The organism is Microbacterium sp. KHB019, from assembly GCF_037285405.1.
GTDB lineage: Bacteria > Actinomycetota > Actinomycetes > Actinomycetales > Microbacteriaceae > Microbacterium.
The window spans coordinates 331,884-376,962 of sequence record NZ_JBBDHF010000003.1; the positions used below are offsets into that span (position 1 = coordinate 331,884).

The following is a 45,079-nucleotide window of genomic DNA, read 5'->3' on the forward strand; positions in this document are numbered from 1 at the left end:
ACACCTTCGATGTCGCGGAGACCTTCGCCGACGAGGGTGAGGCAGAGGGCAAGGGCGGCGAGGTCATCGACCTCATGGAGGCGCTCAAGGCGAGCGTCGAGCGGTCGCGGGCGAAGAAGAAGGACGCCGGCTGAGGCCCAGTGCGTGCCGTCTCCGTCTAGTGCTTGCCGTCTCCGTCTACGTCGGGCGCACGGTCGAAGACCTCAGCGTCGAGCGTGAGAGCAGCGGCCTCGTCGGCATCCGTGTCAGGATCGCCGCCGGCGGCGAGAGCCTTGCGCACTTTGTGGCGCTCTGAGAAGTAGTGCCAGAGCGTCACGAGGGCCGTGCCGCCGACGGCGGCGAGCAGGATGATGTCGATGTACTCGGTCACCAGATGCGCCACCCACGGGATGTACGCGATCAGGTAGCCGAGCATCGTCAGCCCGAAACCCCAGATGAGCGCGCCGATGAGGTTGTACAGGCTGTATTTCTTCCACGGCATGTGCCCTACGCCGGCAGCGACCGGGGCGAAGGTGCGCACGATGGGGACGAAGCGGGCGAGGATCACGGTCAGACCCCCGTACCGCTCGAAGAACGAGTTGGTGCGCTCGACGTTCTTCCTGCTGAACAGGCCGGATTCCTTGCGTTCGAACACGGCGGGGCCGCCCTTGTGCCCGATCAGGTAGCCGACCTCACCACCGATGAAGGCCGCGAGTGCGATCAGCAGGGAGACGATCCAGATGTTCACACCGAACACGTCGTTCGTGTGCGTCAGCAGGCCGGAGATGACGAGCAGGGTGTCGCCGGGGAGGAGGAAGCCCACCAGCAGACCAGTCTCCGCGAAGACGATGAAGCAGACGACCAGCAGCGCCCACGGGCCGGCAGCCCCGATGATCAACTCGGGGTCGAGCCAGGGGATGAGTGCGATGTGATGCATGGGTTCCCGTCGAGCAGGTTCGTGCTGCGGTCAGTTGCTACTGCCAGTGCGGAAGGTGGGACTTGAACCCACACGCCGTGAGGCACAGGAACCTAAATCCTGCGTGTCTGCCAATTCCACCACTCCCGCGCGGTCCCTTCATTCTAGATGTGCGGCCGGACACCGGTCAGCAGGGATTTCCGTCCGCGCCGCTACGGGAAACCCGAACGGGGCTGTGGATAACTTCCGAGGCCGATGCTGGATTCTTGCGAGGATGCCGGGGTGAGCCAGCAGTCCCTCATCGTCGCGGAGCGTGTGCGCCGCCGGCTGCGCGCCGAGCGCACTGATCCGTCGTCAGCTCCGGACGAGGCGCGCCGCATCGCGCAGGCCGAGGTCCGCCGCCACAACGACCTCGCTCTGTCGCGCGGTGACGCGATGATCGACGACGAGTCGGCACTGGTACGCGATGTCCTGGCCTCGGTGAGCGGGTTCGGCGCTCTGCAGCCGCTGCTCGATGACCCCAGCATCGAAGAGATCTGGCTGAACGGCGCCGACCGTGTGTTCGTAGCCAGGGAAGGCGTTTCGGAGAGGATCGAACTCGGACTCACCGACGCGATGCTGCGCGACCTCGTCGAAAGGATGCTGCAGTCCACTGGTCGCCGCGTCGACATCAGCCAGCCGTTCGTCGACGCCTCGTTGCCCGACGGATCGCGGCTGCACGTCGCGATCGCTGATGTCGTCCGCGGCTCCTGGGCGGTCAACATCCGGAAGTTCTTGCCCGGCTACCGCACGCTCGACGCGCTCGTCGCTCTCGGATCGATGCCCGCCGAGGTGGCCGAGCTCCTGCATCGGGCCATGCGCGACGGGGCGAGCGTGATCGTTTCCGGCGCGACGCACGCGGGCAAGACCACGCTGCTCGGCGCCCTGCTGGCTTCGTGCGCTGACACGCAGCGCATCGTCACGGTCGAGGAGACCTTCGAACTCGCCGTCGACGGGCCGGACCTCGTCGCGCTCCAGGGAAGGCAGGCGAGTCTGGAGGGCACGGGCGAGATCACTCTGCGGCGCCTCGTGAAGGAAGCGCTGCGCATGCGGCCCGATCGGCTCGTGGTCGGCGAGGTCAGAGACGCCGAGGCGCTCGACCTGGTGCTCGCGCTGAACACCGGAGTGCCCGGCGCGGGGACGGTGCACGCGAACTCCGCCGTGGAGGCGTTGGAGAAGCTGACCCTGCTTCCACTGCTGGCCGGCCGCAACATCGATCGTTCGTTCATCGCGCCGGCGCTCGCCGCATCCGTCTCGCTGGTCGTCCACTGCGCCAGAGATGCGGCCGGCGGTCGCTGCGTGCAGGAGGTAATCGCGCCCACGGGTGAGCTCGTTGAGGGGCGGATCATCACCCGATCCGTGTACCGAGCGGAGCCGCGCACATGACCTTGCTCGTCGGGGCGCTGCTGGCTGCCGGGCTCCTCCTGTGCGCATCGCCGTGGCTGTGGCCTCGCCGTGAGCGCGTCGAGCGGGAGGGACGTCGCGATGACTGGCTCACCCGGCTCACGGATGAGGCGGGTCTGGCAGCGGTCGAGCGCCACAAGGTGGTCGCGGTGATCGTGACGCTGGCGCTGGCGGCTGCGGCCGCGGCGTGGCTGGTGACGGGCATCCCGGTGCTCGCTCTGCTGGCGGCCATCGCCGCCGGCGCTGCGCCGATCGCCTTCCTTCGCGCGCGTCGCCTGCGATTGCTGAAAGCGCGCAGGCAGATGTGGCCGGATGTGTGCGATCTGCTCGTCGCCGCGATCAGAGTCGGATTGTCGCTGCCGGATGCTGTGGCGAGTCTCGCCGAGTCGGCGCCTACAGCCGTCCGACCGGCGTTCGTCGTCTTCGCGCGCGATCTTAGGGCGACCGGGCGATTCGAGAGCAGCATCGATCGGTTGAAGACCACGCTCGCCGATCCGATCGCCGATCGCATCATCGAAGCGCTGAAGATGGCACGGCAGGTCGGCGGTACCGAGCTCACCGGCGTTCTGCGTGCGTTGTCCTCGTCCGTACGGGCTGACGCAGCCCTACGCGGCGAGGTGGAGGCCAAGCAGTCGTGGATCAGAGGGGCCGCGGTGCTCGGAGTCGTCGCGCCATGGGTGATCCTGCTGCTGCTGGCGCTTCGGCCAGAGGGGGCTCAGGCGTACGCGAGCGCGGAGGGAGTCACGGTGATCGTCGCCGGGGCGGTCGTCTCCGTCGTCGCGTTCCGCATCATGATCCGGATCGGTCGTCTGCCTGAGCCGCGGCGGTGGTTCGCGTGAGCATCGTGACGGATGCCGCGACCGCGATCCTGCTGGGCGGGCTGCTCGGTGCCGGCCTCCTGTGCCTCCTGGCGGCAGCGCCGCGCTGGCGGGCCGCGTCGCTGACCAACCGGATCGCGCCGTACGTTCGGGATGCCGTCGACGATGCGGCTCTTCCGTCCGGCGTTCTCCCGATCGCCGGCATCCTGCCGGTGGGTGGCACCGAGTCGATCTGGCACCGGATCCGCACCCGGTTGCTCCGAGGAGGCGGCGACGGCGACGCCCTCGCGCTGCGGCTTGCGCAGGCCGGCTCCGACGACGACCCTGCGGCCTTCCGCGGACGTCAGCTCGCCTGGGCCATCGGCGGGTTCGCGATCGGCAGCGTGCTCGTCATCGTTCTCGCCGTCACAGGTCGCATGACGCCACCGGCCGCCGTGCTGCCCGTGATCCTCGCGGTCGGTGCCGTGATCGCCGTCGACATGCTGCTGACCGCGCGGGTGAAGGCGCGTCTCGCGCGACTCAGCGACGAGCTCCCCACGACCCTGGAGTTCCTCGCGCTGTGCCTGTCGGCGGGGGAAGGCTTCCTCGACGCGCTGAGGCGCGTTGCGACGATCGGCTCGGGCGAGCTCACCCAGGAACTGCGGCAGGTCGTACTCGCCGTCGGCACCGGGTCGCCGCTCGCCGATGCTCTGGGAGAGATGGCCTCTCGACTCCGACTGCCCGGGTTGTCGCGTGCCGTGGATCAGGTGATCGCCGCACTCGAGCACGGTGCGCCGCTCGCTGCCGTGCTGCACGCGCAGGCGGCGGATGCTCGCGAGGACGCCAAGCGCACGCTGATCGAGCAGGCGGGGCGTCGGGAGATCTTGATGATGCTGCCGCTCGTGTTCTTGATCCTTCCGCTTTCCGTGCTCTTCGCCGTGTTTCCTGGCATGTTCATCCTGCAGCTCGGGCTCGGATGACGACGCCGCAGACCAACCTCTACGAAAGGACCGCATGATGAATCGATTGCGAAGCTGGTGGGGCGAGTTCACGCTGGACGCGCGTGAACTCGCCGATGACGAACGCGGCGACGTACCGGGCTGGGTGCTGGTGACACTGATGACCGCCGGCTTGGTCGTTCTGATCTGGGCCGTGGCCGGGCCCGCCCTGACCGGACTGTTCGAGCAGGCGATCTCACGGGTGTCCGGGCTGTGAGATGAGTCGGTGGTCGGCGGCGGGGGATGACCGCGGGTCCGGACCCGTGGACTTCGTGCTCGTCGGCGCTCTCCTGACGACGCTCACACTCGCTGTCCTCCAGCTCGGCTTCGCCGTCTACGTCAGGAACGTGGTGCACGATGCGGCGGTGGAGGGCGCGCACTACGCCGCGCTCGCCGACACCACGCTTGACGACGGCGCTGAGCGCACTAGAGCGTCCATCGTCCGAGCGGTCGGAGACGGGTTCGCCGGAGACATCGCCGTCTCGCAGAGCGACAGGCTCGGCTACCCGACCGCTGTCGTCACCGTCCGCACCACCCTGCCGGTCATCGGCCTGCTCGGCGTCCCATACGGGCTGGAGGTGGATGCGCATGCGCCGATGGAATCACTGGGCGAGGAATGACGAGGGCTCGGCGGCGCTCGAATTCATCACGATCGGCGTGATCCTCCTCGTCCCGCTCGCGTATCTCGTCCTCGCACTCGGCGCAGTCCAGGAGACGCTGCTCGGAGCCGAGGCGGCAGCCCGCCACACGGCGCGGGTGATCGGCCAGGCGGAGCGCGCAGCCGACGCGGCGGACCGCGGCGATGCGGTGCTCGCGAGCGTCATCGACGAATACGGCATGGATGCCGAGAACGTCGCGGTCTCGGTGACCTGCATCCCCGCCGGTGCGGAGTGTCCGACACCGGGCGCCACGGTGATCGTCACCGTCAGCACGCACGTGTCATTGCCGTTCGTGCCGAGCATCTTCGGACTCGATCGTGCAACGCAGATCCCGCTGGAGGCGGCCGCAGCGCAGAAGGTGTCCCGCCTGTGGGGTGAGGAATGATGCCCCGGGAACGCTGTGACGATGAGGGAAGCATCCTCCCTCTGCTGCTCGGCTACGTCGTTCTCGCGCTCACCGTGGTCTTCGTGTGCACGTGCGCAACAGATCTGTACATCGCGCAGAAGCGTCTTGATTCGCTGGCGGATGCCGCCGCGCTCGCCGGAGCGGACGGTTTCACACTCGTGGTCGAGGGGGAGGGCGTGCGTGCCGAGCTCACCGACGACGGTGTGCGGGAGCAGGCCGCCGCTGTGGTGGATGCGATCGCTTCCGGTGCGCACCTGGTGTCGGCCTCAGCGCCGGACGGCGTCTCCGCCCGGGTCACCGTGGCGATCGACTGGCATCCGCCGCTCGTCTCCGCCTTCGTCCCCGCAGGCGTCGGCCTCGAGGCGACAGCCACGAGTCGCACGGCGCTTCGCTAGCGGCGTCAACCCTCGAACGGAGGCCGCAGCGCCACGACGGCACCGACGTCGAGGTTCAGGCCGGTCTTGTTGTACGCGGCCAGTTCGTCCGCGTCGAAGCAGAAGCGGTCAGCGACAGCGGGGAGGTTGTCCCCGGCGGCGGCGGTGTAGTTCTCGATCTCACCGTCAGCGTCGCGGTTGACGGTGCCGTTCGCGCCAGCGGTCGCGCCGAAGTCGGCGATCAGGCCCTTGACGCGGGCGGCGCCGTTGCTCATGTCGATTCCGTTCTTGTATCCGGCGGCGCAGGAGACAGCGACCATCTCCTCGTCCGTCTGGGGCGCCCAGGGAACGGTTGGGTCGGGCCTGAGCACCAGGACGTCGCCCGGCTGCATCGCCCAGTAGGTCACCTTGTTGTACGTGCCGAAGGAGGAGGAGTCGATGCAGAAGCGGGTGGCGATGGCCTCGACCGCGTCTCCGGGCTGGACGGTGTAGGAGACGATCTGCCCCTCGGCGTTCAGCGTCGGCTCCCCGACGGCGTATTCGCGGATGCCGGTGTCGGTCAGTTCACCTGCCAGCTCAGGCCCGTCGCTGAAGAGCTTGATGCGGGCCGTGGGGCAGCCCCTCGCGGTCGGCGCCGGTTCGCCTTCGACGGCAGCCGCCGCAGGGGAGGCTTTGGGAGTCTGTTCGGTGTTCGTGGGCGCAGCGGTGGCGGTGCAGCCGGCCAGCGCGGTCACAACCAACGCGAGCGCGGCCAGCGCCGTCGCGAGCTTGGTTGTGCTGGTCATGGCGCCCATACTGACAGACCGACGCCGGAACGCAGCGCTGGATCGCAGTTAGGCGGGTGGTTCTCGCCGTGGGCTGAACCGCGGAATCCAGCGGATGAACCCGAGCGCGCCGAGCAGCCCCACGGCGCCCATCAGCCCGGCGGCCGCAGACAACGAGGAGACCGCGGTCACCGCGGAGACGATCAGCGGCGCAGCCGCGCCACCGGCATCGGTCAAGGTCCGCCACGAACCGAGGAAGGGAGCCGGGTCGTGCTTCGGCGCGACATCGGCACCGAGGGTGAGCAGGATGCCGCTGGAGAGCCCGTTGCCGACGCCGAGCACGGCCGCCAGCATCCCGAACCAGAGCACGGCCGCGTCGCCGTCGTGCGTGAAGGCCAGCGCGAGGAAGCCGGCACCCATCAGCACCATCGCCGGCATCGCGGCCCACAGCCTGCCGAAGCGGTCCATCACCTGGCCGCTGGCGTAGAACAGGGCGAAGTCGATCGCACCGGAGACTCCGACGACCAGCGCGATCGTCTGCGCATCGAGGCCGAGTGACACGCCCCACAGCGGCAGGACGACCTGGCGCGCCGATCGGACCGCCGACAGGCATGCCGCGGCGAGCCCCAGTCGCCCCAGAACGCCGCGGAAGCGCCACATCGTGCGGAAGATGCCGACTCGCTCCAAGGTCGGGATCGAGCCGCTCACCGCCTCGCCGGAGTCCTCCGCGAGCGGTGACGAACTCGACAGCGGCGCGATCGTCTTCTCCGGATCCGGCCCGAACAGCACGAGCACCACCATGACGACCAGGCAGACGAGGAAGAACCAGATCGCGGCGTGCTCGTCGCCGAACACCTGCAGCAGAAGGGCAGTGACGAACGGGCCGACGAAGACGCCGAGGCGGAAGCTGCCTCCGAGCAGCGACAGCGCGCGGGCGCGGAACTCCAATGGCACGCGCGTCGTCATGAACGCGTGCCGGGCGAGGCCGAAGGCGGCGGCGCAGAACCCGAGCAGGAAGACTGATGCCGCGAATACGGCGATCACCGGAGCCAGTACCATCCCGATCACAGCGGCCATGGAGATGACGCCGGCGATGACCATCGTGAAGCGCTCGCCGATGCGGGCCACCGCCCAGCCGGCGGGCAGGTTGCCGCACAGCTGGCCGACGACGAGCGCCGAGGCGACGAGTGCCGCGGCCGCGACATCAGCGCCCATGTTCGCCGCGATCACGGGGATCAGAGGGATGACCGCGCCCTCGCCCATCGAGAAGAGGACAGTGGGCAGGTACACCATCGGCCCGAACTGCCTGAGGACCGTGGATGCACTGCTCACCCCGCCACGCTACTCCGCTCCGCGGTCAGCACGATTCGTACACGTGGCCGCTCTCGTCTGGACGGGCGAGGTCCCGATCGCGGAGAATCGCCGTCGGCGGAGTGTCCTGTTGGGCGCAGAGCTCGGCGAACGGCTTCGGCAGCTGATCGGTGTACTCGATATCGAGTACGGACTCGTACACGTCGGTGTAGGCGGCGCATTCGTCGTATGCGGCGCACTCCTCTGCGACAGCGAAGTCGAAGCCGGCCTCGTCGTGGAGCACGGTGGTGTGCTCCGCCGCGTTCTTCTGGCCGGCGGCGAGACCTGCGTCATGCGCGATGGCGACGAGGTCTCGAGCGACCGCGACGGCGTCGTCGAGTGTGATCGCACCGCCCGAGCGGGTGAACGAGTCGAGGTTGTCGAACTCCACCGCGTCGAAGCCGTCCGTCCCGCAGCCGCGGATCCAGTTGCCCACCCGGTCGATGACCAGATCGGCCGCAGCGTCGTCGCTGATGTCGAGCAGCGCCTCGTCCGGCCAGTCGGGGTCGATGACGACGTCTCCCGCCTCATCGGTGAGCAGGGCCTCGCTCGGCCAGTCGTCCTGTTCGCCCGGCTGCGTCTGAAACGCGTTCACGTAGCAGATGGAGTAGCGATCAGGATCCGGGGCGTCGGTGCGATCTCGGACGACGACGGCGATCGCGGCATCCGGCTCGTAGCCGCCTCCGAGCTGGTAGTCGAAGGCAGCGTCCGGGGGAGGCGCGGCCGGTGCGTCCGTGGCCGCCGCGCAACCGCTCAGCAGGAGGACGATGGCCGCGAGCACGGCTCCGATCGGTCGGCGCACACTTCAGGCTATCCGTCCGGCGTGGGCACGGTAGGCTGAAGCGTCATGCTCGAACTCGATCTCTCCGCCGATATTCAGGCGCTCAGGCACACATACGGCGACATCAGCGAGGTCGTCGATGTCAACCGACTCCAGGCCGATATCGCACGGCTCAGCGAAGAGGCGGGCGCGCCCGATCTCTGGGATGACCCGGACAAGGCGCAGAAGGTCACCAGCGCGCTCAGTCACAAGCAGGCCGAGCTCAAGCGGGTCAACGAGATCGGGCAGAGGCTCGATGACCTGGAGGTACTCGTCGACCTCGCCAACGAGATGGAGGACGAGGACTCCGCCGCCGAGGCGCGTGCCGAGCTCGCCGCTCTCACCGACGTCATGAATCAGCTCGAGGTGCAGACGCTCCTCGACGGCGAGTACGACGACCGCAGCGCGATCGTCACGATCCGCTCCGGTGCCGGCGGCGACGACGCCACGGACTTCGCCGAGATGCTCATGCGCATGTACCTGCGGTGGGCCGAGCAGCACAAGTACCCGGTCAAGGTGATGGACACGTCCTACGCCGAGGGCGCAGGCATCAAGTCCGCGACCTTCGAGATCGAGGCGCCGTACGCGTTCGGCACGCTGTCCGTAGAAGCCGGGACGCACCGTCTTGCTCGCATCAGCCCGTTCGGTTCTGCCGACAAGCGCCAGACCAGCTTCGCGGCGGTCGAGGTCATCCCGCTGATGGAAGAAGCCACCGAGGTAGACATCCCCGAGAACGACATCCGCGTCGATGTCTTCCGCTCCTCCGGCCCTGGTGGTCAGTCCGTCAACACCACCGACTCCGCCGTGCGCCTCACGCACCTTCCGACCGGCATCGTCGTCTCGATGCAGAACGAGAAGTCGCAGATCCAGAACCGCGCTGCTGCGATGCGCGTGCTCCAGACCCGCCTCCTGCTGCTGCAGAAGGAAGAAGAGGCTGCGAAGAAGAAGGAGCTCGCCGGCAACATCACCGCGAGCTGGGGCGATCAGATGCGCTCCTACTTCCTCTACGGCCAGCAGCTCGTCAAGGACCTGCGCACCGGCCAGGAGTCCGGCAACCCCGCCGCAGTGTTCGACGGCGACCTCGACGACTTCATCTCGGCGGGCATCCGCTGGCGCAAGCGCAAAGACGACGACGACTGATCTCACGGCCGCTCCAGACAGGGTGTCGCTCGCGGTCAGGCGCGAACCCGCGCTTAGGCTCGTAAGGCCATGATTCGGTTCGAGAACGTCACCAAGCGCTACCGCGGTACGAAGAGACCGGCCCTCGCCGGGGTCGACTTCGAAGTCGAGCGGGGCGAGTTCGTCTTCCTCGTCGGAGCATCCGGATCGGGAAAGTCGTCCTGTCTCCGGCTGATCCTCCGCGAGGATGTCCCCACCACCGGTCGCGTCGCCGTCCTCGGCCGCGACCTCAGGACACTCGCCAACCGGAAGGTCCCGTACTTCCGTCGGCACATCGGGTCGGTCTTCCAGGACTTCCGCCTGCTGTCGACCAAGACCGTGTTCCAGAACGTCGCCTTCACCCTGCAGGTCACCGGCTCCTCGCGCGGTTTCGTGCAGCAGGCGGTTCCAGAGGCTCTCGCCCTGGTCGGCCTGGAGGGCAAGGAGAAGCGGATGCCGCACGAGCTGTCCGGTGGCGAGCAGCAGCGCGTCGCGATCGCGCGCGCTCTCGTCAACCGACCCCAGGTGCTGCTCGCCGACGAGCCGACCGGAAACCTCGACCCAGCCACCTCGGTCGACATCATGCAGCTGCTCGCGCGCATCAACGCCGGCGGCACGACGGTGCTGATGGCCACGCACGAGGCTGCCTTCGTCGACCAGATGCGGCGCCGGGTCATCGAGCTGCGCGACGGCGAGATGGTGCGCGACGAGACGCACGGCGGCTACGGCGACCGCTCGATGATCCCTCAACTCGTCCCGGAGGAGGAACGCGGCGCCGCCGCGACCGCCGCGCTCACCGCCGTGCAGGAGGTGCAGCGCGAGACCGAGTCCCTCGAGCCGCTCACGGCTGAGATGCTCGCCTCCATGAAGGCGGCGCGGGATGCCGAGACACCTGCCGAGCCGGCGGCACCGGCCGCTCCCCGCACGCATCCGATCGTGCTCCCCGAGGTCGACGTCGCCGAACTCGGCGTGGCCGACCGCCTCGGCCTGTCGGCTGCGGACGATGACGACGAAGTGGGGCCGACCTCGTGAGAGTGGGACTGATTCTGATGGAGGCCCTCGGAGGCCTCCGTCGCAACATCTCGATGGTGATCTCCGTCGTGCTCGTCACGTTCGTCTCGCTGACGTTCGTGGGCGCGGCGATCCTCATGCAGGGTCAGATCAGCACGATGCGCGACTATTGGACCGAGCGCGCGCAGGTCGCGGTCTACATGTGCTCGACGGTGTCCGACACCGAGGAGACCTGCATCGACGGCGCGGCCACCGAGGATCAGGTCGAACAGGTGCGCGCCGAGCTCGCAGGCCCCGCGTTGAACTCGTTGATCGCGGATGTCCGCTTCGAGACGAAGGCCGAGGCATACGCGAAGCTCGTCGACCAGCTCGGTGACGAGCAGGCGAGCGTGCTCACCGAGGACCAGATGTTCGACAGCTTCTGGGTGACGCTCAAGGACCCAGGTCAGTCGCAGGTGATCGTCGAGGCCTTCAGCGGAGTGAACGGCGTCGAGGAGGTCCTGGATCAACTCCAATACCTCGAACCTCTCTTCTCCGCGCTCACGGTGGCGACGTACATAGCCGTCGGCATCGCCGCGCTCATGCTGATCGCCGCGGTCCTGCTCATCGCGACGACCATTCGACTTTCGGCATATGCCCGGCGCAAGGAGATCGGGATCATGCGCCTCGTCGGCGCCTCCAACCGCTTCATCCAGACGCCGTTCATCCTCGAGGGCGTTTTCGCCGCCTTCCTGGGCTCCGTCCTCGCGAGCGGTGCGGTGATCGCGGGAATGCACTTCGGAGTCGAGGGCTACCTGAAGGGGCGCGTGCCGTTCATCACCACCTGGGTGAGCATGCAGGACGCACTCATCGTCGTGCCGATCCTGATCGCGATCGGAGTGATCCTGGCTGCACTCTCCGCCGGCTTCGCGATTCGTCGCTGGCTTCGTACGTAGCATCCGCTCTGTTGTAGGGTGGAGGGCTGGCCGTACGACAGGATGCACAGGAGAGAATCATGCCCAGGGAACGCGGGGAGAAGGTCATCGCGACCAATCGCCGAGCCCGTCACGACTTCAACATCGAGAAGTCGTACGAGGCGGGGCTGGTGCTCACCGGTACCGAGGTGAAGTCGTTGCGCCAGGGGCGCGCGAACCTCTCGGACGGGTACGCGTTCATCAAGGCGGGCGAGATCTTCCTCGACTCCGTGCACATTCCGGAATACTCGCAGGGACACTGGACGAACCACTCGGCCAAGCGCGTGCGCAAGCTACTGATGCACCGCGAAGAGATCCAGAAGCTCGAGCACGCCGTCTCGGCCGGCGGGTACACGATCGTGCCGCTGAAGCTCTACTTCCTCGACGGCCGCGCGAAGGTCGAGATCGCCCTGGCGAAGGGCAAGCGCGAGTTCGACAAGCGCCAGACGCTTCGTGAGCGTCAGGACACCCGTGAGGCAGAGCGCGCCATGCGGCTGCGCAACCGCATGGGGGAGTAGCACTCCTCAGCGGGCGAGAGTTCAGGCCTCGAACCCGAACGCCTGCCCCAGGAACGCGAGCTCTCGCTCGAGAGCGTCGACGATCGTCTCCGCTCGCCGGAAGCCGTGGCCCTCACCCGGGTACAGCACGTACTCGTGCGGGATGCCGCGTGCGGCCAACGCGTCGCGGATGGCCTGCGACTGAGACGGCGGGACGACGCGGTCGTCCTCACCCTGCAGCAGCAGGACGGGCACATCGATGCGGTCCGCATGCGTGAGCGGCGATCGATCGATGTACACGTCCTCGGCATCGGGGAGCGCACCGACGAGCCCGTCGATGTAGTGCTTCTCGAAGTCGTGCGAGTCCTGGGCCAGCATCCGCAGATCCGCCACGCCGTAGCGGCTGATGCCGGCGGCGAAGACTCCGCCTCGCACCAGGGCCGACAGCACGGTCCAGCCTCCGGCGGAGCTGCCGCGGATCGCGATGCGAGCCGGATCCGCCCGGCCGGATGCCGCGAGATCACGGGCAGCAGCGAGCACATCGTCGACATCGACGATGCCCCACTGGTGGTCGAGGCGCTCGCGATAGTCGCGCCCGTAGCCGGTCGAGCCGCCGTAGTTCACATCGAGCACGCCGATGCCGCGACTCGTGTAATACGCGATGGCGGCGGACGCCGCACCTGCGACGTGCGCAGTCGGGCCGCCGTGCACGAACACGATGTATGGCGGCAACTCCTCGGATGGTGCGGATGACGTGGGATTCGCCGGCGCGTAGTCGAAAGCGTGCACCGGCCCGTGGGCGCCGTCGATCGTGAGCTGACCGGCCGGGGGCATCCACGCCTCATCCGTCGCTGCGCCTCCGCGGATGCGGGCGACCTGACCAGAATCCGCGTCGACGCACCACAACCCGGCGTTCACGGTCGCGCCTCCACCCGAGAGCAGCACGCGCGCGCCGGAGACGTCGTCGACGCTGACGTGCGCAGTGGCCGGAACCTCCAGGGGGCGGACGGAGCCGTCGGGGTCGATCACGACGACCTCGTCGGACCCGTTCGTCCGCACCGTGACGATCCGACCGTCGGGGAGCGGCTGATACCACCGGTTGCCGAGCACCCAGAGGCCGTAGCCGGTATCGGCGTCAGCGGGCGCGATCGGCTCCGGCTCCGACGCGCGGAGACCGTCGAGCTTCAGCCGGTGCAGAGCCCAGCGCCCCCCTGGGTCGTCGGCGTAGAGCAGCTCGGTGTCGCTCGCCCATTCCGGTTGCAGGGCCGCTCGCGTGCGCACGTTCGCGAATGCGTCGTCCCCTGACGAGACTCGCAACCACGCCGCCTGCCACGGCATACGGCGTCCGGACCATTCCACCCAGGCGATCCTGGTGCCGTCCGGCGACAGTGCGGGATGCGCGAAGAACGCGGTGCCCTGGATGTGGACGCGGATGGCGGTCTCGTCCGCAGCCGCCGACCCGTCTGTCGGGATCTCGACGATCCCGCGCAGGTGCGGTGTCGCGGTCGCATCCTCACGGACCGCGAGAAGACGACCGTTCTGGAGACGGAGACCGCCGTGGCTCGGGCCTGCGCCGCCCTGGGCGGCGGGTGTGAGCGGCGCGGGCTCTGCGCCCCGTGGCATTCGGTACACCCGCTGGTCCTTCGCATCGACGAAGAACAGCGTGCCGTCGGCATCCGCCGTCCACGCGCCGCCACCGTACTCGTGCACGCGAGACCGGGCGCTCCACGGGGCGGGCAGCAGTGCGTCACCGGTCGAGCTGCGCACGGTGACACGGCCACCATCGGCAGGAATCGATTCGCCCCACCAGATCTCGTCGCCGACGAAGCGGGCGCCGTCGATGCGCGGCGCGGACGAGGCGATGCTCGTCGCCGTGAACGGGGACGACCAGGTCCCGTAGGGTGACGTCGCGTGCGGCTGGGGCATGTCTCGAGCCTATTCGGGACCTCGGACGTCCGCGCCCGGCAGCCGACAACGCAGAAACCGCCCTTCCCGAGAGCGGGAGAGGGCGGTTTCCGCGCTATCGATGGATGCCGCGACGTCAGACCGCGCGGAGCACGGCCACGACCTTGCCGAGCACGACGGCGTCGTCGCCGAGGATGGGCTCGAATGATGTGTTGCGGGGGAGCAGCCACGTGTGGCCGTCGCGCTGCCGGAACGTCTTGACCGTCGCCTCGCCGTCGAGCATCGCAGCGACGATCTCACCGTTCTCCGCCGTGTTCTGCGTGCGGACGACGACCCAGTCGCCGTCGCAGATCGCTGCATCGATCATCGATTCGCCCGAGACCTTGAGCATGAACAGATCGCCCTTGCCCACGAGTTGGCGGGGAAGCGGGAAGATCTCCTCCACCTGCTGCTCCGCCGTGATGGGGACGCCGGCGGCGATCTGCCCAACCAGCGGAACCATCGCCGCGTCCCCGACGGGCGTGCTGGAGTCGGCAGGGTTCTCCCCGCTGGTGCCCGGCAGGTCGATGAGCACCTCCATCGCGCGCGTCTTGCCGGGGTCGCGACGCAGATAGCCGCTGAGCTCGAGCTGCCCGAGCTGGTGGGTGACGCTGGAGAGCGACTTGAGCCCGACCGCGTCGCCGATCTCACGCATGCTCGGCGGATAGCCGTGCTTCGCGATCGACGTCTGGATCACCTCGAGGATGGCCATCTGCTTGGCGCTGAGATTCTTGCGCCGACGAGTGCGAGGCGCCTCGGCGTCGGTGGCGGAGTTGTCGCTCATGGTGGCTCCTTCGTGCGCGATTCCGGGGCTGCTCTTCGAATGTCGGTGGCCCGTGGTGGGGTGTCGTTATCGAAACCGTATCCGAGAAACAGCCGTAATCGGAAGATCTGTTCGAGCGTGTCGGCAGGTGCTGGGATCCGATTTCGAAGAAGTCTTGACAGATGTTCGAATTCGAAGATAAATTCGGAACGTAGCTTCGCATCCATCGCTCCCGGCCGAGCGGTGAATGCGAACGCTACGCCAAAGAGGCAGAGGAGAGTCCCATGAGCACCATCAGCATCGCCGCCCCGTCCATCCGTCCCGCACGCACTGCAACGCGGCTCCGGTTGACGACGCGCGGTCGTCGGGTGCTGGTCGCTCTGGCGGCACTCCCGCTGGCAGTCGGCATCGGCTTCGCTGCGATCAGCGGCGGCTCGGCGATCGCCTCGGGCGAAGCGACCGTGACCGCCAGCTTCGAGACCGTGACGGTGATGCCGGGCGACACGCTCTGGTCGATCGCGGAGTCCGTGGCTCCGTACGCGGACCCGCGTAAGGTGATCAGCGGCATTGAGAGCCTCAACATGCTGGGCGGGCAGTCTCTGCAGGTGGGCCAGGAGCTCGCGATCCCCGCCGAGTACGCCGACTGATCCCACCGTTAGCATGGGAAGGGTGACTGCTTCCCTCGGTGACTTGCCCCTCCGCGACGATCTTCGCGGCCTCACTCCGTACGGCGCTCCTCAGGCTCCACTGCCTGTCGCCCTCAACGTCAATGAGAACACCCACCCCGTACCCGACGAGGTCGCAAGCGACATCCTGGATGACATCGCGGTGGCTCTACGCGAGGTGAACCGCTACCCGGACCGGGAGTTCACGACGCTGCGCGAGGCCTTTGCCGAGTACCTCGGCCACAACCTCGCCCCCGAGCAGATCTGGGCCGGCAACGGTTCGAATGAGGTGCTGCAGCACATCATGCAAGCCTTCGGCGGACCGAACCGCACGGTCTTCGGGTTCGCGCCGACGTACTCCATGTACCCCCTGATCGCGCAGGGCACCGGTGCTCAGTGGGTGGCGGGCCAGCGTGAAGCCGACTACACGATCACGCCGGATGAGGCGGCCGCCCAGGTTCGGCAGGCCGCCCCCGACATCGTCATGCTCTGCTCGCCGAACAACCCGACGGGAACGCCACTCGACCTCGATGTGGTCGAGGCCGTCTACGAGGCGACGAGCGGCATCGTCGTGGTGGACGAGGCGTACCAGGAGTTCGCGCCCCGGGATGCCGTTTCCGCACTCACACTGCTCGAAGGGCGCCCGCGTCTGGCCGTATCGCGGACCATGAGCAAGGCGTTCGCTTTCGCGGGAGCGCGGGTGGGCTACCTCGCGGCCGACCCGGCCTTCATCGACGCTCTGCGACTCGTCCGGCTTCCGTACCACCTCAGTGCACTGACGCAGGCTGCCGCAGTGGCGGCGTTGCGAAATGCTGACATCATGCTCGGCATGGTGGATGAGATCGTCGAGCAGCGCGATCGCATCACCGCGACCCTCGAGGCACTCGACTATCAGCCGCACGAGTCCTGGTCGAACTTCGTCCTCTTCGGTGGTGTGCCCGACCCGCGCGCGACGTTCGAAGCGCTCTACGAGCGCGGAGTGCTGGTCCGCGACGTGGGCATCCCCAACCACCTGCGCGTGACGGCCGGGACCGAGGCCGAGACCACGGCGTTCCTCGACGCGCTGGCGTCGATAGACTCGGGCTCATGAGCGCTTCCCGAACTGCCGAGGCTTCCCGCACCGCGCAGCGAACCCGCAGCACGTCCGAGTCGACCGTCGAACTCGAACTGAACCTCGACGGCACGGGGCAGAGCCGCATCGACACGTCGGTGCCGTTCTTCGACCACATGCTCACGGCGTTCGCGAAGCACTCGCTCACCGACCTCACCGTCCGAGCATCCGGCGACACGCACATCGACGCTCACCACACGGTGGAAGACGTCTCGATCGTGCTCGGCCAGGCGATCCTCGAGGCGCTCGGAGACAAGTCGGGCATCTCGCGATACGGAGATGCGCTCGTCCCGCTCGACGAGGCGCTCGCTCAGGCGGTCGTCGACATCAGCGGCCGCCCCTACCTCGTGCACACCGGCGAGCCCGAAGGATTCGAGCACCACCTCATCGGCGGACATTTCACCGGTTCTCTGGTGCGCCACGCGTTCGAGGCGATCTCCTTCAACGCCGGACTCACCGTGCACGTCCGCGTGCTCGGCGGTCGCGATCCGCACCACATCGCCGAAGCGGAGTTCAAGGCGTTCGCCCGTGCGTTCCGTCAGGCGAAGTCGCTCGATCCGCTCGTCGACGGGATCCCGTCGACGAAGGGCGCACTGTGACTCGCACCGTCGTCGTATACGACTACGGCTCCGGCAACGTCCACTCCGCCGTCAAGGCGCTGGCCGCGGCCGGCGCGGACGCGAGACTCACCGGTGACCGCGCGGAGGCGCTTGAGGCTGACGGGCTGTTCGTCCCCGGTGTCGGCGCGTTCGCCGCCGTTCGGGCGGCTCTGCTCGCGCAGGGCGGCGACGAGATCATCGACCGGCGTCTGGCCGGAGGGCGCCCGGTGCTCGGCGTGTGCGTCGGTATGCAGGTGCTCTTCGAGCACGGCGTCGAACGCGGCCAGAACGTCGATGGCCTCGGCGAATGGCCGGGCACCGTCACCGAACTCAACGCGCCCGTCCTGCCGCACATGGGCTGGAACACGGTGACGCCGGATGAGGGCAGCGTCCTGTTCCGCGGCATCGAGGAGGAGCGCTTCTACTTCGTGCACTCCTTCGCAGCGCAGAAGTGGGAGCTCGACGTCATCGCGCCGTTCCCGGAGCCCAAGCTCACCTGGACGACCTACGGCGAGCCCTTCCTCGCAGCCGTCGAGAACGGGCCGCTCTCGGCGACGCAGTTCCACCCCGAGAAGTCCGGCGACGCCGGCATCCGGCTGCTCCGGAACTGGGTCGACAGCCTCTGATGACGTCGACGTTTTGAACCCTGCATCGAGCCGGGCTACTCTCGGATCTCGTGCTCGCCTTTCGGCGCACTTCACCCACCCGAGGATGACATGAACGACTTCGCGTCCACCCCCAAGCTCACCCTTCTTCCGGCTGTCGACGTCGCCGGTGGCAAGGCGGTTCGTCTGACGCAGGGCGAGGCCGGGTCGGAGACCAGCTACGGCGACCCGCTCGACGCGGCTCGTGAATGGGTCGACCAGGGGGCGGAGTGGATCCACCTCGTCGACCTCGACGCGGCGTTCGGGCGCGGAAGCAACACGGCGATCCTGCGCAAGGTCATCAAGCAGCACCGCGACGTCAACATCGAGCTCTCCGGCGGCATCCGTGACGACGCCAGCCTTGAGGCCGCGCTCGAGAGCGGCGCAGCGCGGATCAATCTCGGCACGGCCGCGCTCGAGAACCCCGAATGGGCGTCCGACGTCATCAGTCGCTACGGCGAGGCCGTCGCCGTCGGTCTCGACGTGCGCGGCACGACCCTCGCCGCGCGCGGCTGGACGAAGGAGGGCGGCGACCTGTGGGAGGTGCTCGCACGGCTCGAGGACGCCGGCTGCAGCCGGTACGTCGTGACCGACGTCACCAAGGACGGCACGCTGCGCGGCCCGAACATCGACCTGCTGCGCGAGATCACCTCTCGTACGCCGAAGCCCGTCGTGGCGTCGGGAGGCATCTCGAGCCTCGACGACATCGCGGCGCTTCGCGAACTCGTACCGCTTGGCGTCGAAGGCGCGATCGTCGGCAAGGCTCTCTACGCCGGCGCGTTCACGCTGGCAGAGGCACTGGATGTCGCCGGCGACTGACGACGCCTGCGGTCACGGTCACGGCGACGGAGACTCCGCGTCGACCGTCGGGGCCGGCGATTCGGCCGGTGTCCCGTGGGAGGGGCGCAGCTTCGAGTCCAACCCGCACTCCGCTGACGACGGCTCGGCAGACCCGGCCCTGCTCGACGCATTGCTCCGCTTCCGCGCGGGTGAGGGCTCGCAGGTCGAGGTCGTCGACGCCTTCCGTTCTGCTCGAGTCCTGATACCCCTCATCGCCGAGAAGGGGGAGGAGGGCGTCGCGCCCAGCGGTCTTGCCGTCGACAAGACCCAGGAGCTGTCCATCGTCACCGTCGCCGCCCCTGATGGGCGCAAGGTCCAGCCGGTGTTCTCATCGGTGACGGCGATGCAGACCTGGGATGCCGCAGCACGCCCGATCCCGGTCGAGGCTGTGCGTGCGGCCCTGGCGGCGTCGTCGGAGGACACCGATCTGATCGTGCTCGATCCGACCGCGGAGACCGAGTTCGTCATCCGGCGCCCCGCCGTATGGGCGATCGCGCAGGGGCACGCCTGGGAGCCGAGCTTCCTCTCACCGGAGGTCTTCACCGCACTGCAGGAGAGCATCGCGCACGAGCTCGCCGTGATCGACATCGCCGTCGCGCCCGGTGACCCGGACGCGCGACTGCGCGGCCCGGAGCTCGTCGTGATCCTCGACCTCGTCGACGGTCTCGAACGAGACGTGCTGGATGCCGTCCTCGCCCGGCTGGCTCAGCGGTGGTCGGCGGATGACCGCATCGCGGTGCTCGCGGATTCCCTCACGGTCAAGCTCCGCCGCGCTGCCTGAGTCAGTTGACCGGCCCGGTCCACTTCTCGCCGGGGCCCTTGCCGATCGGGTCGGGGATCGCGGATGCTTCGCGGAAGGCCAGCTGCAGCGACCGCAGTCCGTCCCGGAGCGATCGGGCGTGCATGTCGCTGATCTCGGGGGCGCCGGCTGTGATGAGACCCGCCAGCGCGTTGATCAGCTTTCGGGCCTCGTCGAGGTCGAGCTGAGAGTCGGGGTCGTCGGCGAGGCCGAGCTTCACCGCGGCCGCGCTCATCAGATGGACCGCTGCGGTGGTGATCACTTCGACGGCGGGGACATCCGCGATGTCGCGCGTGGCGGCCGACGCGGCCTCCTCCTGCTGCTGCCAGCGCTCGTTGCGCTCGTCGTGACCGTGGTCGTGGGCCGGAATCGTCACTTCGCCTTGCCTTCTGTTAGACTGTGCCGGGCTCCGGAGCGTAATGCTTCGGATCGAAAGAGGATTCACTTCCCACCCGCGCTTGCCGTTCAAGGCTACCGGGTCTTGCACTCCGCCGGTTCACGCCGGTAGATCGGATCGTGTCCGATGTTCAGGGTGCGAAGCCGGCGTCTGAATGTCGGCGGGTGGGGCAGTAACTCCTTTTTCGCAGTGCGTCGCAGAGAGCGCCGCGTTGGCTGAATCCCCATCGTCTAAGGAGTTCCGCATCAGCGATCCCCGTACCAATGAGCGCATCCGCGTCCCCGAGGTCCGCCTCGTCGGCCCCGCGGGTGAGCAGATCGGCGTCGTCGCCATCCAGGTCGCGCTCCGACTCGCGCAGGAAGCCGACCTCGATCTCGTCGAGGTCGCCCCGAACTCGAAGCCGCCCGTGGTCAAGATCATGGACTACGGCAAGTTCAAGTACGAGGCTGCCCAGAAGGCGAAGGAAGCTCGCCGCAATCAGGCGAACACGATCCTCAAGGAAGTGCGCTTCCGTCTGAAGATCGAGGCTCACGACTACACGACGAAGCTCAAGCGCGCCGAGGGCTTCCTCAAGGCCGGCGACAAGGTCAAGGCCATGATCCTGTTCCGCGGTCGTGAGCAGTCGCGTCCCGAGCAGGGCGTTCGTCTGCTGCGCAAGTTCGCCGAGGACGTCGCGGAGCTCGGAACCGTCGAGTCGAACCCGACCATCGACGGTCGCAACATGGTCATGGTCGTGGCTCCGCTGAAGAACAAGTCCGAGGCCAAGGCAGAGCAGAACGCTGCCCGCGCCGCGAACAAGCAGGCGGCTCGCGACTCGAAGGTCGAAGAGACCGAGACCGCCGAAGCGGAGTGATCCGCTCCCATTACTCCCGCACTGCGGGTTGACAACGTCGCCTGAGAAGGCGCCACACGAAGGAAGAGAAGATGCCGAAGCAGAAGACCCACTCGGGTGCCAAGAAGCGCTTCAAGATCACCGGCAGCGGCAAGCTGAAGAAGCAGCAGGCCGGCATGCGCCACAACCTCGAGCACAAGTCGAGCCGACGCACCCGCCGCCTCAACCAGGATCAGGTCCTGTCGCCCAACGACACCAAGGTCGCCAAGAAGCTTCTCGGTCGCGGCTGAGCGCCGAACGCACGAATAGGAATACACGAAAATGGCAAGAGTCAAGCGGGCGGTAAACGCCCACAAGAAGCGTCGCGTCATCCTCGAGCGCGCCTCCGGCTACCGCGGTCAGCGTTCGCGCCTGTACCGCAAGGCCAAGGAGCAGGTCATCCACTCCCTGGTCTACTCGTACCGTGACCGTCGCAAGCGCAAGGGCGATTTCCGTCGCCTCTGGATCCAGCGCATCAACGCCGCTGCCCGCCAGAACGGCATCACGTACAACCGCTTCATCCAGGGCCTCGGCCTCGCGGGCGTCCAGGTCGACCGTCGTATGCTCGCTGAGCTCGCGGTCAACGAGCCGGCCACGTTCGCGTCGCTGGTCGAGACGGCCAAGAAGGGCCTGCCTTCGGACGTCAACGCGCCGAAGTCGGCTGCGTAAGCATCCTTCCTGAAACGGGCGCTCTCCTTCTGGAGGGCGCCCGTTTCGGCATCTCACGGCGTACGCAGAGCGCGTCGGCGCAGCAACCGGGAGATGAGAACGTCGAGCAGCATCGCGCCGACGACGGCGAACGCGTACACGAGAAGATCCCGCTGATCGAACCCTGCGCCAAGCACCAGCGCGGCGGGCGGGACAAGGGCGGTGGCCTTCGCCGGGATGTCCGTGAGCTGGAGGAACTCGACGGCCGTGCAGAACAGGATGGCGAGGGCCGCGCACAGAGAGCGAGTCCGGCGCGGGAGCATGAGCACGATCAGCAGGTAGACGAGCAGCGCGTACAGCGCGTCGCCCGTGACGTCGCCGATGACACCGGAGGCGAAACGGTGGAGGAGAAGACCGGCGATCACGGTCGCCACAGCGATGACGACGACGGTGAGTCGACGTCGACCTGCTGATCGCTGCGCAGTGGGCGGCACGCCGGGACTCTATTCGAGCAGACTGCATGATCGCCGCGAGAAGGCGCCAGCCGCGAGAAAGTGAACGGTGCGCGACGTTCATCGGGCGTCGCCCCGTGATCCCTCTAGACTGGAGCCGTGCTGGAGAATCCCCGGTCCCCGCGTGTCCGCGCCGTTGCGAAGCTGACCAAGCGCAGCGCCAGAACGGACACCGGTCTGTTCCTGCTCGAGGGCCCGCAGGCGGTGCGCGAGGCGCTCTCGTACCGACCGGATGCCGTCGTCGAGCTGTTCGCGACACCGACGGGGTGGGAGAAGCATCCCGACCTTCGGGCCGCAGCCACCGCCCACTCCGTGAACCTCGAGTTCGTCACCGAGTACGTGCTCAACGCGATGGCGGACACCGTCACGCCGCAGGGCGTCATCGCAGTCGCCCGCCAGATCCCGACGTCGGTGCGGGACATCTTCGCGTCCTCACCGCGCCTCATCGCCATCTGCGAAGAGGTGCGCGACCCCGGAAACCTCGGGACGATCATCCGAGCAGCGGATGCCGCCGGCGCGGACGCCGTCGTCCTCACCGGGCGCACGGTGGATCCGTACAACCCGAAGGTCGTCCGATCGACCACCGGATCGCTCTTCCACCTGCCCGTCTCCGTCAGCGGCGACCTCGAGGACGTCGTCAAGCGCGCCCACGAGGCCGGCATGAGCGTGCTCGCGGCCGACGTGAAGGGCGACGACCTGCTTCAGGCCCGCGCCGACGGCGTGCTCTCTGGGCCGACGGCGTGGCTGTTCGGGAATGAAGCGCACGGGCTCGAGGAGCGCGCGCTCGACCTTGCCGATCACGTGCTGAAGCTGCCGATCTTCGGCCGGGCGGAGTCGCTCAATCTCGCCACGGCGGCCAGCGTGTGCCTGTACGAGAGCGCCTTCACGCAGCGGGCCGTCGACGCGCACTGACACGTTTCGGGTCGGTTACAACTCGATAACCCGCGGTGGCGGATGCTGGTTCCCGAGGCCGTGTGCTTCTAGTGTGGGCACATGACCGAGACTGGTACACCCCTTGTCGTCGTCGACAATGTTCAGAAGCACTACGGCGAGTTCCAGGCCCTGAAAGACATCAACCTCACCGTCAACAAGGGTGAGGTCGTGGTCGTGATCGGCCCGTCGGGTTCCGGCAAGTCGACTCTGTGCCGCACGATCAACCGCCTCGAGACCATCACCAGCGGTGTGATCTCGATCGACGGCAAGGAGCTGCCCGCCGAGGGCAAGGGCCTGGCGCAGCTGCGCGCCGACGTCGGGATGGTCTTCCAGTCGTTCAACCTGTTCGCTCACCTCACGATCCTCGAGAACGTGACGCTCGGCCCGATCAAGGTCCGCGGACTGAAGAAGGCCGATGCCGACAAGGAGGCGATGGCGCTCCTCGAGCGCGTGGGCGTCGCCCAGCAGGCATCCAAACTCCCCGCTCAGCTGTCGGGCGGTCAGCAGCAGCGCGTCGCCATCGCCCGGGCCCTCGCGATGCAGCCGAAGGTCATGCTCTTCGACGAGCCGACCAGCGCGCTCGACCCCGAGATGATCAACGAGGTGCTCGACGTCATGGTGCAGCTCGCCAAGGAGGGCATGACGATGATCGTCGTCACCCACGAGATGGGATTCGCGCGCAAGGCGGCCGATCGCGTCGTCTTCATGGCCGACGGGCAGATCGTCGAAGAGGCGACCCCGGAGGAGTTCTTCACGACCCCGAAGAGCGATCGCGCCAAGGACTTCCTGTCGAAGCTCCTCACCCACTGACCACCTCCCGTACACGAAACTCACGCAGTCACACACAGCACACGAAGGAGACGCACATGCGACGCACACGGACACTGGCGGGCATCGGAATCGCTGCCACAGCGCTGATCGCCCTGACCGCCTGCAACAGCGGCAGCCCGACGACCCCCGGAGGGGACGGCGGCGATGAAGGAGACGCTCCCGCATACGAGGTGGCGCAGGACGTCCAGCTCGAAGGCAGCCCGACGTTCGACGCCATGGTCGAGCGCGGCGGTCCGATCATCGGTGTCAAGGAGGACCAGCCCAACCTCGGCTACCTCGACGCGACCACGAACGAGCGCAGCGGCTTCGACATCGAGATCGCACGCTGGATCGCCGCATCCCTCGGATTCGAGGAGAGCGACATCACCTACGAGCCGATCGCATCCGCCAACCGCGAGCAGGCCCTCGTGAACGGCGACATCGACTACTACGTCGGCACGTACTCGATCACCGACTCCCGCAAGGAGCAGATCGACTTCGCCGGTCCCTACTTCGTGACGGGCCAGGGCTTCCTCGTCGCCGCTGACAGCGAGATGACCGAAGTAGGCGACGTCTCCGACTTCAACGGCATGACCGTCTGCTCTGCGACCGGCTCCACGCCGATCTCCAACATCAAGGAGAACTACCCGGAGATCAAGACGGAAGAGTACGACGTGTACTCCGCCTGCGTCGAGGACCTCATCAGCGGCAAGGTCGACGCGGTCACCACGGACGCTGCGATCCTCATCGGCTACGCGGCGCAGTACCCCGACGACGTGAAGCTGCTCGACGGCCTCTTCACCGAGGAGCGCTACGGCGTCGGCCTCCCGAAGGGCGACACCGCTCTTCAGGAGCACATCAACACGCTGTTCACCGACGGCGGCGACACCTGGCAGGCGATCTTCGACGCGACCCTCGGTCAGTCGGGCATCGAAGTCGAGCAGCCGGCTGTCGACTGACGAACCGCGATGCGGGGCGGTCTGACCGGCCGCCCCGCACCCATATCTAGAAGGGGAGGGCGCGTGGACGCCATCTTCGGCAACCTCGACCTGTGGAGTCAGGGCCTCACCTACACCTTGATGGTGTTCTTCTTCGGCGGAATCATCGCGCTGGTCCTCGGCACCATCGTCGGCGCCATGCGCGTCTCGCCGGTCCCGGTCGCACGCGCTGTCGGCACGGCGTACGTCACGCTCGTCCGCAACACCCCGCTCACCCTCGTCTTCTTCTTCTTCGTCTTCGGATACAGCGCGCTCGCGCTTCCCACGCTCTCGAACCTCGTGCTGGGCATCTTCGCGATCGGCGTCTACACGGCCACATACGTCGCCGAGACGCTGCGAGCCGGCATCAACACCGTGCCCGTCGGTCAGGCGGAGGCAGCCCGCGCGATCGGGCTGCCGTTCGGGCAGGTCATGACCCAGGTCGTGCTGCCCCAGGCGTTCCGCTCGGTCGTTCCGCCGATGATGAGCGTGTTCATCGCGCTTCTCAAGAACACCACCGTCGCCGCCGGATTCTCCATCGCGGTCCTCCCGCAGCTGCAGGCGACGATCTCCAATTCGCACACGCGCCCCGGCAGCCCCATGGAGGTCCTGCTCTGGGTCGCCGTCATCTTCATCGCACTGGTGATGCTGCTGACCTGGCTGCAGCGAACGCTCGAGAACCGATGGAGGATCGCACGATGAGCTCGGTACTCTTCGACGTCCCTGGCCCTCGCGCCCGTCGCCGCAACCTCATCCTCACGATCGTCACGATCATCGTCGTCGTCGCTGTGATCGCGTTGCTCCTCTGGCGCCTGTCGCTCACGAACCAGTTCAGCGCCGCGAAGTGGAATGTCTTCACGTACTCGGTGGTGTGGTCGTCCATCGGCCAGATGCTGCTCAACACGCTGCGCGCCTTCGCGCTTGCCGCCGTGTTGAGTCTCGCGCTCGGCTTCGTGCTCGCGATCGGGCGAATGTCCGACCACGCCTGGGTGCGGGTGCCCGTCACCGTCGTCACCGAGTTCTTCCGTGCCGTGCCGGTGCTCGTGATGATGATGATCCTGTACTACGGCCTGCCGACGCTCGGCGTGAAGACCGATCCGTACTGGGCCGTGGTCGTCGCGCTCATGCTCTACAACGGCTCGGTGCTCGCCGAGGCGCTGCGCGCCGGAATCGAATCGCTGCCACGCGGCCAGAAGGAGGCCGGCTTCGCCATCGGTCTGCGCAAGAGCGGCGTCATGACGCTGATCCTGCTGCCGCAGGCGATCCGAGCGATGCTCCCCGTGATCGTGGCTCAGCTCGTCGTGACGATGAAGGACACCGCTCTCGGGTTCATCATCACCTACCAGGAGCTGCTCTACTACGCGAAGCTCCTGAGCTCGCAGCCGGGGCGTCCGATCCTCCAGGCCGCGCTCATCATCGGTGGCATCTACATCATCATGTGTCTGATCCTCTCGGGCATCGCGAAGTGGGCTGAGATCAAGACCCGCCGCTCGCCGAAGATGAAGGCGCTCGCGGCCGACAACGCCGCTGTGATGCACGAGGGAACCGACACCGAGCTCATCGCCGCGCAGCGCGGCTTGGGCAAGTTCGACGGCAACAATTCGGGGTCCATCTGACTCGCGGACACGCCGGTAGACTCGTGTCTTGTGTCTGACGCCCCAGAAATCACCCCAGAGGCGGTGGAATCCGCCGTCGCCGCAGCGCTCGAGGCCATCGGCGCCGCTGCCACCACAGCAGAACTGAAGGCGGCCCGTGCCGCGCACGTCGCAGAAGGGTCTCCGCTCGCGGTCCTGAACGCGTCGATGCGCCAGGTCGCCCCCGAGCACAAGGCGACCTTCGGCAAGCTCGTCGGCCAGGGACGCGGTCGCGTCACCCAGGCGCTGACCGCGAAGGAGGCCGAACTCGCCGAGGCCGAGCTCGCCGCTCGCCTCGAGGACGAGCGCGTCGACATCACTGCTGTCTCCTCCCGCACGCGCATGGGGGCACGGCATCCGCTCATGCAGCTCCAGGACGACATCTCCGACGTCTTCGTCGGCATGGGCTGGGAGATCGCAGAAGGACCGGAGCTCGAGCACGAGTGGTTCAATTTCGACGCGCTGAACTTCGACGTCGACCACCCCGCTCGCCAGATGCAGGACACGTTCTTCGTCGACCCGGTCGACCGTCACCTCGTCATGCGCACGCACACGAGCCCCGTCCAGGTGCGCTCGATGCTCGGCCGCGAGGTACCGATCTACGTGCTGTGTCCTGGGCGCGTGTACCGCACCGACGAATTCGACGCCACGCACCTTCCGGTCTTCACGCAGGTCGAGGGCCTCGTCGTAGACAAGGGCATCACGATGGCGCACCTCAAGGGCACGCTCGACCACCTGGCCAAGCAGCTCTTCGGCGACGGGGCCAAGACCCGTCTGCGCACCAACTTCTTCCCCTTCACCGAGCCGTCGGCCGAGTTCGACCTGTGGCACCCGACCTTCAAGGGCGGCGCACGCTGGATCGAGTGGGGCGGCTGCGGCATGGTCAACCCCAACGTGCTGCGCGCGGCGGGCATCGACCCCGAGGTGTACAGCGGCTTCGCATTCGGCATCGGGGTAGAGCGCGGTCTGATGTTCCGCTCCGACGTGCAGGACATGCGCGACATGGCCGAGGGCGATATCCGTTTCAGCGAGCAGTTCGGGATGGTGGTGTGATGCGCGTCCCGCTTTCGTGGTTGCGTGAGTACGTCGATGTGGCGGCGGATGCCACGGCCGAGGACGTCTTCGCGGCGCTCGTGTCCGTCGGGTTCGAGGAGGAGGAGCTGCACGGCTTCGAGATCGCAGGTCCCGTCGTCGTCGGCGAGGTGCTGTCATTCGATGAGGAGCCCCAGTCGAACGGCAAGACGATCCGCTGGTGCCAGGTAGACGTCGGCGAGGCCGAGCCCCGTGGCATCGTCTGCGGCGCGTCGAACTTCGCCGTCGGTGACAAGGTCGTCGTGACGCTCCCGGGCGCCGTGCTCCCAGGACCCTTCCCGATCGCCGCGCGCAAGACCTACGGTCACGTGTCCGACGGCATGATCGCGTCAGCGCGCGAACTGGGTCTCGGAGACGAGCACAACGGCATCCTGATCCTGTCGACGCTCGGAATCGACGCCCCGGTCGGAACGGATGCCATCGCTCTGCTGGGTCTCGACGACGAGGCCGTCGAGATCAATGTCACCCCGGACCGCGGCTACGCGTTCTCCATTCGCGGCGTCGCCCGCGAGTACGCGCACGCGACGGGTGCCGACTTCCGCGACCCCGCCGAGCACGAGTGGACCGATGTTCAGCCCGGTGCCGGCTTCCCGCTCGCTGTGGACGCCGAGCCGCTCCGCGACAACGTCGCTGTGCAGGAGTTCGTGGTGCGTGTCGTGCGCGATGTCGACCCGACCCGCCCGACTCCGCCGTGGATGGTCGCGCGACTCTCGCTCGCCGGCATCCGGTCGCTCGGCATCCTGATCGACATCACCAACTACGTGATGCTCGAGCTCGGCAACCCGATCCACGGCTACGACCTCGACAAGCTCTCAGGCGGGATCACGGTGCGCCGTGCGCAGCCCGGCGAGAAGATGACCACGCTCGACGGCCAGGAGCGCAAGCTCCACATCGAGGATCTGCTGATCACCGATGAGTCCGGTCCGATCGGCCTCGCCGGCGTCATGGGCGGCGGCACGACCGAGATGTCGGATGCCACCCGCAACGTGCTCGTCGAGGCGGCGATCTTCGATCCGATCTCGATCGCGCGCACCGCGCGCCGCCACAAGCTGCCGAGCGAGGCCTCCAAGCGATTCGAGCGCGGCGTCGACCCGCTCGTGCCTTTCGTCGCCGCACGCCGCGTCGCCGACCTCATGGTCGAGCTCGCCGGCGGCCGGATCGACGAGATCGGCGGGGCACTGTACTCCGAGTTCGAGATCGCCGGCATCGCCTTGCCGGCCGAGTTCGTGCCGGCGCTCATCGGCGTGGACTACACCGACGAGGAGATCGTGGGCGCCCTCGAGACGATCGGCGCCGAGGTCACCGAGACGTCGGACGGATGGCACGCGATTCCGCCGAGCTGGCGCCCCGACCTCACCGACAAGTGGACGCTGGCCGAAGAGGTCGCACGCATCCACGGTCTTGATCGTGTGCCATCTGTGCTGCCGACGCCGCCGGCCGGGCGCGGTCTGACCGCCGCGCAGCAGGGGCGCCGCCGCGTCGCCAACGCGCTGGCGGCCGCCGGACTCGTGGAGACTCCGGCGTTCCCGTTCACGACCGAGGCCCAGAACGACCTCCACGGCTCGGCCTGGGACTGGTCGGACGCCGGAGAGGGCGAGAAGCTGCCGAGCATCAAGCTCGCGAATCCGCTGGACGGTCAGGCGCCGTTCCTTCGTCGCTCGCTGATCCCTGGCCTCCTGCAGATCGCGCACCGCAACATCGCCCGCGGTCTCACCGACCTGGCGATCTTCGAGACCGGTTCGGTGTTCCTGCCGGATCCAGGCGCGAAGTACGGCACTGATGAGGTGCCGCCGCTCGGACAGCGCCCCTCGGACGAGAAGCTCGCACAGCTCAACGCCTCGATCCCGCCGCAGCGTCGTCACGTCGCCGCGCTCTTCACCGGCAACGCCACTGCTCGGCAGCCGGGTCGCGCCGTCGAGCCGTACGGGCTCTCGGACGCCCTCGACGCCGTGCGCGTCATCGCCGTCGCGGCCGGCGTCGAGATCGATGTCGCGCAGGGACGCCGCGCAGCCCTTCACCCTGGGCGTTCCGGTGCGCTCAGCGTCGCCGGAAAACCGGTCGGCCACATCGGCGAACTGCACCCGAGCGTGGCGGCGGACGCTGATCTGCCCGGTCGCGCCGTCGTGCTGGAGCTCGACCTCGACGGCATCCTGTCGCTCGCGGGTGACCGGGTCGTCGCCGCATCGCTCTCGACGTACACGGCTGCGACGCAGGACGTGTCACTGGTCGTCTCATCCGACGTCACGGCCGCCGATCTGCGAGCGGCTCTCGTAGAAGGTGCGGGAGAGTTGCTCGAGTCGGTGCGTCTCGTCGACGACTATCGCGGCCAGGGGTTGGATGCCGGGCAGAAGAGCTTGACGTTCGCGCTGCGGTTCCGCGCCCCGGATCGCACGCTGACGGCCGCAGAGGCGACCGAGGCGAAGCTCGCGGGCGTCGCCGTGGCCGCCGAGCGCTTCGGAGCCGCCATCCGCGATTGAACCGTGTGTTCCCGCACGCGAGCGGCTCGCAGACGGCGAGGATGAGGTCATGACCTCGTCCTCGCCGTTCGCGTCGGCGGCGGGGAGAGCAACAGGATGGATGACGATGAATGACTATCAGGTGACAGAGATCGGTTCGCTCGACCAATGGCGCACGCACTTCGGCGGGTTCGACGAGGCGCGTTCGCGCGACGGCCGCCGCGTCGTCGACCACGAGCTCACGATGCAGTACATCGGCATGACGGCGAACGCGCTGGTGCCGGGAGAGGAAGCGGGCTACTGGCACGTCCACACGAGGGTGGAAGAGCTGTACGTCTTCCTCGACGGTATCGGTGAGATGGGTCTGGACGACGACATCGTCCAGGTGCGCGCAGGCTCCGTCGTGCGCGTGGGGCAGGGTGTCGTACGCACGTGGCGCGCGAGGCCGGACAGCCCCGGCGAGCTTCGGTGGCTGTGCATCCGCGCGGGCGGCGAGGAACTGCCGGAGATGCCGAACGACAGCTCCCGAGCGCCCGATCGACCGATGCCGTGGTGAGCGGCTGAACGCAACCGTCGACGCGGGACTCTCTGCTCAGAGCGGAATCGCTTCCCTCGGGATCTTCGTGGTGATGGCATGGACGCATGACAGACGTACTGATCCTCGGCGGCACGGGATGGTTGTCGGGACGCATCGCACGACGCTGGCTGGATGCCGGTGCTCGCGTCACCTGCCTGGCACGAGGGGAGCGCCCCTCGCTGGATGGGACAGTGCTCGTGCGCGGTGATCGCGACGACGCGGACGTCTACGAGCTCCTCGATCGCGAGTGGGATGAGGTCGTCGACATCTCATCCCGGGCCATCCACGTGCGCGAAGCCGTCGCAGCGCTGGGAGATCGCGCAGCGCACTGGACGTACATCTCGTCGATCTCCGTGTACGCCGATGCCGACGCTCACGACGCCGACGAGACGGCTCGACTCGAGGCGCCGGCGCAGGACGGAGACGAGTACGAGTACGCCGCGCAGAAGGTCGCGGCGGAAGAGGCCGTGCGCACCCTGGCCGATCGGGCGCACATCATTCGCCCCGGCCTGATCGTCGGGGTCGGCGACCCCAGCGATCGTTTCGGCTACTGGGCTGCCGCCTTCGACCGCGCCGGTGCCGACCCCGTCCTGGTGCCGAACGGCGAGGGTCGATTCGCGCAGGTGATCGACGTCGACGATCTCGCCGCGTTCGCGGCGAACACCGCACTCGCCGGCATCCGCAACGCCATCGGAGACCCGCGCCCGCTCGATGAAGTGCTGGCGATGTTCCGCACAGCAGCCGACCACGAAGGTGAGACTTTCGTCGCCGCCGACGCCTGGTTGGACGCCCACGAGGTTCAGCCGTGGATGGGGGAGCGGTCGCTGCCGTTGTGGCTGCCGATCGAGTGGTCGGGGTTCATGACCCGCTCGAACGCCGCGTACACAGCGGCCGGCGGCATCCAGAGCCCGCTCGAGGAGATCATCGCCCGCGTGCTCGACGACGAGCGCGCCCGCGGACTCGACCGACCCCGCCGTGCCGGTCTCACCCGCGCGGACGAGAAAGCGCTCCTCGCCGAACTCGCCTCTTGACACGGGCGCTGAGTGACGAGGACCGTGTGACGGCATCCGCGTCGCACGATTTGCGGATGCTGCGCCGCGAGCGCTACTGTCGCGACATGCCTTCGGCCGCAATCACCTCTTCGACGCGTGTTTCGAGCGTCACCGTGGTGCGCCGACGCCGCAGCCGACGGTCCCTGAACCTGTCGAAGGGCGGCCGCCGACTCTAGGCGACCTCTGCGCTCCCCGAACCGTGCCCTGTGCCGGAGGGTCGAGCGCCGGAGTCGCCGCCTCGGACCCTTCGACAAGCTCAGGGATCATCGTCACCCCAGGGACGACCATCCCGCACCGTTAAGGTAGAAACATGACGTATACCGTCGCCGTCTCCGGCGCATCCGGCTATGCGGGCGGCGAGATCCTGCGCCTCCTGGCCAGTCATCCTGACATCGAGATCCGCACCGTGACCGCGCACTCGAACGCCGGTCAGCCGCTGGTCCAGCACCAGCCGCACCTGCGCTCCCTCGCCCATCTGACGCTGCAGGACACCACGCCCGAGACCCTCGCCGGCCACGATGTCGTGTTTCTCGCGCTCCCACACGGCCAGTCCGGCCAATACACGGATGCCCTCGGTGAGGTGCCGCTGGTCATCGACGCGGGAGCCGATCACCGGCTGACTTCGCAGGATTCGTGGGACGCCTTCTACGGCGGACACTTCCACGAGCCCTGGGCGTACGGCGTCCCCGAACTGCCCACGGGCGACTCGAAGCAGCGCGAGAGTCTGCGCGGCGCCACGCGCATCGCCGCCCCCGGCTGCAACGCCTCCACCGTGAGTCTCAGTCTCGCGCCGGGGGTCGCAGCGGGCGTCATCGATCCGTCCGACATCGTCAGCGTCCTCGCCGTCGGGCCGTCCGGCGCCGGCAAGAGCCTCAAGCCCCACCTGCTCGGCAGCGAGCTGCTCGGCACCGCGAACCCGTACGCCGTCGGCGGCACGCACCGGCACATCCCCGAGATCCAGCAGGCGCTCCGCGGCGCCGGCGCCGCAGACCCTCGGATCTCCTTCACGCCTGTCCTCGTGCCGATGGCGCGTGGCATCCTCGCCACCTCCACGGCACCGATCGTCGAAGGAACGACCGACGAGCAGATCCGCGAAGCCTGGCAGAGCACCTACGGCGAGGAGACGTTCGTGCAGCTGCTGCCGGAGGGAACCTTCCCGCGCACCGCCGATGTTCTCGGCGCGAACACGGCTCTGATGGGCCTCGTGATCGACAGGGCCGCGAACCGGGTGACCGTCGTCACAGCCGTCGACAATCTCGTCAAGGGCACCGCCGGCGCTGCCATCCAATCCATGAACCTCGCGCTCGGCCTTCCGGAAGATCGCGCCCTCACCGTGAACGGAGTGGCACCATGAGCGTCACCGCACCCCAGGGATTCGAGGCGGCCGGCGTCGCCGCAGGTCTCAAGTCCACCGGCAAGCCCGACGTCGCCGTGGTGGTCAACCGCGGCCCGCGCAAGGTCGGAGCGGCCGTCTTCACGAGCAACCGCGCCAAGGCGAACCCGATCATCTGGTCGCAGCAGGTCATCCTCGACCGCGCAGTCGAGGCCATCGTCCTCAACTCCGGCGGTGCCAACTGCTTCACCGGCAGCTTCGGGTTCCAGACCACGCATCAGACCGCTGAGAAGGCGGGCGAGCTTCTCGACGTGAGCGCCGGCGACATCCTGGTCTGCTCCACCGGGCTCATCGGAACCGGAGACGAGGCGTTCCGCGCGAAGGTTCTCGACGGCACGGAGCAGGCGATCGCGGCACTCTCGAGCGACGGGGGAGACGCCGCTGCTCAGGCGATCATGACGACCGACACGATCGCCAAGACCGCCGTCGTCACACGCGACGGCTGGTCGATCGGCGGCATGGCCAAGGGGGCGGGGATGCTGGCGCCGGGGCTGGCGACGATGCTCGTCGTGATCACCACCGACGCCGACCTCGAGGCGATCGAGGCCGACACGGCACTGCGCGCCGCGACCGGGAAGACCTTCGACCGGCTCGACTCCGATGGCTGCATGTCGACGAACGATCAGGTGACGCTCCTCGCCAACGGCGCGAGCGGCGTCAAGCCCGACATCGACGAGTTCACGGCAGCGCTCACCGAGCTCAGCGATCAGCTGGCCGCCATGCTCCAGGGCGACGCCGAGGGGGCGAGCCACGACATCACGATCCGCGTCACGGGAGCAGTCACCGAGCAGGATGCCGTCGAGGTCGGCCGCTCTGTCGCTCGCAACAACCTCTTCAAAGCCGCGATCTTCGGCAACGACCCGAACTGGGGCCGGGTGCTCGCCGCGATCGGCACGACCAGTGCGCAGTTCGACCCGTACGATGTGGACGTCTGGATGAACGGCGTGCGCGTCTGCAGCAAGGGCGGCCCGGACCGCCCTCGTGAAGACGTCGACCTCACCCCGCGCGCGACCGACCTGCACATCGACCTGCAGGTGGGCGACGCCGAGGCCACGATCCGCACCAACGACCTCACGCACGACTACGTCCACGAGAACAGCGCCTACGCCTCATGACAGACATCCAGGAAACAGCCGACATCCAGGACACGCCGCCTGACGTCGCGGCCGAGAAGGCGGCGACCCTCATCGAATCGCTGCCGTGGCTGAAGAAGTTCCGCGACCAGATCGTCGTCGTCAAGTACGGCGGCAACGCGATGGTCTCGGACGAGCTGCAGGAGGCGTTCGCCCAGGACATCGCCTACCTTCGCTACGTCGGCGTGCAGCCGGTCGTGGTTCACGGCGGCGGCCCGCAGATCTCGAACATGCTCGATCGGCTCGCGATCCCGAGCGAGTTCAAGGGCGGCTATCGCGTCACCAACACCGAGGCCATCAGCGTCGTTCGCATGGTGCTCACCGGGCAGGTGAATCCGCAGCTCGTCGCGAAGATCAACTCGCACGGGCCGATCGCGACGGGGCTCAGCGGTGAGGACGCCGGCCTGTTCGGAGGCCGCCGCCGCGGCGTGGTGATCGACGGCGAGCAGGTCGACCTCGGCCGAGTCGGCGATGTCGTGCAGGTCGACCCGACCGCGGTGCTCGACCACCTCGCCGCCGGTCGCATCCCGGTGATCTCCAGCATCGCGCCTGACCTGGACAACCCGGGGCAGTCGCTGAACGTGAATGCGGATGCCGCGGCATCCGCCCTCGCTGTCGCGCTCAACGCGCGCAAGCTCGTGATCCTCACCGACGTACCGGGCCTCTACGCCGATTGGCCCAACCGCGACTCGCTCGTCTCGCACATCACCTCGCAGCAGCTCGTCGCCATGCTGCCGAACCTCGAGTCCGGCATGATCCCGAAGATGCGCGCCTGCCTGGATGCCGTCGAGGGCGGGGTGGATGCCGCTGCCATCATCGACGGGCGGGTGAAGCACTCCGTGCTCGTCGAACTGTTCACCAGCAAGGGAATCGGAACCGAAGTGGTACTCGGAGAATCAGGGGTGACGGCATGACCGTCTGGCAGGATGACGTGGCACGCGACCTGGTGCGCAACGTCGGCGATCGTCTGGCACTGCTCACCCGCGGTGAGGGCTCGCACGTGTGGGACGGGGACGACAAGCGCTACCTCGACTTCCTCGCCGGCATCGCCGTGAACTCGCTCGGGCACGCGCATCCGGTGTTCGTCGATGCGATCACCAAGCAGGCGGCGACCCTCTCGCACGTCTCGAACTACTTCGCCACTCCGCCGCAGCTCGAACTCGCCGCGCGCCTGAAGCGCCTCGCCGGCGCCGGGATCGACGGCCGCGTCTACTTCTCGAATTCGGGTGCCGAGGCCAACGAGGCGGCCTTCAAGCTCGCACGTCTCCATGGCGGTGCGGAGCGCCCGCGCATCCTCGCGCTGGAGAACGGATTCCACGGTCGCACCATCGGCTCACTCGCGCTCACCGCGAAGAAGGCGATGCGTGAGCCGTTCGAGCCGATGCCGGCCGGCGTCGAGCACATCCCCGCGACCATCGAAGCGCTCGAAGCTGCGATGGACGACCGCGTGGCAGCAATCATCGTCGAGCCCATCCAGGGCGAGGCCGGAGTGGTCGAGCTGCCAGAGGGCTACCTCGCGGCGGCGCGCTCGCTCACGCTCAAGCACGGATCGCTGCTCATCATCGATGAGATCCAGACCGGTGCGGGGCGCACTGGCCAGTGGTTCGGCTTCGACCACGAGGGGATCACCCCGGATGCCATCACCCTGGCCAAGGGGATCGGCGGAGGGTTCCCGATCGGCGCGCTCGTGACGTTCGGCGCCGCGAGTTCATTGTTCACGCCTGGCTCGCACGGCTCGACGTTCGGCGGCAACCCGCTCGGCACGGCCGTCGCGAACGCCGTGCTCACCGAGATCGAGAACGCCGGACTCGTCGAGAACGCCGCTGTCCGGGGTGCTCAGCTGCGTGCCGCGATCGAGGTCATCGACTCGCCTCTCGTGACGGGTGTCCGCGGTCGCGGACTGCTCATCGGCATCGCTCTTGCGGCGCCCGTCGCGAACGCCGTGGTCGCCGCCGCTCAAGAGCGCGGGCTGATCGTCAACGCCGCGAACGCCGAGACCATCCGGGTCGCTCCCGCTCTGACCATCGGTGACGCCGAGATCGAAGAATTCCAGACACTGTTCACCGCAGCGCTCGCCGACGTCCAGGCGAGCCTCGCGGCATCCGAAACCGGGAAGGCCCACGCACTATGACCCGCCACCTGCTGCGCGACGATGACCTGACTCCGGCCGAGCAGGCCGAGATCCTCGACCTCGCGCTCGACCTGAAGAAGGATCGCTGGGCCGACAAGACGCTCGCCGGCCCGCAGACCGTCGCGGTGATCTTCGACAAGTCCTCCACTCGTACGCGGGTCTCGTTCGCGGTGGGGATCGCCGATCTCGGCGGCACACCGCTGATCATCTCGACCGCGAACAGCCAGCTCGGCGGCAAGGAGACCCCGTCGGACACCGCTCGTGTGCTCGAGCGTCAGGTGGCCGCGATCGTATGGCGCACCTACGCGCAGTCCGGCCTCGAGGAGATGGCGAAGGACACCAGGGTGCCGGTGATCAACGCGCTCTCCGACGATTTCCACCCCTGTCAGCTGCTCGCCGACCTGCTCACGATCCGCGAGCACAAGGGAGAACTGAAAGGGCTCACGCTGACCTTCTTCGGCGACGCCCAGAGCAACATGGCGCACTCCTACGCGCTCGCGGGTGTCACGGCGGGAATGCACGTGCGCATGGCGTCGCCCGAGTCGTACGCGCCTCGTGCGGATGTCATCGAGGCCGCTGATCGCCGCGCGGCCGAGACCGGCGGGTCGATCACCCTGTACACCGACCCCGTCGAGGCGGCAGCCGGAGCCGACGTCGTCGTCACCGACACCTGGGTGTCCATGGGCAAGGAAGAGGAGAAGATCGCGCGCATCCGCGACCTCGGCGGATACAAGGTCACCACCGAGACGATGAGCCTCGCCGACCCAGAGGCGATCTTCATCCACTGCCTCCCGGCCGACCGCGGCTACGAGGTCGACCCCGAGGTCATCGACGGACCGCAGAGCGTCGTGTGGGACGAGGCCGAGAACCGCCTGCACGCACAGAAGGCGCTGCTGGTCTGGCTGCTTCGTCAGAGCTGAGGCTGTGACGATGGCTGGTCGTCTGCAGACGAACTGGCGACGCCTGGGCGGTCCTGATCGCATCGCGGGCGTCGACCTCGCACGAGGACTCGCCATCATCGGCATGTTCGCAGCGCACCTGCTGCTGACGGCAGAGGGCTTCGTCTGGTCGGATCCTGACACCTGGACGGCGCTCGTGGACGGTCGCTCGTCGATCCTGTTCGCGACGCTCGCCGGAGTGTCCATCGGTCTGGTCACCGGCGGCCGCGTCCCTGCCACGGGGCGGCGGATGTCGACGGCGCGATGGCGGCTGGCGCTCCGCGCCGCGATGCTGCTCGTCCTCGGCATCCTGCTCATCCTCACCGGTGTTCCGGTCTACGTGATCCTCCCGGCCTACGCGATCCTGTTCCTGCTCGCGTTGCCGTTCACGGGGATGTCGGCCCGAACGGTGCTCTCGGCCGCGGCCGGACTCGCGCTCATCATGCCCTTCGTCCAGCCGGCGCTGAATGAACTGCCGATCTGGCAGACACCGTTCAGCGTCGAGCTCGACGCGTTCATCGGGTGGCACTATCCGTTCACGGTGTGGATCGCCTTCGTGCTCGCGGGCCTCGGCATCGCCAGGGCAGGCATCGCACGAGTGACCGTCCAGGTGCGGATGCTCGTCGCGGGCGTCGCGCTCGCGGCGATCGGCTACGGTCTGGCGGAGCTGCCGGCGCCGAGTGCCGATCCGTACTGGTGGTCGGTCTGGACGGCCGACCCGCACACGTCCGGCGTGCTCGAGGTGGTCGGCTCTGGCGGGCTCGTCATCGCCGTGCTCGCAGCGTGCCTGCTGCTGTGCCGCGTCCCGGTGCTGAAGGCGATCACCCTGCCCCTGCGCGCGACCGGTGCGATGCCGTTGACGGCGTACACCGTGCAGCTCGTCGTCTGGGCGATCGTCGCGGGCGTCGTGCTCGGAGATACCGCCGATCTGTTCGGCTTCCGCGCTCTCGAGCCGTTCTGGCCGCTCACGATCGCGATGCTGATCGGGTGTTCGGCGTGGGCGTTGCTCGTCGGGCGGGGCCCGCTGGAGTGGCTGCTCGAACGCGCGGCCAAGCGCGTGGTCGCCTCGGGTCCTGAGCGCCGGTAGCGCAGCCGTGCCGCCGCTAGTCTGGAGGGATGAGCGAGGCGAAGAACGACGGCACGAACGAGGGCGCACTGTGGGGCGCACGATTCGCATCTGGACCATCGCCGGAGTTGGCTGAGCTCAGCCGCTCCACGCACTTCGACTGGATCCTCGCGCCCTACGACATCGCCGGATCGCACGCGCACGCCAAGGCGCTCGCCGCTGCCGGGTATCTCGAAGCGGACGAAGAGCAGAAGATGCACCAGGGACTGGATGCCGTCGCCCGCAAGGTCGCTGACGGAACGATCGTCCCCACTGCCACCGACGAGGACGTGCACGGGGCTCTCGAGCAGGCGCTCATCGCCGAACTCGGACCAGAACTCGGCGGCCGCCTCCGCGCGGGCCGCTCGCGCAACGACCAGATCGCGACCCTGGTTCGCATGTACCTCATCGACCACGCCAAGGTCATCGCCCGCGACATCCTGCGCGTCATCGACGCTCTCGTCGCTCAAGCCGAAGCCCACCCCGAGGCGATCCTCCCCGGCCGCACTCACCTGCAGCACGCGCAGCCCGTCCTGCTCGCGCATCATCTGCAGGCACACGCCTGGCCGCTGGTCCGCGAGCTCGAGCGTCTCGTCGACTGGCGCGTCCGCGCCGGCGTCTCGCCGTACGGCGGGGGAGCGCTCGCCGGGTCCACGCTCGGCCTCGACCCTGAGCTCGTCGCTCGCGAACTCGGCCTCGATCGTCCAGCCGAGAACTCGCTCGACGGCACGGCCGCTCGAGATGTCGTCGCTGAGTTCGCGTTCATCACGGCGATGATCGGGGTCGACCTCTCGCGCCTGTCCGAGGAGATCATCCTCTGGAACACCCGCGAGTTCGGCTTCGTCACTCTGCACGACAGCTACTCGACCGGCTCGAGCATCATGCCGCAGAAGAAGAACCCCGACATCGCCGAGCTCGCCCGCGGCAAGTCCGGTCGGCTGATCGGAAATCTCACCGGGCTCATGGCGACGCTCAAGGGTCTGCCGCTCGCATACAACCGCGATCTGCAGGAGGACAAGGAGCCGGTCTTCGACTCCGTGAACACGCTCGAGGTCGTGCTCCCCGCCTTCGCAGGCATGGTCGCCACGCTCCGTTTCGACACCGAGCGGATGGCGGAGCTCGCTCCGCAGGGATTCTCGCTCGCCACCGACGTCGCCGAGTGGCTCGTGAAGCGCCGTGTGCCCTTCCGGGACGCTCACGAGATCTCGGGTGCGCTGGTGCGCGCGTGCGAGGAGAGCGGGATCGGGCTCGAGGATGCCGACGATGCGCTGCTCGCTCAGGTGTCGGAGCATCTGACGCCCGAGGTGCGCGGAGTGCTGAGCATCGAGGGGTCTGTCGCCTCTCGAACGGGCGCCGGCGGAACGGCTCCTGTTCGCGTGGAGGAGCAGCGCGCCGAGCTGGTCTCACGAACACAGAAGGCCGCCCACGCGCTCGGGCTCTGACCTCTCGGAACTGATGTTCTCAGATAATCAGTGATTGACTTATATATCTGAAATATCAGTGATACCCTGATGCCATGACCATCGCAGTGACGGCGGACATCATCGGCTCCCGGCAGTTCGTCGACCGAGCGGAAGCACAGCGCGCCTTCGACGAGACCATCGCTCGTGTCGAAGGCGACTACCCGGTCGCGACGCAGGGGCTGCGCCCGACAGTCGGCGACGAGCAGCAGGCGACGTACCCGACGCTCGAGGCCGCGCTCGGCGCGATCCTGCTGCTGCGGCTGGCGCTGCCGGATGGGGTCGAGTTCCGCTACGGCATCGGCATCGGCGCTGTCGGGAGGGTCCCATCGGCCGCGTCAGCGCAGGGCATCTCGGACGGCCCTGGATGGTGGGCGGCGCGCAGCGCCATCGAGCACGTCGAGGCGCTGCAGAAGCGTTCCGCTCCGCAGGCTCGCAGCTGGATCGTCGCTCACGAGAACGTCCAGGATCCGGGCCCCGACGCCGTCCGGTGGGCGAATTCCTACCTGCTCACCCGCGACGAGATCGTCGGCGCGATGTCAGAACGAGTGCGCCGGCTGACGTACGGGCGATGCCTGTCCCAGACGCAGAGCCAGCTCGCCGCGGGGGAGGGGATCACCCAGTCCGCGGTGTCGCAGAGCCTGTCGACGTCCGGTGCCGCTGCGATCGTCGAGGGCTTCCGAGTGCTCGATCTGAAGCGGTAGTCGCGACCGCAACGCGCTCACCAGGTCAGGGCGAGGCGGATGATCGCACCGATCACCCCGGCCCAGAGCAGGCTCGCGACGGTGCCGATGATGAATCGCTCTCGGGCCTCGGGCTCGGCGAGCTCGGGGAACCGGCCGATGCCCTTGATGGCGATGATGGCCGCAATCGCCTCGGGGAATCCGACCGTGATCGCGATGACCATGGCGATGCGCTCGAGGTACCCGATCACCGTGCCACCGCGCATCAGTGTGCGCGCGTGCTCAGGGTCGGCGTCGTGCGCGGCGACGATGAGGATGCCGCCGTCCTCGGTCTCACGCACGCGCTTGCCTGTCGCGATGTCGAGTGCCCTTCGGGTGAAGGGGTTGCCGCCGATCGTCGCAGCAGCGATCCCGAGCGCCGTCAGCGGAACAGTGGCGAGCATCGACATCGACGTGGGTCGCGCGACCACGACGGTTACCAGCGCTGCGGCCACGAGCGCACTGGCGACGACCATCGGGGGAGTCGTGGGCTTGCGCACGCTCATGAGCGAGATGATCAGCACCGCGAGCATCACCACGGCGATGCTCGCGGCCACGATGATCGAGACGAGCTGATCGACCGGTGACATGCCGACAGCTTCGCACGAGCATCCGACAACGCGTGGCGAACGCGCGGGAAGCGCGACGCGAACGCGGGGGAAGGGCGCTGATAACCTGGAGCGCGTGTCAACACCCGCTCTGACGACTGCCCCGCAGGCGATCGATCCCACGTTCGAGAACGTGTGGGATGAGATCGTCTGGCGCGGCCTCGTCCACGTGTCCACCGACCAGGAGGCGCTGCGCGCCCTTCTCGCCGGAGACCCGATCACGTATTACTGCGGGTTCGATCCGACGGCGGCCAGCCTGCACCTCGGCAACCTCGTGCAGCTGCTTCTGCTGCGTCGCCTGCAGCTCGCCGGCCACAAGCCGCTCGGCCTCGTCGGTGGATCGACCGGGCTCATCGGCGACCCCCGCCCCACGGCCGAGCGCACGCTGAACACGCGGGAGACCGTGGAGGAGTGGGTGGGTCGTCTGCGTGCGCAGGTCGAGCGCTTCCTCAGCTTCGAGGGCGACAACGCCGCCCGCATGGTGAACAACCTCGACTGGACCGCGCCGATGTCGGCGATCGACTTCCTGCGCGAGATCGGCAAGCACTACCGCGTCGGCACGATGCTGAAGAAGGATGCCGTCGCTGCGCGTCTGAACTCCGACGCCGGCATCAGCTACACCGAGTTCAGCTACCAGATCCTGCAGGGGATGGACTTCCTCGAGCTCTACCGGCAGTACGACTGCGTGCTGCAGACCGGCGGATCCGATCAGTGGGGCAACCTCACCAGCGGCACCGATCTGATCCACCGCGTCGAGGGCACGTCCGCGCATGCGATCGGCACCCCGCTGATCACGAACAGCGACGGGACGAAGTTCGGCAAGAGCGAGGGCAACGCCATCTGGCTCGACGCCGACATGTGCAGCCCTTACCGGATGTACCAGTTCTGGATCAGCACGGCCGACTCCGACGTGATCGAACGCCTGAAGATCTTCACGTTCCTCACGCGCGCCGAGATCGAGGAGTACGAGAAGCTCGTCGAGACCGAGCCGTTCCGCAGAGCTGCCCAGAAGCGTCTCGCTCTCGAGGTGGTCGCGACCGTGCACGGCGTGGATGCCACGGCTGCCGTCATCGCGGCATCCGACGCGCTGTTCGGTCAGGGCGATCTGAGCACGCTCGACGCGGACACGCTGCGCTCGGCTCTCGAAGAGCTGCCGAACGCGACGGTCGCAGCCGGAACCTCGGTCGTCGATGCGCTCGTCGCGACGGGGCTCGTGGCGAGTCTGTCGGAGGCGCGTCGTGCCATCTCTCAGGGCGGTGTCTCACTCGACGGCATCCGCGTGGAGGATGACGCGGCGGTCGTCGAGGCGACTCTGCCCGGGGGAGTATCGGTGCTGCGCCGCGGCAAGAAGACGCTCGCCGGCGTGTTCATCGGCTGAGAGGCCGCGCTCGATCCCTGAGCCCTTCGACAGGCTCAGGGACCACCCGTCGAAGGGGCGACCGAAGGAGTCCGATGCCGTTCACGCCGAGCCACGCGGTCGTCGCGCTGCCGTTCCTGCGCACCCCGCTTGTTCCGGCGGCGATCGCGATCGGCGCGATGACCCCCGACCTGCCGCTGTTCGTGCGCGGGTTCGGCGTGAGCTACCCGTTCATGCACACCTACATGAACGTCGTCTGGACGGCGGTCATCGCGCTCGGTCTGTTCCTGCTGTGGCGGGTCGTGCTGCGCCCTGTCGTTCCCGAGCTGTCACCGCGGTGGCTCGCGCCCCGGCTTCCCGCCGACTGGGACATGCCCGCGGCGGATGCGCTGAACGGGGCCCTCGGGATCGGGCTGCGCTGGACGCGGTCACTGTGGCTCGCGGCATCCCTGTTGATCGGGGTGATCTCGCACATCCTGTGGGACGAGTTCACGCACGAAGGGCGTCTGGGACTGCAGCTCCTGCCGGCGCTCGCGGATCAGTGGGGGCCGCTGCAGGGCTTCAAGTGGCTGCAGCACGGATCGAGCGTCGCGGGGCTCCTGATCCTCGGCGTCTGGGCGGTGCTGTGGCTGCGTCGGTCCGAGCCGCGCGAGGTGCTGGCGCCGTCGAGTCGGCAGTGGGTGCGCGTCGCCTGGTGGCTGTCGCTGCCGGTGATCCTCGTCGCAGCCTGGGTCATCGGACTCATGACGCTCGGGCCCCTCTCGCCGGAGTTCACCGTGCAGCACCTCGCCTACCGGGTGCTCCCGCTCGCGTCCGGGATCTGGGCCATGCTGACGCTGGCGCTCTGCGTCGCGCTCACCATCCTGGGGCGTCGGCAGCCCACGGGTGCGGTGCCGCGAAGCTGAACCAGGGCAGAACCGGTCGCACCGTGGTGACGGTGTGGCCGTCGACGCTGAAGTCCTGAGTGTGGCCTGCCGGGTCGATCTCGTGTTGCGGTGACGGCTCACTGTCGCGCGGCATCCGGAGGAGCTCAGCGGCGACGCGTCGCAGTGACGTGCTGATCTGCCAGCTGCCGCCTTCTGCGCGTCGTCGATTCAGCGCTGCGCAGACGGCGGCGGCGAGCAGGTAGCCGGCACTGTGATCGAGCGCCTGCGCCGGAAGCACGCCAGGTGCCTGCCCGTCGGGCGATTCGACCATCGCGATTCCGGACTCGGCCTGAACGAGACTGTCGAATCCTGCGCGATCCGGATGCTCCGCACCCCAGGCGCTCAACTGCGCGACCACGAGCCCAGGATGCCGTTCTGTCAGAACGTCGGGGGAGAGGCCGAGGCGTGCGAGCGCTGCCGGACGGTAGCCGAGCACGACGACGTCGGCCTGGCCCAGAAGCGCGTTCATCTCAGCGGAACGGGCGTCGAGCACAGCCGTGCGCTTGCCGTGCCCCGTATCGAGATGCTGCCACTCCGGCTCGGGGAGCGCAGGCGGATCGATGCGGAGGACATCCGCGCCGAGCAACGCGAGCGTGCGGGTGCAGACCGGGCCGGCGATGACGCGTGTGAGGTCGAGAACGCGGATGCCGCGGAGTGGGGCGTTCGAATCGAGTTCTCGAGAGGACTCGGGTGAGGCATCGCCTGCACGAGCGAGTTCGATGAGCGGGCGGGAGCAGAGCGCCGCGTCGCGTGCGGGATCCTCCGGCGAGACCACGACGGCGAGTCCTCCTGCGCGTGTGATCCGTTCGACTGAATCCCGAGCGGATGCGGCCGCGACGGCAGCCCGTATGTCGTCCGCTGCTGCGGCGGCATCCAGCCCGAGGCCGTCGAGGAGCGCTCGCGCATGATGCGGGTAGTTGCCGTGGGTGCGGATCCAACCATCGGATGCTCGCCAGAACCCGGAGTGCGGTGACCAGACATCCGGATGCTCGCCGTCGATGCGCAAGAACCGGTCGCTCCGGTAGGCGAGTGCGATGCGGTCGGGATCGAGCGCGGGAACCACCTCAGCGCCGATCGCCACCTGGACCGCCGCGACGCTCGCCCACGCGAGCTCGCCCGTCGCCAGGCGGGAAGGGAGGGGAACCGCACGCTCCGACTGTGGAACGTCGAACGTCCGCTCGGGCGTGATCCTCAGGTCGCGGAGGACCCGCGAAAGCAGCGCGCTCATGGGGAGATCGTACGCGACACGCCCGGGGCGTGCGCCGGATTTGCCCGCTCCCTCGGATCCCACGTAAGTTATTACCTGTTCGCCCCACAGGGTTGAGAAAGGGCCAAGGCTCAGCTCCCCTCAAGTGGCGGACCACCTCCCAAATACAGAAGATCACCTCGGTGAGATGCTGCGTTTGGGTTGCTCTGTGGTTCCGCAGATCGCACCGAGTTCGCTCGGATCGCCGATTTGACAAACGGATGCCACGGGGTAAGCTTGAGAAGTTGCCCTGCGGGCCTGGTTGTGATGACTGGGTCGTGGGTGCGTCCGATCCTTGAGAACTCAACAGCGTGCACTTGTCAAATGCCAAATAACCTCGACTCCAGCCTTTGGTTGGGGTGAGATTCCTTTGGATCAAAGACCAGCCCCTTTTTTGGGGTTGGCAACGGATAGTCAGCAATGAATATCTCTTTGGTCAGTTTCAAACTCGCAGCCTCGCACCTTATTCCGGTGGGGGTTGTTATTTGTTTTTTACGGAGAGTTTGATCCTGGCTCAGGATGAACGCTGGCGGCGTGCTTAACACATGCAAGTCGAACGATGATGCCCAGCTTGCTGGGTGGATTAGTGGCGAACGGGTGAGTAACACGTG

50 protein-coding genes, 1 tRNA gene and 1 rRNA gene (1 of these 52 running past the window's edge) are annotated in these 45,079 nt (G+C 67.8%); 41 read left to right on the forward strand and 11 right to left on the reverse strand.

What is annotated here, in order from left to right; translation table 11 throughout:
* Positions 1–134: the 3' portion of a non-homologous end joining protein Ku gene (gene ku, locus KHB019_RS12860; protein WP_325472240.1), read on the forward strand. 676 nt of this gene lie to the left of the window's left edge; 134 of the gene's 810 nt are visible here — the last part of the coding sequence; its start codon lies off the left edge, out of view; the stop codon is at positions 132–134.
* 23 nt (positions 135–157) lie between these two features.
* On the opposite strand, the gene KHB019_RS12865 is transcribed toward ku, so the two are convergent.
* Both KHB019_RS12865 and KHB019_RS12870 read right to left on the reverse strand, forming a co-directional pair.
* Positions 158–916: a DedA family protein gene (locus tag KHB019_RS12865; RefSeq protein ID WP_337459137.1), complete on the reverse strand. Its 759-nt coding sequence runs from the start codon at positions 914–916 to the stop codon at positions 158–160.
* Positions 917–963: 47 nt separating this feature from the next.
* Positions 964–1,045, reverse strand: a tRNA-Leu gene (locus KHB019_RS12870).
* Positions 1,046–1,177: 132 nt separating this feature from the next.
* Between KHB019_RS12870 and KHB019_RS12875 the strand changes: the two genes are divergently transcribed.
* From KHB019_RS12875 to KHB019_RS12905, 7 genes are read left to right on the forward strand one after another with little or no spacing between them, the layout of a single operon-like run.
* Positions 1,178–2,320 carry a CpaF family protein gene (locus tag KHB019_RS12875; protein WP_230103909.1) on the forward strand — a complete coding sequence of 381 codons (1,143 nt, stop codon included), beginning with the start codon at positions 1,178–1,180 and terminating at the stop codon, positions 2,318–2,320.
* Positions 2,317–3,177 carry a type II secretion system F family protein gene (locus KHB019_RS12880; RefSeq protein WP_337459138.1) on the forward strand — a complete coding sequence of 287 codons (861 nt, stop codon included), beginning with the start codon at positions 2,317–2,319 and terminating at the stop codon, positions 3,175–3,177. Before KHB019_RS12875 ends, KHB019_RS12880 begins: the two co-directional genes overlap by 4 nt.
* Positions 3,174–4,115, forward strand: coding sequence for a type II secretion system F family protein (locus KHB019_RS12885; RefSeq protein WP_337459139.1), 942 nt, complete (start codon positions 3,174–3,176; stop codon positions 4,113–4,115). The genes KHB019_RS12880 and KHB019_RS12885 overlap by 4 nt, the downstream gene beginning before the upstream one ends.
* A gap of 37 nt (positions 4,116–4,152) precedes the next feature.
* Positions 4,153–4,350, forward strand: coding sequence for a hypothetical protein (locus KHB019_RS12890; RefSeq protein WP_325472236.1), 198 nt, complete (start codon positions 4,153–4,155; stop codon positions 4,348–4,350).
* Between the two features lies 1 nt (position 4,351).
* A complete protein-coding gene (locus KHB019_RS12895) occupies positions 4,352–4,753 on the forward strand; it encodes a TadE/TadG family type IV pilus assembly protein (RefSeq protein WP_337459140.1) in 402 nt (133 codons plus the stop codon).
* Positions 4,722–5,177 carry a TadE family protein gene (locus tag KHB019_RS12900; protein WP_337459141.1) on the forward strand — a complete coding sequence of 152 codons (456 nt, stop codon included), beginning with the start codon at positions 4,722–4,724 and terminating at the stop codon, positions 5,175–5,177. Before KHB019_RS12895 ends, KHB019_RS12900 begins: the two co-directional genes overlap by 32 nt.
* Complete coding sequence (locus KHB019_RS12905) at positions 5,174–5,593, forward strand: pilus assembly protein TadG-related protein (RefSeq protein ID WP_337459142.1); 420 nt, start codon at positions 5,174–5,176, stop codon at positions 5,591–5,593. The genes KHB019_RS12900 and KHB019_RS12905 overlap by 4 nt, the downstream gene beginning before the upstream one ends.
* A gap of 5 nt (positions 5,594–5,598) precedes the next feature.
* On the opposite strand, the gene KHB019_RS12910 is transcribed toward KHB019_RS12905, so the two are convergent.
* The 3 genes from KHB019_RS12910 to KHB019_RS12920 form a co-directional block, all read right to left on the reverse strand.
* Complete coding sequence (locus KHB019_RS12910; protein WP_337459143.1) at positions 5,599–6,357, reverse strand: LysM peptidoglycan-binding domain-containing protein; 759 nt, start codon at positions 6,355–6,357, stop codon at positions 5,599–5,601.
* Between the two features lie 48 nt (positions 6,358–6,405).
* Complete coding sequence (locus tag KHB019_RS12915; protein ID WP_337459165.1) at positions 6,406–7,629, reverse strand: MFS transporter; 1,224 nt, start codon at positions 7,627–7,629, stop codon at positions 6,406–6,408.
* Between the two features lie 64 nt (positions 7,630–7,693).
* On the reverse strand, positions 7,694–8,488 hold the full coding sequence (locus KHB019_RS12920) for an endo alpha-1,4 polygalactosaminidase (protein ID WP_337459144.1): 795 nt from the start codon (positions 8,486–8,488) through the stop codon (positions 7,694–7,696).
* Positions 8,489–8,533: 45 nt separating this feature from the next.
* Here KHB019_RS12920 and prfB point away from each other — a divergent pair, with 45 nt between their 5' ends.
* The 4 genes from prfB to smpB all read left to right on the forward strand — a co-directional run bounded on the left by prfB (position 8,534) and on the right by smpB (position 12,146).
* A complete protein-coding gene (prfB, locus tag KHB019_RS12925) occupies positions 8,534–9,646 on the forward strand; it encodes a peptide chain release factor 2 (RefSeq protein WP_230103889.1) in 1,113 nt (370 codons plus the stop codon).
* A gap of 69 nt (positions 9,647–9,715) precedes the next feature.
* A complete protein-coding gene (ftsE, locus tag KHB019_RS12930) occupies positions 9,716–10,696 on the forward strand; it encodes a cell division ATP-binding protein FtsE (RefSeq protein ID WP_337459145.1) in 981 nt (326 codons plus the stop codon).
* On the forward strand, positions 10,693–11,610 hold the full coding sequence (gene ftsX, locus KHB019_RS12935; protein WP_337459146.1) for a permease-like cell division protein FtsX: 918 nt from the start codon (positions 10,693–10,695) through the stop codon (positions 11,608–11,610). The genes ftsE and ftsX overlap by 4 nt, the downstream gene beginning before the upstream one ends.
* 59 nt (positions 11,611–11,669) lie before the next feature.
* The gene (gene smpB, locus KHB019_RS12940) at positions 11,670–12,146 is read left to right on the forward strand and encodes an SsrA-binding protein SmpB (RefSeq protein WP_230103886.1); all 477 of its coding nucleotides are present in this window, start codon (positions 11,670–11,672) and stop codon (positions 12,144–12,146) included.
* Positions 12,147–12,167: 21 nt separating this feature from the next.
* Here smpB and KHB019_RS12945 read toward each other — a convergent pair whose 3' ends face one another.
* Together KHB019_RS12945 and lexA are read right to left on the reverse strand one after the other, a co-directional pair.
* Positions 12,168–14,051 carry a S9 family peptidase gene (locus tag KHB019_RS12945; protein ID WP_337459147.1) on the reverse strand — a complete coding sequence of 628 codons (1,884 nt, stop codon included), beginning with the start codon at positions 14,049–14,051 and terminating at the stop codon, positions 12,168–12,170.
* Positions 14,052–14,166: 115 nt separating this feature from the next.
* A complete protein-coding gene (lexA, locus tag KHB019_RS12950; protein ID WP_230103884.1) occupies positions 14,167–14,853 on the reverse strand; it encodes a transcriptional repressor LexA in 687 nt (228 codons plus the stop codon).
* A gap of 263 nt (positions 14,854–15,116) precedes the next feature.
* Here lexA and KHB019_RS12955 point away from each other — a divergent pair, with 263 nt between their 5' ends.
* The 6 genes from KHB019_RS12955 (at position 15,117) to KHB019_RS12980 (ending at position 19,472) form a co-directional block, all read left to right on the forward strand.
* On the forward strand, positions 15,117–15,479 hold the full coding sequence (locus KHB019_RS12955) for a LysM peptidoglycan-binding domain-containing protein (protein ID WP_230103883.1): 363 nt from the start codon (positions 15,117–15,119) through the stop codon (positions 15,477–15,479).
* A 13-nt stretch (positions 15,480–15,492) separates the two neighbouring features.
* Positions 15,493–16,587 carry a histidinol-phosphate transaminase gene (locus tag KHB019_RS12960; protein ID WP_230103882.1) on the forward strand — a complete coding sequence of 365 codons (1,095 nt, stop codon included), beginning with the start codon at positions 15,493–15,495 and terminating at the stop codon, positions 16,585–16,587.
* On the forward strand, positions 16,584–17,207 hold the full coding sequence (hisB, locus tag KHB019_RS12965) for an imidazoleglycerol-phosphate dehydratase HisB (RefSeq protein ID WP_337459148.1): 624 nt from the start codon (positions 16,584–16,586) through the stop codon (positions 17,205–17,207). Before KHB019_RS12960 ends, hisB begins: the two co-directional genes overlap by 4 nt.
* Positions 17,204–17,833, forward strand: a complete 630-nt coding sequence (gene hisH / locus KHB019_RS12970) for an imidazole glycerol phosphate synthase subunit HisH (RefSeq protein WP_230103880.1) — start codon at positions 17,204–17,206, stop codon at positions 17,831–17,833. Before hisB ends, hisH begins: the two co-directional genes overlap by 4 nt.
* Before the next feature lie 90 nt (positions 17,834–17,923).
* Positions 17,924–18,670: a bifunctional 1-(5-phosphoribosyl)-5-((5-phosphoribosylamino)methylideneamino)imidazole-4-carboxamide isomerase/phosphoribosylanthranilate isomerase PriA gene (gene priA, locus KHB019_RS12975; RefSeq protein WP_230103879.1), complete on the forward strand. Its 747-nt coding sequence runs from the start codon at positions 17,924–17,926 to the stop codon at positions 18,668–18,670.
* Positions 18,654–19,472: an SseB family protein gene (locus KHB019_RS12980; protein WP_230103878.1), complete on the forward strand. Its 819-nt coding sequence runs from the start codon at positions 18,654–18,656 to the stop codon at positions 19,470–19,472. Before priA ends, KHB019_RS12980 begins: the two co-directional genes overlap by 17 nt.
* A gap of 1 nt (position 19,473) precedes the next feature.
* Here KHB019_RS12980 and KHB019_RS12985 read toward each other — a convergent pair whose 3' ends face one another.
* On the reverse strand, positions 19,474–19,860 hold the full coding sequence (locus tag KHB019_RS12985) for a DUF1844 domain-containing protein (protein WP_230103962.1): 387 nt from the start codon (positions 19,858–19,860) through the stop codon (positions 19,474–19,476).
* A gap of 238 nt (positions 19,861–20,098) precedes the next feature.
* Here KHB019_RS12985 and infC point away from each other — a divergent pair, with 238 nt between their 5' ends.
* The 3 genes from infC to rplT all read left to right on the forward strand — a co-directional run bounded on the left by infC (position 20,099) and on the right by rplT (position 21,427).
* On the forward strand, positions 20,099–20,740 hold the full coding sequence (infC, locus tag KHB019_RS12990; protein ID WP_230103877.1) for a translation initiation factor IF-3: 642 nt from the start codon (positions 20,099–20,101) through the stop codon (positions 20,738–20,740).
* Between the two features lie 71 nt (positions 20,741–20,811).
* Positions 20,812–21,009 (forward strand): 50S ribosomal protein L35, encoded by a 198-nt coding sequence (gene rpmI / locus KHB019_RS12995; protein ID WP_230103876.1) that lies wholly within the window; start codon positions 20,812–20,814, stop codon positions 21,007–21,009.
* A gap of 31 nt (positions 21,010–21,040) precedes the next feature.
* A complete protein-coding gene (rplT, locus tag KHB019_RS13000; protein ID WP_230103875.1) occupies positions 21,041–21,427 on the forward strand; it encodes a 50S ribosomal protein L20 in 387 nt (128 codons plus the stop codon).
* Between the two features lie 53 nt (positions 21,428–21,480).
* On the opposite strand, the gene KHB019_RS13005 is transcribed toward rplT, so the two are convergent.
* A complete protein-coding gene (locus KHB019_RS13005; RefSeq protein ID WP_230103874.1) occupies positions 21,481–21,900 on the reverse strand; it encodes a DUF2809 domain-containing protein in 420 nt (139 codons plus the stop codon).
* A gap of 117 nt (positions 21,901–22,017) precedes the next feature.
* Between KHB019_RS13005 and KHB019_RS13010 the strand changes: the two genes are divergently transcribed.
* The 17 genes from KHB019_RS13010 to KHB019_RS13090 all read left to right on the forward strand — a co-directional run bounded on the left by KHB019_RS13010 (position 22,018) and on the right by KHB019_RS13090 (position 40,313).
* Positions 22,018–22,830: a TrmH family RNA methyltransferase gene (locus KHB019_RS13010; protein WP_230103873.1), complete on the forward strand. Its 813-nt coding sequence runs from the start codon at positions 22,018–22,020 to the stop codon at positions 22,828–22,830.
* A gap of 81 nt (positions 22,831–22,911) precedes the next feature.
* A complete protein-coding gene (locus tag KHB019_RS13015) occupies positions 22,912–23,661 on the forward strand; it encodes an amino acid ABC transporter ATP-binding protein (protein ID WP_230103872.1) in 750 nt (249 codons plus the stop codon).
* Between the two features lie 56 nt (positions 23,662–23,717).
* On the forward strand, positions 23,718–24,620 hold the full coding sequence (locus KHB019_RS13020; RefSeq protein ID WP_325472232.1) for a glutamate ABC transporter substrate-binding protein: 903 nt from the start codon (positions 23,718–23,720) through the stop codon (positions 24,618–24,620).
* Between the two features lie 63 nt (positions 24,621–24,683).
* Entirely contained in the window at positions 24,684–25,340 is a 657-nt protein-coding gene (locus tag KHB019_RS13025; RefSeq protein WP_230103870.1) for an amino acid ABC transporter permease, read from the forward strand.
* The gene (locus tag KHB019_RS13030; protein ID WP_337459149.1) at positions 25,337–26,254 is read left to right on the forward strand and encodes an amino acid ABC transporter permease; all 918 of its coding nucleotides are present in this window, start codon (positions 25,337–25,339) and stop codon (positions 26,252–26,254) included. Before KHB019_RS13025 ends, KHB019_RS13030 begins: the two co-directional genes overlap by 4 nt.
* A gap of 30 nt (positions 26,255–26,284) precedes the next feature.
* Positions 26,285–27,325: a phenylalanine--tRNA ligase subunit alpha gene (pheS, locus tag KHB019_RS13035; RefSeq protein WP_337459150.1), complete on the forward strand. Its 1,041-nt coding sequence runs from the start codon at positions 26,285–26,287 to the stop codon at positions 27,323–27,325.
* Positions 27,325–29,841, forward strand: coding sequence for a phenylalanine--tRNA ligase subunit beta (pheT, locus tag KHB019_RS13040; protein ID WP_337459151.1), 2,517 nt, complete (start codon positions 27,325–27,327; stop codon positions 29,839–29,841). The genes pheS and pheT overlap by 1 nt, the downstream gene beginning before the upstream one ends.
* A gap of 106 nt (positions 29,842–29,947) precedes the next feature.
* Positions 29,948–30,376, forward strand: a complete 429-nt coding sequence (locus KHB019_RS13045; RefSeq protein WP_337459152.1) for a cupin domain-containing protein — start codon at positions 29,948–29,950, stop codon at positions 30,374–30,376.
* Between the two features lie 86 nt (positions 30,377–30,462).
* Entirely contained in the window at positions 30,463–31,428 is a 966-nt protein-coding gene (locus KHB019_RS13050; RefSeq protein WP_337459153.1) for an NAD-dependent epimerase/dehydratase family protein, read from the forward strand.
* Between the two features lie 331 nt (positions 31,429–31,759).
* Entirely contained in the window at positions 31,760–32,803 is a 1,044-nt protein-coding gene (gene argC / locus KHB019_RS13055; RefSeq protein WP_337459154.1) for an N-acetyl-gamma-glutamyl-phosphate reductase, read from the forward strand.
* Positions 32,800–33,957: a bifunctional glutamate N-acetyltransferase/amino-acid acetyltransferase ArgJ gene (argJ, locus tag KHB019_RS13060; RefSeq protein WP_337459155.1), complete on the forward strand. Its 1,158-nt coding sequence runs from the start codon at positions 32,800–32,802 to the stop codon at positions 33,955–33,957. Before argC ends, argJ begins: the two co-directional genes overlap by 4 nt.
* Positions 33,954–34,889 carry an acetylglutamate kinase gene (argB, locus tag KHB019_RS13065; RefSeq protein ID WP_230103862.1) on the forward strand — a complete coding sequence of 312 codons (936 nt, stop codon included), beginning with the start codon at positions 33,954–33,956 and terminating at the stop codon, positions 34,887–34,889. The genes argJ and argB overlap by 4 nt, the downstream gene beginning before the upstream one ends.
* Complete coding sequence (locus tag KHB019_RS13070) at positions 34,886–36,106, forward strand: acetylornithine transaminase (RefSeq protein ID WP_230103861.1); 1,221 nt, start codon at positions 34,886–34,888, stop codon at positions 36,104–36,106. Before argB ends, KHB019_RS13070 begins: the two co-directional genes overlap by 4 nt.
* Positions 36,103–37,026 (forward strand): ornithine carbamoyltransferase, encoded by a 924-nt coding sequence (argF, locus tag KHB019_RS13075; protein WP_230103860.1) that lies wholly within the window; start codon positions 36,103–36,105, stop codon positions 37,024–37,026. Before KHB019_RS13070 ends, argF begins: the two co-directional genes overlap by 4 nt.
* Before the next feature lie 10 nt (positions 37,027–37,036).
* The gene (locus KHB019_RS13080) at positions 37,037–38,131 is read left to right on the forward strand and encodes a heparan-alpha-glucosaminide N-acetyltransferase domain-containing protein (protein WP_230103859.1); all 1,095 of its coding nucleotides are present in this window, start codon (positions 37,037–37,039) and stop codon (positions 38,129–38,131) included.
* A 29-nt stretch (positions 38,132–38,160) separates the two neighbouring features.
* The gene (argH, locus tag KHB019_RS13085) at positions 38,161–39,591 is read left to right on the forward strand and encodes an argininosuccinate lyase (protein ID WP_230103858.1); all 1,431 of its coding nucleotides are present in this window, start codon (positions 38,161–38,163) and stop codon (positions 39,589–39,591) included.
* A gap of 74 nt (positions 39,592–39,665) precedes the next feature.
* Positions 39,666–40,313, forward strand: a complete 648-nt coding sequence (locus KHB019_RS13090) for a SatD family protein (RefSeq protein ID WP_230103857.1) — start codon at positions 39,666–39,668, stop codon at positions 40,311–40,313.
* A 17-nt stretch (positions 40,314–40,330) separates the two neighbouring features.
* Here KHB019_RS13090 and KHB019_RS13095 read toward each other — a convergent pair whose 3' ends face one another.
* Positions 40,331–40,921 (reverse strand): hypothetical protein, encoded by a 591-nt coding sequence (locus tag KHB019_RS13095; RefSeq protein ID WP_230103856.1) that lies wholly within the window; start codon positions 40,919–40,921, stop codon positions 40,331–40,333.
* Positions 40,922–41,015: 94 nt separating this feature from the next.
* Between KHB019_RS13095 and tyrS the strand changes: the two genes are divergently transcribed.
* Together tyrS and KHB019_RS13105 are read left to right on the forward strand one after the other, a co-directional pair.
* Positions 41,016–42,317, forward strand: a complete 1,302-nt coding sequence (tyrS, locus tag KHB019_RS13100) for a tyrosine--tRNA ligase (RefSeq protein WP_230103855.1) — start codon at positions 41,016–41,018, stop codon at positions 42,315–42,317.
* 74 nt (positions 42,318–42,391) lie between these two features.
* Complete coding sequence (locus KHB019_RS13105) at positions 42,392–43,201, forward strand: DUF4184 family protein (RefSeq protein ID WP_337459156.1); 810 nt, start codon at positions 42,392–42,394, stop codon at positions 43,199–43,201.
* On the opposite strand, the gene KHB019_RS13110 is transcribed toward KHB019_RS13105, so the two are convergent.
* On the reverse strand, positions 43,152–44,450 hold the full coding sequence (locus tag KHB019_RS13110; protein WP_337459157.1) for a CoA transferase: 1,299 nt from the start codon (positions 44,448–44,450) through the stop codon (positions 43,152–43,154). The two genes, KHB019_RS13105 and KHB019_RS13110, sit on opposite strands and share 50 nt — an antisense overlap.
* A gap of 509 nt (positions 44,451–44,959) precedes the next feature.
* Between KHB019_RS13110 and KHB019_RS13115 the strand changes: the two genes are divergently transcribed.
* Positions 44,960–45,079 (forward strand): 16S ribosomal RNA (locus KHB019_RS13115); the annotation flags it as partial.

What these genes read in the sequence shown, in the direction of transcription:
- KHB019_RS13020 (WP_325472232.1), top strand. Translation starts at nt 23,718, where the DNA reads ATGCGACGCACACGGACACTGGCGGGCATCGGAATCGCTGCCACAGCG.
- argH (WP_230103858.1), top strand. Translation starts at nt 38,161, where the DNA reads ATGAGCGAGGCGAAGAACGACGGCACGAACGAGGGCGCACTGTGGGGC.
- KHB019_RS12880 (WP_337459138.1), top strand. Translation starts at nt 2,317, where the DNA reads ATGACCTTGCTCGTCGGGGCGCTGCTGGCTGCCGGGCTCCTCCTGTGC.
- KHB019_RS13110 (WP_337459157.1), bottom strand. Translation starts at nt 44,450, where the DNA reads ATGAGCGCGCTGCTTTCGCGGGTCCTCCGCGACCTGAGGATCACGCCC.
- KHB019_RS12910 (WP_337459143.1), bottom strand. Translation starts at nt 6,357, where the DNA reads ATGACCAGCACAACCAAGCTCGCGACGGCGCTGGCCGCGCTCGCGTTG.
- KHB019_RS12865 (WP_337459137.1), bottom strand. Translation starts at nt 916, where the DNA reads ATGCATCACATCGCACTCATCCCCTGGCTCGACCCCGAGTTGATCATC.
- KHB019_RS13105 (WP_337459156.1), top strand. Translation starts at nt 42,392, where the DNA reads ATGCCGTTCACGCCGAGCCACGCGGTCGTCGCGCTGCCGTTCCTGCGC.
- KHB019_RS13095 (WP_230103856.1), bottom strand. Translation starts at nt 40,921, where the DNA reads ATGTCACCGGTCGATCAGCTCGTCTCGATCATCGTGGCCGCGAGCATC.
- KHB019_RS12895 (WP_337459140.1), top strand. Translation starts at nt 4,352, where the DNA reads ATGAGTCGGTGGTCGGCGGCGGGGGATGACCGCGGGTCCGGACCCGTG.
- KHB019_RS12980 (WP_230103878.1), top strand. Translation starts at nt 18,654, where the DNA reads ATGTCGCCGGCGACTGACGACGCCTGCGGTCACGGTCACGGCGACGGA.
- argB (WP_230103862.1), top strand. Translation starts at nt 33,954, where the DNA reads ATGACAGACATCCAGGAAACAGCCGACATCCAGGACACGCCGCCTGAC.
- KHB019_RS13090 (WP_230103857.1), top strand. Translation starts at nt 39,666, where the DNA reads ATGACCATCGCAGTGACGGCGGACATCATCGGCTCCCGGCAGTTCGTC.
- KHB019_RS12890 (WP_325472236.1), top strand. Translation starts at nt 4,153, where the DNA reads ATGAATCGATTGCGAAGCTGGTGGGGCGAGTTCACGCTGGACGCGCGT.
- KHB019_RS13045 (WP_337459152.1), top strand. Translation starts at nt 29,948, where the DNA reads ATGAATGACTATCAGGTGACAGAGATCGGTTCGCTCGACCAATGGCGC.
- hisB (WP_337459148.1), top strand. Translation starts at nt 16,584, where the DNA reads ATGAGCGCTTCCCGAACTGCCGAGGCTTCCCGCACCGCGCAGCGAACC.
- priA (WP_230103879.1), top strand. Translation starts at nt 17,924, where the DNA reads ATGAACGACTTCGCGTCCACCCCCAAGCTCACCCTTCTTCCGGCTGTC.
- rplT (WP_230103875.1), top strand. Translation starts at nt 21,041, where the DNA reads ATGGCAAGAGTCAAGCGGGCGGTAAACGCCCACAAGAAGCGTCGCGTC.
- KHB019_RS12960 (WP_230103882.1), top strand. Translation starts at nt 15,493, where the DNA reads ATGGGAAGGGTGACTGCTTCCCTCGGTGACTTGCCCCTCCGCGACGAT.
- KHB019_RS13080 (WP_230103859.1), top strand. Translation starts at nt 37,037, where the DNA reads ATGGCTGGTCGTCTGCAGACGAACTGGCGACGCCTGGGCGGTCCTGAT.
- argF (WP_230103860.1), top strand. Translation starts at nt 36,103, where the DNA reads ATGACCCGCCACCTGCTGCGCGACGATGACCTGACTCCGGCCGAGCAG.
- argJ (WP_337459155.1), top strand. Translation starts at nt 32,800, where the DNA reads ATGAGCGTCACCGCACCCCAGGGATTCGAGGCGGCCGGCGTCGCCGCA.
- pheT (WP_337459151.1), top strand. Translation starts at nt 27,325, where the DNA reads ATGCGCGTCCCGCTTTCGTGGTTGCGTGAGTACGTCGATGTGGCGGCG.
- KHB019_RS12945 (WP_337459147.1), bottom strand. Translation starts at nt 14,051, where the DNA reads ATGCCCCAGCCGCACGCGACGTCACCCTACGGGACCTGGTCGTCCCCG.
- KHB019_RS12915 (WP_337459165.1), bottom strand. Translation starts at nt 7,629, where the DNA reads ATGGTGTACCTGCCCACTGTCCTCTTCTCGATGGGCGAGGGCGCGGTC.
- lexA (WP_230103884.1), bottom strand. Translation starts at nt 14,853, where the DNA reads ATGAGCGACAACTCCGCCACCGACGCCGAGGCGCCTCGCACTCGTCGG.
- argC (WP_337459154.1), top strand. Translation starts at nt 31,760, where the DNA reads ATGACGTATACCGTCGCCGTCTCCGGCGCATCCGGCTATGCGGGCGGC.
- KHB019_RS12900 (WP_337459141.1), top strand. Translation starts at nt 4,722, where the DNA reads ATGCGCCGATGGAATCACTGGGCGAGGAATGACGAGGGCTCGGCGGCG.
- rpmI (WP_230103876.1), top strand. Translation starts at nt 20,812, where the DNA reads ATGCCGAAGCAGAAGACCCACTCGGGTGCCAAGAAGCGCTTCAAGATC.
- KHB019_RS12955 (WP_230103883.1), top strand. Translation starts at nt 15,117, where the DNA reads ATGAGCACCATCAGCATCGCCGCCCCGTCCATCCGTCCCGCACGCACT.
- KHB019_RS13015 (WP_230103872.1), top strand. Translation starts at nt 22,912, where the DNA reads ATGACCGAGACTGGTACACCCCTTGTCGTCGTCGACAATGTTCAGAAG.
- KHB019_RS13070 (WP_230103861.1), top strand. Translation starts at nt 34,886, where the DNA reads ATGACCGTCTGGCAGGATGACGTGGCACGCGACCTGGTGCGCAACGTC.
- smpB (WP_230103886.1), top strand. Translation starts at nt 11,670, where the DNA reads ATGCCCAGGGAACGCGGGGAGAAGGTCATCGCGACCAATCGCCGAGCC.
- prfB (WP_230103889.1), top strand. Translation starts at nt 8,534, where the DNA reads ATGCTCGAACTCGATCTCTCCGCCGATATTCAGGCGCTCAGGCACACA.
- KHB019_RS12905 (WP_337459142.1), top strand. Translation starts at nt 5,174, where the DNA reads ATGATGCCCCGGGAACGCTGTGACGATGAGGGAAGCATCCTCCCTCTG.
- KHB019_RS13050 (WP_337459153.1), top strand. Translation starts at nt 30,463, where the DNA reads ATGACAGACGTACTGATCCTCGGCGGCACGGGATGGTTGTCGGGACGC.
- KHB019_RS13030 (WP_337459149.1), top strand. Translation starts at nt 25,337, where the DNA reads ATGAGCTCGGTACTCTTCGACGTCCCTGGCCCTCGCGCCCGTCGCCGC.
- ftsE (WP_337459145.1), top strand. Translation starts at nt 9,716, where the DNA reads ATGATTCGGTTCGAGAACGTCACCAAGCGCTACCGCGGTACGAAGAGA.